At 57.4% G+C, this 57671-nt stretch carries 49 protein-coding genes, 1 tRNA gene and 2 pseudogenes (2 of these 52 only partly in view); 32 read left to right on the top strand and 20 right to left on the bottom strand.

What is annotated here, in order from left to right; all coding sequences use genetic code 11:
• Positions 1-822, bottom strand: partial view of a biosynthetic arginine decarboxylase gene (speA, locus tag ACL2XG_RS20355; RefSeq protein WP_410013579.1) — the beginning only. 1155 nt of this gene lie to the left of the window's left edge; the window shows 822 of its 1977 coding nt (coding positions 1-822); its start codon is at positions 820-822; its stop codon lies off the left edge, out of view.
• A gap of 879 nt (positions 823-1701) precedes the next feature.
• On the opposite strand from speA, the gene metK reads away from it, so the two are divergent.
• From metK to ACL2XG_RS20340, 3 genes are all read left to right on the top strand, one after another.
• Entirely contained in the window at positions 1702-2853 is a 1152-nt protein-coding gene (metK, locus tag ACL2XG_RS20350; RefSeq protein WP_410013578.1) for a methionine adenosyltransferase, read from the top strand.
• A 390-nt stretch (positions 2854-3243) separates the two neighbouring features.
• Complete coding sequence (locus ACL2XG_RS20345; RefSeq protein WP_410013577.1) at positions 3244-4653, top strand: sugar porter family MFS transporter; 1410 nt, start codon at positions 3244-3246, stop codon at positions 4651-4653.
• Positions 4654-4860: 207 nt separating this feature from the next.
• Positions 4861-5388 carry a SprT family zinc-dependent metalloprotease gene (locus ACL2XG_RS20340; RefSeq protein ID WP_410013576.1) on the top strand — a complete coding sequence of 176 codons (528 nt, stop codon included), beginning with the start codon at positions 4861-4863 and terminating at the stop codon, positions 5386-5388.
• Positions 5389-5402: 14 nt separating this feature from the next.
• Here the strand turns inward: ACL2XG_RS20340 and ACL2XG_RS20335 are convergent, their stop codons facing one another.
• Positions 5403-6437 carry an alpha/beta fold hydrolase gene (locus tag ACL2XG_RS20335; RefSeq protein ID WP_413721425.1) on the bottom strand — a complete coding sequence of 345 codons (1035 nt, stop codon included), beginning with the start codon at positions 6435-6437 and terminating at the stop codon, positions 5403-5405.
• A 180-nt stretch (positions 6438-6617) separates the two neighbouring features.
• Between ACL2XG_RS20335 and endA the strand changes: the two genes are divergently transcribed.
• The 5 genes from endA (at position 6618) to ruvX (ending at position 10188) form a co-directional block, all read left to right on the top strand.
• Positions 6618-7316, top strand: a complete 699-nt coding sequence (gene endA, locus ACL2XG_RS20330) for a deoxyribonuclease I (protein WP_410013574.1) — start codon at positions 6618-6620, stop codon at positions 7314-7316.
• A gap of 62 nt (positions 7317-7378) precedes the next feature.
• Complete coding sequence (gene rsmE, locus ACL2XG_RS20325) at positions 7379-8110, top strand: 16S rRNA (uracil(1498)-N(3))-methyltransferase (RefSeq protein WP_410013573.1); 732 nt, start codon at positions 7379-7381, stop codon at positions 8108-8110.
• Between the two features lie 11 nt (positions 8111-8121).
• On the top strand, positions 8122-9072 hold the full coding sequence (gshB, locus tag ACL2XG_RS20320) for a glutathione synthase (protein ID WP_410013572.1): 951 nt from the start codon (positions 8122-8124) through the stop codon (positions 9070-9072).
• Between the two features lie 109 nt (positions 9073-9181).
• Positions 9182-9745: a YqgE/AlgH family protein gene (locus tag ACL2XG_RS20315; protein ID WP_410013571.1), complete on the top strand. Its 564-nt coding sequence runs from the start codon at positions 9182-9184 to the stop codon at positions 9743-9745.
• The gene (gene ruvX, locus ACL2XG_RS20310; protein WP_410013570.1) at positions 9745-10188 is read left to right on the top strand and encodes a Holliday junction resolvase RuvX; all 444 of its coding nucleotides are present in this window, start codon (positions 9745-9747) and stop codon (positions 10186-10188) included. Before ACL2XG_RS20315 ends, ruvX begins: the two co-directional genes overlap by 1 nt.
• 46 nt (positions 10189-10234) lie before the next feature.
• Here the strand turns inward: ruvX and rhaM are convergent, their stop codons facing one another.
• The 4 genes from rhaM to rhaB form a co-directional block, all read right to left on the bottom strand.
• Entirely contained in the window at positions 10235-10549 is a 315-nt protein-coding gene (gene rhaM, locus ACL2XG_RS20305; RefSeq protein WP_410013569.1) for an L-rhamnose mutarotase, read from the bottom strand.
• 96 nt (positions 10550-10645) lie between these two features.
• The gene (gene rhaD, locus ACL2XG_RS20300) at positions 10646-11473 is read right to left on the bottom strand and encodes a rhamnulose-1-phosphate aldolase (protein ID WP_413721426.1); all 828 of its coding nucleotides are present in this window, start codon (positions 11471-11473) and stop codon (positions 10646-10648) included.
• Positions 11474-11479: 6 nt separating this feature from the next.
• Complete coding sequence (locus ACL2XG_RS20295; protein WP_410013567.1) at positions 11480-12742, bottom strand: L-rhamnose isomerase; 1263 nt, start codon at positions 12740-12742, stop codon at positions 11480-11482.
• Positions 12739-14211, bottom strand: a complete 1473-nt coding sequence (gene rhaB / locus ACL2XG_RS20290; RefSeq protein WP_413721427.1) for a rhamnulokinase — start codon at positions 14209-14211, stop codon at positions 12739-12741. The genes ACL2XG_RS20295 and rhaB overlap by 4 nt, the downstream gene beginning before the upstream one ends.
• 336 nt (positions 14212-14547) lie before the next feature.
• On the opposite strand from rhaB, the gene rhaS reads away from it, so the two are divergent.
• Together rhaS and rhaR are read left to right on the top strand one after the other, a co-directional pair.
• Positions 14548-15375: an HTH-type transcriptional activator RhaS gene (rhaS, locus tag ACL2XG_RS20285; RefSeq protein ID WP_410013565.1), complete on the top strand. Its 828-nt coding sequence runs from the start codon at positions 14548-14550 to the stop codon at positions 15373-15375.
• 105 nt (positions 15376-15480) lie between these two features.
• Entirely contained in the window at positions 15481-16377 is an 897-nt protein-coding gene (gene rhaR / locus ACL2XG_RS20280) for an HTH-type transcriptional activator RhaR (RefSeq protein WP_410013564.1), read from the top strand.
• Positions 16378-16566: 189 nt separating this feature from the next.
• On the opposite strand, the gene ACL2XG_RS20275 is transcribed toward rhaR, so the two are convergent.
• Positions 16567-17565, bottom strand: coding sequence for a type IV pilus twitching motility protein PilT (locus ACL2XG_RS20275; RefSeq protein ID WP_413721428.1), 999 nt, complete (start codon positions 17563-17565; stop codon positions 16567-16569).
• A gap of 16 nt (positions 17566-17581) precedes the next feature.
• On the opposite strand from ACL2XG_RS20275, the gene ACL2XG_RS20270 reads away from it, so the two are divergent.
• From ACL2XG_RS20270 to hemW, 6 genes are all read left to right on the top strand, one after another.
• A complete protein-coding gene (locus ACL2XG_RS20270) occupies positions 17582-18295 on the top strand; it encodes a YggS family pyridoxal phosphate-dependent enzyme (RefSeq protein WP_413721429.1) in 714 nt (237 codons plus the stop codon).
• A gap of 21 nt (positions 18296-18316) precedes the next feature.
• Positions 18317-19138 (top strand): pyrroline-5-carboxylate reductase, encoded by an 822-nt coding sequence (proC, locus tag ACL2XG_RS20265; protein WP_410013561.1) that lies wholly within the window; start codon positions 18317-18319, stop codon positions 19136-19138.
• A gap of 50 nt (positions 19139-19188) precedes the next feature.
• Complete coding sequence (locus ACL2XG_RS20260; protein ID WP_410013560.1) at positions 19189-19743, top strand: YggT family protein; 555 nt, start codon at positions 19189-19191, stop codon at positions 19741-19743.
• Entirely contained in the window at positions 19740-20048 is a 309-nt protein-coding gene (gene yggU, locus ACL2XG_RS20255; protein ID WP_410013559.1) for a DUF167 family protein YggU, read from the top strand. Before ACL2XG_RS20260 ends, yggU begins: the two co-directional genes overlap by 4 nt.
• A gap of 72 nt (positions 20049-20120) precedes the next feature.
• On the top strand, positions 20121-20714 hold the full coding sequence (gene rdgB, locus ACL2XG_RS20250; RefSeq protein ID WP_413721430.1) for an RdgB/HAM1 family non-canonical purine NTP pyrophosphatase: 594 nt from the start codon (positions 20121-20123) through the stop codon (positions 20712-20714).
• Positions 20707-21840 (top strand): radical SAM family heme chaperone HemW, encoded by a 1134-nt coding sequence (gene hemW / locus ACL2XG_RS20245; RefSeq protein ID WP_413723494.1) that lies wholly within the window; start codon positions 20707-20709, stop codon positions 21838-21840. The genes rdgB and hemW overlap by 8 nt, the downstream gene beginning before the upstream one ends.
• A gap of 144 nt (positions 21841-21984) precedes the next feature.
• On the opposite strand, the gene ACL2XG_RS20240 is transcribed toward hemW, so the two are convergent.
• Together ACL2XG_RS20240 and trmB are read right to left on the bottom strand one after the other, a co-directional pair.
• Positions 21985-22710 (bottom strand): DUF2884 domain-containing protein, encoded by a 726-nt coding sequence (locus tag ACL2XG_RS20240; RefSeq protein ID WP_413721431.1) that lies wholly within the window; start codon positions 22708-22710, stop codon positions 21985-21987.
• 28 nt (positions 22711-22738) lie between these two features.
• Positions 22739-23458, bottom strand: coding sequence for a tRNA (guanosine(46)-N7)-methyltransferase TrmB (trmB, locus tag ACL2XG_RS20235; RefSeq protein ID WP_410013556.1), 720 nt, complete (start codon positions 23456-23458; stop codon positions 22739-22741).
• Between the two features lie 169 nt (positions 23459-23627).
• On the opposite strand from trmB, the gene mutY reads away from it, so the two are divergent.
• Genes mutY through mltC form a run of 3 tightly spaced genes read left to right on the top strand, consistent with a single transcriptional unit; the run spans position 23628 to position 26126 of the window.
• On the top strand, positions 23628-24731 hold the full coding sequence (mutY, locus tag ACL2XG_RS20230; protein WP_413721432.1) for an A/G-specific adenine glycosylase: 1104 nt from the start codon (positions 23628-23630) through the stop codon (positions 24729-24731).
• The gene (locus ACL2XG_RS20225; RefSeq protein ID WP_162366945.1) at positions 24731-25003 is read left to right on the top strand and encodes an oxidative damage protection protein; all 273 of its coding nucleotides are present in this window, start codon (positions 24731-24733) and stop codon (positions 25001-25003) included. The genes mutY and ACL2XG_RS20225 overlap by 1 nt, the downstream gene beginning before the upstream one ends.
• 58 nt (positions 25004-25061) lie before the next feature.
• A complete protein-coding gene (gene mltC / locus ACL2XG_RS20220) occupies positions 25062-26126 on the top strand; it encodes a membrane-bound lytic murein transglycosylase MltC (RefSeq protein WP_410013554.1) in 1065 nt (354 codons plus the stop codon).
• A gap of 43 nt (positions 26127-26169) precedes the next feature.
• On the opposite strand, the gene ACL2XG_RS20215 is transcribed toward mltC, so the two are convergent.
• The gene (locus ACL2XG_RS20215; protein WP_413721433.1) at positions 26170-28326 is read right to left on the bottom strand and encodes an ornithine decarboxylase; all 2157 of its coding nucleotides are present in this window, start codon (positions 28324-28326) and stop codon (positions 26170-26172) included.
• A 992-nt stretch (positions 28327-29318) separates the two neighbouring features.
• Here ACL2XG_RS20215 and ACL2XG_RS20210 point away from each other — a divergent pair.
• A tRNA-Phe gene (locus ACL2XG_RS20210) sits at positions 29319-29394 on the top strand.
• Positions 29395-29441: 47 nt separating this feature from the next.
• Here ACL2XG_RS20210 and ACL2XG_RS20205 read toward each other — a convergent pair.
• Positions 29442-29915 (bottom strand): hypothetical protein, encoded by a 474-nt coding sequence (locus tag ACL2XG_RS20205; RefSeq protein WP_413721434.1) that lies wholly within the window; start codon positions 29913-29915, stop codon positions 29442-29444.
• Between the two features lie 578 nt (positions 29916-30493).
• Positions 30494-30724, bottom strand: a complete 231-nt coding sequence (locus ACL2XG_RS20200) for a transposase DNA-binding-containing protein (protein WP_413723495.1) — start codon at positions 30722-30724, stop codon at positions 30494-30496.
• Positions 30725-30983: 259 nt separating this feature from the next.
• Between ACL2XG_RS20200 and ACL2XG_RS20195 the strand changes: the two genes are divergently transcribed.
• Entirely contained in the window at positions 30984-31703 is a 720-nt protein-coding gene (locus ACL2XG_RS20195; RefSeq protein WP_413721435.1) for a hypothetical protein, read from the top strand.
• Positions 31704-31863: 160 nt separating this feature from the next.
• Here ACL2XG_RS20195 and srlR read toward each other — a convergent pair.
• The 6 genes and pseudogenes from srlR to ACL2XG_RS20165 form a co-directional block, all read right to left on the bottom strand.
• Positions 31864-31971, bottom strand: a pseudogene (gene srlR / locus ACL2XG_RS20190) (glucitol operon DNA-binding transcriptional repressor SrlR); the annotation flags it as partial.
• Positions 31972-32008: 37 nt separating this feature from the next.
• Complete coding sequence (locus tag ACL2XG_RS20185; RefSeq protein ID WP_413721436.1) at positions 32009-33667, bottom strand: ShlB/FhaC/HecB family hemolysin secretion/activation protein; 1659 nt, start codon at positions 33665-33667, stop codon at positions 32009-32011.
• A gap of 3 nt (positions 33668-33670) precedes the next feature.
• A complete protein-coding gene (locus tag ACL2XG_RS20180) occupies positions 33671-38830 on the bottom strand; it encodes an MBG domain-containing protein (RefSeq protein ID WP_413721437.1) in 5160 nt (1719 codons plus the stop codon).
• Between the two features lie 353 nt (positions 38831-39183).
• On the bottom strand, positions 39184-39582 hold the full coding sequence (locus tag ACL2XG_RS20175) for a YybH family protein (protein ID WP_413721438.1): 399 nt from the start codon (positions 39580-39582) through the stop codon (positions 39184-39186).
• Positions 39579-40436, bottom strand: a complete 858-nt coding sequence (locus tag ACL2XG_RS20170) for an alpha/beta fold hydrolase (RefSeq protein WP_413721439.1) — start codon at positions 40434-40436, stop codon at positions 39579-39581. The genes ACL2XG_RS20175 and ACL2XG_RS20170 overlap by 4 nt, the downstream gene beginning before the upstream one ends.
• A 4-nt stretch (positions 40437-40440) precedes the next feature.
• The gene (locus tag ACL2XG_RS20165) at positions 40441-41706 is read right to left on the bottom strand and encodes a cytochrome P450 (RefSeq protein WP_410013541.1); all 1266 of its coding nucleotides are present in this window, start codon (positions 41704-41706) and stop codon (positions 40441-40443) included.
• A 555-nt stretch (positions 41707-42261) separates the two neighbouring features.
• Here ACL2XG_RS20165 and ACL2XG_RS20160 point away from each other — a divergent pair.
• Positions 42262-42780, top strand: a pseudogene (locus ACL2XG_RS20160) (cupin domain-containing protein); the annotation flags it as partial.
• On the opposite strand, the gene allB reads toward ACL2XG_RS20160, so the two are convergent.
• Positions 42723-44294 carry an allantoinase AllB gene (gene allB, locus ACL2XG_RS20155; RefSeq protein ID WP_410013538.1) on the bottom strand — a complete coding sequence of 524 codons (1572 nt, stop codon included), beginning with the start codon at positions 44292-44294 and terminating at the stop codon, positions 42723-42725. The pseudogene ACL2XG_RS20160 and the gene allB overlap by 58 nt on opposite strands.
• A gap of 386 nt (positions 44295-44680) precedes the next feature.
• Between allB and ACL2XG_RS20150 the strand changes: the two genes are divergently transcribed.
• From ACL2XG_RS20150 to ACL2XG_RS20120, 7 genes are all read left to right on the top strand, one after another.
• The gene (locus ACL2XG_RS20150; protein WP_413721440.1) at positions 44681-45616 is read left to right on the top strand and encodes a LysR family transcriptional regulator; all 936 of its coding nucleotides are present in this window, start codon (positions 44681-44683) and stop codon (positions 45614-45616) included.
• Between the two features lie 121 nt (positions 45617-45737).
• Complete coding sequence (locus ACL2XG_RS20145; RefSeq protein WP_413721441.1) at positions 45738-47858, top strand: FUSC family protein; 2121 nt, start codon at positions 45738-45740, stop codon at positions 47856-47858.
• Entirely contained in the window at positions 47848-48042 is a 195-nt protein-coding gene (locus ACL2XG_RS20140) for a DUF1656 domain-containing protein (protein WP_410013535.1), read from the top strand. Before ACL2XG_RS20145 ends, ACL2XG_RS20140 begins: the two co-directional genes overlap by 11 nt.
• On the top strand, positions 48035-48976 hold the full coding sequence (locus ACL2XG_RS20135) for a biotin/lipoyl-binding protein (protein WP_410013534.1): 942 nt from the start codon (positions 48035-48037) through the stop codon (positions 48974-48976). The genes ACL2XG_RS20140 and ACL2XG_RS20135 overlap by 8 nt, the downstream gene beginning before the upstream one ends.
• A 9-nt stretch (positions 48977-48985) precedes the next feature.
• Positions 48986-50476 carry an efflux transporter outer membrane subunit gene (locus ACL2XG_RS20130; protein WP_413721442.1) on the top strand — a complete coding sequence of 497 codons (1491 nt, stop codon included), beginning with the start codon at positions 48986-48988 and terminating at the stop codon, positions 50474-50476.
• Between the two features lie 177 nt (positions 50477-50653).
• On the top strand, positions 50654-51502 hold the full coding sequence (locus ACL2XG_RS20125) for a helix-turn-helix domain-containing protein (RefSeq protein WP_413721443.1): 849 nt from the start codon (positions 50654-50656) through the stop codon (positions 51500-51502).
• A gap of 1108 nt (positions 51503-52610) precedes the next feature.
• Positions 52611-53444: an N-acetylmuramoyl-L-alanine amidase-like domain-containing protein gene (locus tag ACL2XG_RS20120; protein WP_413721444.1), complete on the top strand. Its 834-nt coding sequence runs from the start codon at positions 52611-52613 to the stop codon at positions 53442-53444.
• Positions 53445-53638: 194 nt separating this feature from the next.
• Here ACL2XG_RS20120 and ACL2XG_RS20115 read toward each other — a convergent pair whose 3' ends face one another.
• Entirely contained in the window at positions 53639-54670 is a 1032-nt protein-coding gene (locus ACL2XG_RS20115; protein WP_413721445.1) for a LacI family DNA-binding transcriptional regulator, read from the bottom strand.
• 200 nt (positions 54671-54870) lie between these two features.
• On the opposite strand from ACL2XG_RS20115, the gene ACL2XG_RS20110 reads away from it, so the two are divergent.
• The 3 genes from ACL2XG_RS20110 to ascF all read left to right on the top strand — a co-directional run.
• Complete coding sequence (locus tag ACL2XG_RS20110; RefSeq protein ID WP_413721446.1) at positions 54871-55038, top strand: hypothetical protein; 168 nt, start codon at positions 54871-54873, stop codon at positions 55036-55038.
• A 26-nt stretch (positions 55039-55064) separates the two neighbouring features.
• A complete protein-coding gene (locus ACL2XG_RS20105; RefSeq protein WP_413721447.1) occupies positions 55065-56495 on the top strand; it encodes a 6-phospho-beta-glucosidase in 1431 nt (476 codons plus the stop codon).
• Between the two features lie 318 nt (positions 56496-56813).
• A protein-coding gene (gene ascF, locus ACL2XG_RS20100; protein WP_413721448.1) for a PTS cellobiose/arbutin/salicin transporter subunit IIBC crosses the window boundary here: on the top strand, positions 56814-57671 show its 5' portion. The gene runs 597 nt beyond the window's last position; the window shows 858 of its 1455 coding nt (coding positions 1-858); it begins with the start codon at positions 56814-56816; the stop codon falls past the right edge of the window.

Raw genomic sequence — 57671 nt, 5'->3', positions numbered from 1 at the left:
ACCCAAATGGAAATGCAGCAGTTGCAGGCTGTCGAGCCGTCCTTTGCTGCGCAGCAGTTCCACCAGTTGCAGCACCTGGACCGCCGCCAGTCCGAATTTGGATTTTTCGCCGCCGCTGGACTGCCACTTGCCCGAGCCCTGCGAGGCGAGACGGGCGCGCACGCCCAGGCGGGGCACCACGTTCAGGCGCTCGGCTTCTTCCAGCACCAGCTTGATTTCGGTAAGTTTTTCAATGACCAGGTAGACCTTATGGCCCAGCTTTTCGCCGATCAGCGCCAGGCGGATATATTCGCGGTCTTTATAGCCATTGCAGACAATGACGGTGCGCGTCATGCCGGCATGCGCCAGCACCGCCATCAGTTCCGCCTTGGAGCCGGCTTCCAGCCCCAGCGGCTCGCCGGAATTCACCAGGGATTCAATCACCCGGCGATGCTGGTTAACCTTGATGGGATAGACCAGGAAATAGTCGCCCCGATAGCCAAAGGATTCGCGGGCGCGCTTAAACGCCCCGTTAATGGAACGCAGGCGGTGTTGCAGGATCTGCGGAAAGCAGAACAGGGCCGGCAGCCGCTGCCCGTCGTTCTGCCGTTCCTTGACCAGCTCCGCCAGGTCGACCCGCGCCTCGGGAAAATCGGGATCGGGGCAAACGCTGATATGGCCCAGCTCATTGACATCAAAATAATTATTGCCCCAATACGCGACATTGTAGGTACTCATCATTTTGCTGGCATCGCTGTCATTCATGGCTACCTCCTGCATGGAACGCAAGTTTTCATGGGGTGCGGACCGGTGGGACCCTTGGTGCTTATGATCATCAGACATGACGTAACTCTCTCCCGGGGTTCCAGTTGGCGTTCCCGTTCATCAATGTTGGAGCGTGGACACCACCGTCGGTGGCATAGTTGTTGTGCGTAAACCCGCAGCCCGCCAACGGCAATAAGCGCCGCCGGACGCAATCGGCATCCGGTACATCAGTACAGTAATTGTAAAACACCTTGATGAACTCCGTGAGACGGGGTGGTGGATCGCCCAAAAAATAGGGTCCGCATGAAAGACCGCATGGCCCGGGTCCGGTAATGAGCAACCGTCAACCGGCCCTGGAATCCTGGGAAGCGCCCGCATGTCGGCGGCCTGGCGGGCAACATCGGCCATAACAGAGCGGAAATGCTGGAAAAACAGGGTGCGCCGGACAAGCCGGGCGAGCGGAAGCGTGGTCGGGGTTGACCGGAAAATAACGAATCATTAACTGTGCCACCTCCCGCAAATGCCGGCCATCGGCGGCTTACGCCGTGCCGGGACAGATAAAAAGTTACCGGATGTAAATGAAAGACATTCACCTTACCGTTGCTTATGCGCGCGAATTTATACAGCCTGCCCCGCGAAAAAGCAAAATTTAAATCAGCCCCGGGCGCGATTACCGCACGATCGGGCGCCGCCGCGGCCTGCGCGGAGGCGCCAGGGCGAAAAAATCGCTGGTAATTCGCCAAGCGGGTGTCCTAGAATAGCCATCCAGAAGTTAATCCATCTAAACTGGATAGCTTACTTATACTATTACTTACTGTGAGTACTTACTGCTAACGACGTTATCCGCGGGACGTTGCAGGACGCGTAACGCCATCATCGGAAAATCGCTTTTCCCTTATGGCTGAATCCCAGCGCTACGCAGTCATTCCTAACCCGTATGTTAAGGTAAAGAGACCGATGGCTAAACACCTATTTACGTCCGAATCCGTTTCAGAAGGACATCCTGATAAAATCGCGGATCAGATTTCCGATGCCGTGCTTGACGCGATCCTGGCCCAGGATCCCAAGGCGCGCGTGGCCTGCGAAACATTTGTCAAAACCGGTATGGTGCTGGTTGGCGGTGAAATCACCACCAGCGCATGGGTGGATATAGAAGAACTGACGCGCAGCACCATTCGCGATATCGGCTATATCAATTCGGACATGGGTTTCGACGCCAATTCCTGCGCCGTGCTCAGCGCCATCGGCAAGCAATCGCCCGATATCAACCAGGGCGTGGATCGCAGCGACCCGCTCGAACAGGGCGCCGGCGACCAGGGGCTGATGTTCGGTTACGCCACCAACGAAACCGAAGTACTGATGCCGGCGCCGATCACCTACGCCCATCGCCTGGTGGCGCGCCAGTCCCAGGTGCGCAAAAGCGGCACCCTGCCCTGGCTGCGTCCGGATGCCAAAAGCCAGATCACCTTTGCGTATGACAACGATAAAATCGTCGGCATCGACGCGGTCGTGCTCTCTACCCAGCATTCAGAAGACGTCTCCCTGCGCGATTTGCAGGAAGCGGTCATGGAAGAGATCATCAAGCCGGTCCTGCCCGCCGAATGGCTGTCGTCCAGCACCAAATATTTTATCAACCCCACCGGCCGGTTTGTTATCGGCGGCCCCATGGGCGACTGCGGCCTGACCGGGCGTAAAATCATCGTCGACACCTACGGCGGCATGGCCCGTCACGGCGGCGGCGCGTTTTCGGGCAAAGATCCCTCCAAGGTCGACCGTTCCGCGGCCTACGCCGCCCGCTACGTGGCAAAAAATATCGTCGCCGCCGGCCTGGCCGATCGCTGTGAAATCCAGGTTTCCTACGCCATCGGCGTGGCGGAACCCACGTCCATCAGCATCGAAACCTTCGGCACAGGCAAAGTCTCCATTGAAAAACTGACCCAGCTGGTACGCGAGTTCTTCGACCTGCGTCCCCACGGCCTTATCACCATGCTGGATCTACTGCAGCCGATTTATCGCGAAACGGCGGCCTATGGTCACTTCGGCCGCGAGCATTTCCCCTGGGAAAAAACCGATAAGGCCGCGCTGCTGCGCGATGCCGCCGGTTTATAAGCGGGATAAGATAAGTCGTACCGCCGGAGATTTCTTCGACTACACTACTTAACGGTGATCTGATGATCGCCGTTTTTTTTTAGCCTTTCTGAAAGCGATTACAGAACAATAAAATCAATTTTATCATCAAGTTAATTGGGATTAAATTTTCGATTTTTTTTTGCTACCGCTTCATTTTCAGCTATATGTTATATATCAACCGGACCGACGCGAAAGTTGTTTCTAAAACATCATTTTAGATTGATAAGCGGCATGGCCCTGGCTTTTAGTGCTGTTAATTCAGGATAAGTCTGTGTAAACGATTACATAGTTGTGATCTGGCGCACACTATATCCGCATACGTTTATTTAACATTCATAATTAATAATTGTGTAGTTTTAGGGAGGTACTATGAGTACTGCCAATGTGAGTACTGCCAAACCCCGGTCAGGCAGATCTCATGCCCGCATCACCTTTTTCGTCTGCTTTATGGCGGCGCTTGCCGGACTGCTGTTCGGCCTGGATATCGGCGTTATTGCCGGGGCATTGCCGTTCCTGTCCGATGAGCTGCAAATTACCGCGCATCAGCAGGAATGGGTGGTCAGTTCCATGATGTTCGGCGCCGCGGTCGGCGCGGTAGGTTCGGGCTGGCTGTCAGCCAAGCTCGGGCGTAAATACAGTTTGCTGATCGGCGCGTTATTATTCGTCATCGGCTCGTTATGCTCGGCGTTTTCCCCCAATGTTGAACTGCTGGTGGTTGCCAGGATCATCCTCGGGCTGGCCGTCGGCGTCGCTTCTTATACCGCCCCTTTATATCTGTCGGAAATCGCGCCGGAAAAAATTCGCGGCAGCATGATTTCCATGTACCAGTTGATGATCACCATCGGCATCCTGGCGGCTTACCTGTCGGATACCGCGTTCAGCTATAGCGGTTCCTGGCGCTGGATGCTGGGCATCATCACCATCCCGGCGGTTTTGTTGTTTATCGGCGTATTGTTCCTGCCCGGCAGCCCGCGCTGGCTGGCGGCGAAAGGCCGCTACATCGAGGCGCAGAAGGTGCTGAACATGCTGCGCGACACGTCCGAGCAGGCCAAGAAAGAGCTGGAAGAGATTCGCGAAAGCCTGAAGGTAAAACAAAGCGGCTGGGCGCTGTTTACCAATAACGGCAATTTCCGCCGTGTGGTGTATCTCGGCATTCTGCTGCAGGTGATGCAGCAGTTCACCGGGATGAACGTCATCATGTACTACGCGCCGAAGATCTTCGGCATCGCCGGTTTCTCCAGCACCACGGATCAAATGTGGGGCACGGTGATAGTCGGCCTGGTCAACGTTCTGGCCACCTTTATCGCCATCGGCCTGGTTGACCGCTGGGGCCGCAAGCCGACCCTCAAGCTGGGCTTCCTGGTGATGGCGGTGGGTATGGGCGTATTGGGCGCGTTGCTGCATATCGGCGTTGAAACCGACTTCCGCAAATACTTCGCCATCATTATGCTGATGATGTTTATCGTGGGTTTTGCGATGAGCGCCGGTCCGCTGATTTGGGTACTGTGTTCCGAAATCCAGCCGCTGAAGGGCCGGGATTTTGGTATCACCGTTTCCACGGCCACCAACTGGATCGCCAATATGATCGTCGGCGCCACCTTCCTGACCATGCTTGATGTACTGGGGAACGCCAATACGTTCTGGGTCTACGGCGGGCTGAACGTGCTGTTTATTCTCCTGACATTCTGGCTGATTCCGGAAACCAAGAATATTTCGCTGGAACATATCGAGCGCAACCTGATGACCGGCAAACGCCTGCGCGAAATCGGCGATAAATAATCGTCGATCCGTCCAGCCGGTGAACAAGCCGGCTGGCGGCGGCGGAGCGGCGCAAGCCGCCCCGGCGCCGGCGGCAATCCGCCATACCTCCGCGCCGTGCCCGGCTTTCCCGCGGCATGGCGCCAGCGTCCATCCCGGCTAAACCCAGCCCTTCCCACCCTATTGCGTCGCTTGCATCTGTTAACTGCGCCGGTTAATCTTGCCGTTATGAAACCGAACCGCATCCCCATCGCCCTTCACCAGGCCGTTATGTCATGTCTGCGTGCCAAGCTGCGCCAGGCAGGGGACTATTTCAACACCACCTTCCCGGAGCCGCTGTTGAATTACCAGCAGCGCGGCACCTCGGCGGGCACCGCGTGGCTGGATAAATGGGAAATCCGGCTCAACCCGGTATTGCTGCTGGCCAACCAGGACAGCTTTATCGACGAGGTGATTCCCCACGAGCTCGCCCATCTGCTGGTGTTTCGCCAGTTCGGCCGCGTGGCGCCCCACGGCAGCGAGTGGCGCTGGATGATGGCAAGCGTGCTGCATACCGAGCCCCGCCGCACCCACGGTTTCGACCTGGCGACGGTGCGCACCAATACCTACCGCTACCAGTGCGGATGCCAGCGCCACGAACTGACGGTGCGCCGCCATAACCGCATCGTACGCGGCGAGTCGGTGTACCGCTGCCGCCAATGCGGCGCTGTGCTGCGCTTTGCCGGCGATAACGATGCCGAAAACGTGATGGAATAACAGCGGCGCCGGGCTCAGTCGGCGCTAAAGAACCCCTCCAGCTCGCGGGCCACCGCTTCAGGCTGCTCTTCCGGCAGGAAATGCCCGCAGTGGGGCACCACCACCCCTTGCACATTATCGGCAAAGGCCCGCAGGGGGGCGGCCATATCGATGATGGACCCCTGATCGGCGCTCAGCGCCAGTACCGGCATCGCCAGCCCGCCGTTCCCGCTCAGGCGCCGGTTCTGCGCCGCGGACAGCGCCGCCTCCCGGTAATAGGCCAGGCCGGCGCGCAGTCCGCCGTCTTGCTTAAAGGCGCGCAGGTACTCATCGATATCCGCCTCGGTAAAAGACTGTGGATTGGCGGTCTTGCGCCGCAAGAACCAGTCCAGGTATTCCCGCTCGCGTCCGGCAATCAGAACTTCCGGCAGGTCCGCAATGGCGTGAAAGGCAAAATGCCAGGTGCGCCAGGCCCGGTCCGGCGCCGTGGGCAGCGCGTCGGGCAGGGTGATGCCCGGGATGCCGGCATCAAGCAGCGCCAGACGCCGCACCTCGTCGCCAAACATCAGCGCGTAGGGATATGCCACCCAGGCGCCGATATCGTGGCCGGCCAGGAAATAGCGCCGGATACCCAGCTGGAGCAGCAAGCCGTGCACGGCGTTCGCCAGGCTTTCAGTGTCATAGCCGGCCTGCGGGCGATCCGAATCCCCCTGCCCCGGCAGGTCCGGGACAATCACGCGATAGCCCCGCGCCAGCAGCGGCATGACTTTTCGCCAGGCGTACCCGCTTTCGGGAAACCCCGCCAACAGCACCGCCACGGGGCGCGGATCGGCGGCGGACGTTTCCGCGCGCGTCTTCACCGCGTCGCCGCCCGTGCCCTCGGGCAATGCTGTATCGCTCGTATCCCCGCCGGCGCTATGGCCGTTATCGACATAGTGGATCCTTACCCCCGCCACGGTGGCGAAGCGATGGACAAATCCGGCAAGATCCGCGTCCGGGCGCGACGCGGCGACGGCCGCCGTTATCCTGAAGCCAGGTTTCAGGGACGGTGATGGTATAGAGTCAGTCATAACATCTTCCTATAGGGTTGCAGGCAGGCTCCCAATATAGGAAACGATCATTTCCAAATCAAGTGATATCGATTGGCAGCGGCGCGGAAAACCGCGCCGGCAGGATTTTTTTTGCCGCTTCGATTTGCCTGCAACCCCGGGATTGGTTAACCTGCGTTTTTCCTTTTAATGAATCAGAAGATGCAACACAGAATTGTTTGGTTCCTTTGTTTTTCCCTGTTGCCGATCGCCGGCGGCGTCCTGGCGCAAAACATCAATAACTTCAGCCAGGCGAAAGCGGCGGCGGTAAAAATCAACCAGGATGCGCCGGGTTCCTTTTATTGCGGCTGCAAAATCGACTGGCAGGGAAAAAAGGGCACCCCGGATCTGGCATCATGCGGTTACCAGGTGCGCAAAAGCGCCCTGCGCGCCAACCGGATCGAATGGGAACACGTGGTGCCGGCCTGGGAATTCGGCCACCAGCACAGGTGCTGGCAGGAAGGCGGGCGCAAAAACTGCGCCAAAGATGCTGACTATCGGCAAATGGAAAACGACCTGCACAACCTGCAGCCGGCGATCGGCGAAGTCAACGGCGATCGGGGCAATTTCCAGTACAGCCAATGGCGCGGCGGCGAGGGACAGTACGGCCAGTGCGCCATGAAAATCGATTTCAAGAATAAACAGGCCGAACCGCCGGCGCGTGCGCGCGGCGCCATTGCGCGCACCTATTTTTATATGCGCGACCGTTATCATCTGAATATCTCGCGCCAGCAAACCCAGCTGTTCGAGGTCTGGGATCGGCAATATCCCGTCACCGCCTGGGAATGCGAACGCAACCGGCGCATCGAAAAGGTACAGGGCAACGCCAATCCCTATATTCAGCGGGCTTGCCAGTCGTAACACTGCTGCCTACTATGTGATGACGCGCGCCGCGCACCAACCAGGACGAAAACGATACCAGCATGCGAATACCGCGTATTTACCATCCCGGGCCGCTCCCGGCCAAGGGCACCGTGGCGCTCGATGAAGACGCCGCGCACCACCTGACGCGCGTACTGCGCATGTCCGAAGGACAATTACTGCATCTGTTCGACGGCAGCAATCATATCTTCGAAGCGGAGATTGCCGCGGCGGGCAAGAAAAACGTCACGGCCACCATCATCGCCTCTCGTCCGGCCAATTTCGAGTCGCCGTTGCAACTGCATTTAGGACAAGTCATGTCCCGGGGCGAGAAGATGGAATTTACCATCCAAAAATCCATCGAACTCGGCGTCAATGTGATTACGCCATTGTTTTCCGAGCGCTGCGGGGTCAAGCTGGATGACGACCGCATGGCGAAAAAAATCCAGCAATGGCGGAAAATCGCCATCGGCGCCTGCGAGCAGTGCGGCCGTAACAGTCTGCCGCTGATCCGGGAAGCCATGGACCTGGAGGCGTGGTGCGCCGAGCGGGATGAAGGATTAAAACTCAACCTGCACCCGCGCGCCGCGCACAGTATTAATACGCTGCCGCTGCCGGTCGATAAGGTACGGCTGCTGATTGGCCCGGAGGGCGGCCTGTCCCCGGAAGAAATAGCCATGACCTCACGCCATGGATTTACCGAAATCCAGCTGGGGCCCCGTGTTTTGCGCACAGAAACCACAGCGCTCACCGTCATTACCGCACTGCAGGTGCGTTTCGGCGATCTGGGGTAAAGGAGAAACAAATGTTAAAGCTCGGCATCGTGATGGATCCCATATCCTCCATCAATATCAAGAAAGACACCAGTTTCGCCATGCTGCTCGAAGCGCAACGCCGCGGCTGGCAGATCCATTACATGGAAATGAGCTCGCTGTACCTGCGCGGCGGCGAGGCGCGCGCCACCACGCGCCTGCTGGCGGTAAAACAGGATTATGACCAATGGTATAGTTTCCACGGCGAGCAGGATATCGAGCTTGGCGATCTCGACGTGATCCTGATGCGTAAAGATCCGCCGTTCGATACCGAATTCATTTACGCCACTTATATACTTGAACGGGCGGAAGATAAAGGCGCGCTTATCGTCAACAAACCGCGCAGCCTGCGCGATTGCAACGAAAAGCTGTTTACCGCCTGGTTCGCCCACCATACGCCGGATACCCTGGTCAGCCGCCGCGACGATCATATCCGCGCGTTCTGGCAGGAACACGGCGACATCATCCTCAAACCGCTGGACGGCATGGGCGGCACCTCGATATTCCGGGTAAAAAAAGAAGACCCCAACCTGTCGGTCATCATTGAAACCCTGACCGGCTACGGCCAGCACTTTTGCATGGCGCAAAACTTCCTGCCGGAAATCAAGGACGGCGACAAGCGGGTGCTGGTCGTGGACGGCGAACCGGTGCCCTATTGCCTGGCGCGCATTCCCAAAACGGGTGAAACGCGCGGCAACCTGGCTGCCGGCGGACGCGGCGAGGCGCGGCCGTTGACGGAAAGCGATTGGAAAATCGCCCGTGACGTCGGCCCGATCCTGAAAGAAAAGGGGCTGATTTTTGTCGGCCTGGATATTATCGGCGATAAGCTGACGGAGATTAACGTCACCAGTCCGACCTGCGTGCGCGAAATCGAAGCCGCGTTCCCGATTTCCATTACCGGTATGCTGATGGACGCCATCGAAAAACGCCTGGGCAAAAACTGATTTTATGCCGGCTGCGGGCGGATTTCGCTTGCGGCCAGTGACTTATCCCTGATTTAGCCGCATACTGCTGTTCGACTATTTATTAAACTACTCACCCTAAAAAGACAGAATGAATTTACAGCATCACTTTCTTATCGCCATGCCCTCTTTGCAAGACCCTATGTTCAAACGCGCGGTGATCTATATCTGCGAGCATAACGACGACGGGGCCATGGGACTCGTCATTAATAAACCCGTCGAGCAGTTCACCGTCGAGAGCGTGCTGCACAAACTCAAGATCATGCCGGCCGAGCGCGATCCGGCGATCCGCCTGGATAAACCGGTGTTTGCCGGCGGCCCGCTGGCGGACGATCGCGGGTTTATCCTGCATACCCCCTGCGAGGGATTCGGCTCCAGCATCGGCATCTCCGCTGAAACCATGATTACCACGTCCAAGGATGTGCTGGAAACCCTCGGCACCGCGCAGCAGCCGCAGGATGTGCTGGTGGCGCTGGGCTACGCCGGCTGGGACAAGGGGCAGCTGGAGCAGGAATTATTGGAAAACGCCTGGCTGACCATCCCGGCCGACAGCGATATCCTGTTTCGCACGCCCATCGCGTCGCGCTGGCGCGATGCGGCCAGGAAGCTGGGTATCGATATTCATAATATCGCCAACGAAGCGGGCCACGCCTGATGACCAACCGGACCATGATGGCTTTTGATTTCGGCACCAAAAGCATTGGCGTTGCCATTGGCCAGGAAGTCACCTGCACCGCCCGTCCCCTGGCGGCGTTTAAGGCCCAGGATGGCGTTCCCGACTGGCTGGCGGTGGAAAAACTCCTGCGCGAATGGCAGCCGGACGTGATTGTGGTGGGACTGCCGCTGAATATGGACGGCACCGAGCAGCCACTGACGCTTAAGGCGCGTAAGTTCGCCAACCGGTTGCATGGCCGTTTTGGTTTTGAGGTGGTGCTGCACGATGAGCGCCTGAGTACCGTGGAAGCACGCGCCGACCTGTTCGAGCGCGGCGGCTACCGCGCGTTGAACAAGGGCCGGGTCGACGCCGGATCGGCGGTGGTGATCCTGGAAAGCTGGTTTGAACAGCTGCTGGCCGTGCGCCACCCCCATGCCAGGTAAGGGATTTCCGGTAATGCCTGCCGGGTAATCCGGTCAGCAACGTCGCTCACTCCAGATAAAAAACCGGCCGCAGCTCACGGCTTACCGGGCTGTTGTCCGCATTGGCCGGCATCACGTCGGTCATATGGCGCCACCAGCGCTGGCACACCCCGGTGGCGGCCACTTCGTTCCACCGCTGCTCGGACTCCATTTCCACATACGCAAACAGCAAATGGCGCTCCTCGTCCATAAAAATGCTGTAGTGGTGGGCGCCGTGGGCTTTAAGGGTGTATTCCAATTCCGGCCAGATCGGGTTATGACGCCGCCGGTACTCCTCGTGGGCGTCGGGATTGACCTGCATGACAAAGGCCTTTCTGATCATAATCAATGCTCTTATCAATAATGAGGGTGAACCGGCGCGGGCCAGGCACGCCGAATCCCGGGCGCGTGAACATCCGCCGCGCCCGGTACCGGCGCCTTACTCTACATCCAGCGCCGACGCCATCGGCGTCACGCCGAAACGCTGCCCCAGGGCGATCAGCTCGTCGCGGCTGATGGTCTGCTTTTTGCCGCCCATGGCGCGCACCTTGACCATGATTTCGGCCGATTTTTCCGCGGTGTCAATCAGGCCAAAGGCGTCGTCCAGGGTCGGCCCGGTGGCAAAAATGCCGTGGAACGGCCACAGTACCAGCGAATGGGAACGCATCTGCGCCGAGGTGGCGTTGCCGATGCCGTCGGTACCGGGCACCATCCAGGGCACGATGCCCACGCCGTCAGGGAACACCACCAGGCATTCGGTGCTGCCTTCCCACAGTTCGCGGGTAAAATGCGCGCTGTCCAGCTTCAGCACAAAACTCAGGGCAATCAGGTTGGTGGCGTGGCAGTGCATAATCACCCGGCCGCTGCCCTGCGTCACTTCCCGGCGCACCACGTGCGACTGGAAATGGGACGCCAGTTCCGACGTCGGCAGGCCGCCGGCGGTCAGGCCCCACAGAATGCTGTAGCCGTTGCCCGCGGCGTTTACCTGCAACAGCACCAGGTTATCCGACGGCGATAGCTGGACATTGCGGAAAAACTTACCTGAACCGGTGACCAGAAAATAGGTATTGGCCAGCTCCGGCACCGGCTCGGTCAGCGTTTCGGTGCGCGGCCGGGGCGTGAATTCCCCACGGTACGGCGCCACGTCTTCGGGGGTCAGGCGCAGGCTAACGTTGCCGCCATTACGTTCATCCCAGCCTTTAAGCCACATGTCGGTGGTGGCTTTGACCATTCCCTGTACAAACCAGGAAGTCAGTATTGTTTGCATAGCGTCTTATCCTTTGCGTGTTGTTAACGTTGCGCGTTCATATTCACGCACCGTCTGCAGCCAATCGCCGCCTACCGGCACATTGTGCAATTGGCAATATTTGTCCCATACCGCCTGCCAGGGCAGCGATTTTTGTTCTTCCAGCAGCGCCAGGCGCGCCGTATAGTCTCCCTGCTGCTCAAGTTGGCGCAGTTCTCCGGTCGGCTCCAGCAGCGCCCGCAGCAGCGCTTTTTTCATATTGCGGGTGCCGATGACCCACGCGGCGATGCGGTTGATGGAGGCATCGAAGAAATCCAGGCCGATATGCACGCGGTTAAACAGTTTCTGACGCACGATTTCCGTGGCGATGGCCTGGGTTTCGTCGTCCAGCAGCACCACATGATCGCTATCCCAGCGTACCGGGCGGCTCACGTGCAGCAGCAGGCGCGGCACAAACAGAATGGCGCTGGAAATCTTATCGGAAATCACTTCGGTGGGATGAAAATGCCCGGCATCGAGGCACAGGGCGGTACCGCGGCTGGTGGCATATCCCAGATAAAATTCACTGGAGCCGACGGTATAGCTTTCCGCGCCGATGCCGAATAATTTACTTTCCACCGCGTCGATATGGTGATTGCGGTCCAGCTTTTCCGCCATCACGGCATCCAGCGCCTCCAGCAGCCGCTGACGGGGCGCCAGGCGATCGATGGTCAGGTCCTTCATGCCGTCCGGGATCCAGATATTCATCACCGACGGCGTGCCCAGTTCACGGCCGAAATAGGCCGAGACGCGGCGGCTGGCCTGGCAATGTTCAATCCAGAACTGGCGGATGCCGTCGTCGGCGTGGGACAGGGTAAACCCGTCGGCGCTCAGCGGATGGGAAAAACAGGTGGGGTTGAAATCCAGTCCCAGATGATGCTCCCGCGCCCAGCTGACCCAGCGGGAAAAATGCTTCGGCTCGATTTCATTGCGCTCCACCTTGCCTTCGGCCTCCAGATAGATGGCGTGCAGGTTCAGGCGTTTTGGTCCTGGGATCAGGCTGAACGCCTGCTCCAGGTCGGCGCGCAGCTCCTGCGCGTTGTGCGCTTTGCCGGGATAGTTGCCGGTGGCCTGGATGCCGCCGGTGAGCGCGCCGCCCGTGTTTTCAAACCCGGCCACGTCATCGCCCTGCCAGCAATGCATGGATACCGGCAGGGTATCGAGTAATTCGAGCGCGCCCTCCACATTGACATTGATATCCGCAAACCGCTGTTTGGCCAGGAGCCAGGCTTGTTCAATGGATTGACTCATAATAAAATTTCCTCTTTCAGGTGGCAGAGCGCCAAAAAACGTTGCCAGTGTGTGGCGAAATCGGGATCGGGATTAGGGGTGTAATGGCGTAATGGGAAATTGGCTTCCACCACGCCGCGCCAGTGGGCGACGTCGGCCACCTCCCCCAGCGCCATCAGCTGGCAACCAATATTGCCCAGCGTCGAGGCCTCCACCGGCCCTGCGGTCACCGGTATCCGGCAATTGTCGGCGCAAAGCTGGTTAAGCAAAGGGTTCAGGCTGCCGCCGCCGACGATATGCAGCCGGCTTAGCGGGACGCCGCGAAGCCGGCCCAGTTCAAGCAGTACCTGGCGGTATAACAGGGCCAGGCTGTCGAAAATACAGCGCGCAAGCGCGGCGGCATCCTCCGGCGCCGGCTGTTGCTGTTCCCGGCAGGCCTGGCGAATGGCCTCCACCATTGACGGGGGATTAACAAATCGTTCATCGTTGGGATTAATAAGGCTCCGGCAGGCCGGCCGGGCCGCGGCGGCGGCCAGCAAAGCCTCCAGGTCCGTTATCGCCAACTCGCTGCACACCCGCTGCAACAGCCATAATCCCATAATGTTTTTCAGAACCCGGTAGCGCCCGTTGACGCCGCCTTCGTTGGTGATATTCATCGCCAGCGCACGGTCGTCGTTAAAGGGACGATCGCTGTCGATACCCATCAGCGACCAGGTACCGGAGCTGAGATAAGCGCAGTTATCGCCATGCAGCGGGGCCGCCACCACGGCGCTGGCGGTATCATGGGACGCCACGGCGATAACCGGCACCGCCTGGCCGCCCGGGCTGATCCAGTGTCCCGGCGTATTGCCGGGCTGCGTGGGCGTGCCCAGCCAACGCCGGGGAATCGCGAGGTAATCGAGCAGGGACGGATCCCAGTCCCCGGTGGCAAGGTTAAGCAATTGGGTCGTGCTGGCGTTGGTGTATTCCCAGTTCAGCACGCCGGTAAGGCGAAAGTAAAAATAATCCGGGATCATCAAAAGATGCGCCACCTGATCGAGGCCGGCGGGGTGCTGTTGGCGCCAGGCTTTCAGTTGGTACAGGGTGTTGAAGGACAAGAACTGAATGCCGGTGAGCCGGTAAATATGCTCACGCCCCAGTTCATCCAGCACCGCGGGCATAATGCCGTCGGTGCGGTGATCGCGATACGATACCGGGCAGCTTGCCCGTTCGCCCTGCGCGTTCAGCAGCACGTAATCCACCCCCCAGGTATCGATACCGATACTGTCGATAACGGTGCCGGCGCTATCCAACGCGGCCAGGCCAAACAGGATTTCCCGTTCCAACTGGTCCAGGTCCCAGCAATCGTGCCCGTCGACTGAAATAAAGGTATTGGGGAAGCGGTGAATTTGCTTAAGCGTGACTTTTTGCGTGGCTGAATGCCATTGAGCCAGCATGACCCGTCCACTGGACGCACCGAGGTCGACAGCTACGCTATTTCGTACGGCCATAGTGAATATTCCTCTTTCATTCTATGACCGGCAGTGTATTCACAATAATGGCGGGCCACCTTCCGGTGAATGCCAACATGGAAGTGCCGGTGGCAGAATAGTAAAGATGAACGTGAAACCGATCACAAAAATAGCATTACCTCAATAACGCAATATTTACGCGGGCAATGAAGGGCATTATTCCCCAGCGCCTGTGATCTCAGCCGCAATTTTGAATATTCACCCGGCCAATCTTTAAAAAATAACCTGAATGTCAGCGATGGCGGTCATTTATTCAAGGTGAAGCCATGGCCAGTCGCCATACTATAAGCACCGAATAACGGTGAGGTGCTGAAGATGACGCTACTTTGCGGTGATGATTTTTTTATTTCCAAAGACGCGACGGTCACCATTGAGCCGCGCGTGCCCCAGGCCGCCTTCCCTGAGCATTATCACGATTTTTGGGAAATAGTGCTGGTGGAGAAAGGCTCGGGTATCCACGTGTTTAACGATCAGCCCTATGTGTTGAATAGCGGCACCGTCTGTTTTATCCGCGCGGACGATCATCATTTATTTGAGAATGTCGATGAGCTGATAATGACCAATGTGCTTTATCGTTCACCGCAGGGTTTCCGGTTTTTAACCGACATCAGCCGTTTCCTGCCGGCCCAGAACCTGCCGGACAGCCAGGTTAACTGGCAGATTAACCATGCGGGCATGCAACAGGCCAAACAGTTTATCCAAACGCTTGCCGAGCTGACGACGGATACGTCGCCCGAAGGCATCGCGGCCAGCGAAGGGCAATTTTTGCAGCTCTTGATTATGCTGCGCCATGGCTGTTTCCAAAGCCAGGGCGAGGGCGATCGCGAGCGGCGCCTGCGCGACCTGCTGCGCTGGCTGCAGCATAATTTCTGCAACGACATCGATTGGATGGCGCTGGCCGAGCAGTTTTCACTGCCGCTGCGTACGCTGCATCGCCAGTTAAAACAGCAGACCGGCATGACGCCGCAGCGTTATCTTAACCGGCTGCGTTTGCTGGAAGCGCGCAAGCGCCTGCTGGAGAGCGACAAAACCATTACCGAAATAGCCCACGCCTGCGGCTTCAGCGACAGCAATCATTTTTCCACCCAGTTCCGGCGCGAATTTTCCCACTCGCCCAAAATGTTGCGCAACGGTGAACACTGAACGCCGGTAGCCGGCGGAAAAATATGACAATTGTCGCCAGTCTCAAGTTTTTAGGTAACCCGTTATGCCATGATCCCTCTCTTGCCCAGGCGTTGAGGGGGTCTGATGGTGTCTAACCTGAAGCTGAGTACCACCGACTATTTCCTGTCGGACAAAAATGCGATTACGGTGGCGGATCGTCATCCGCAGCCGATATTCCCCACGCATTACCATGATTTTGACGAGTTGGTGATTGTTTGGCGCGGCAATGGCCTGCATATCCTCAATGATGTGCCCTATGCCATTACCTGCGGCGATCTGTTTTACGTCAATGCCCGCGATCGCCATAGCTATGAGTCGGTCAATGAGCTGGAGCTGGATAATATACTGTATTGCCGCGGCCGGCTGACCCTATCCACGGATTGGAACGCCTTGCTGCCGGGCGAGGAAGCGACGCAGGAACAACGCTACTGGCGGCTTAGCACCCCCGGCATGTCGGTATTGCGCCGTGAGGTGGACGCGCTGGCGCGGGAATGCATGAAAACCGATCCGCTGTCCGTCCTGCTGAGCGAAGCATTATTCCTGCAGGTGGCGCTGCTGTTGAAGCGGTTCCGCCACGCCCCCGACAGTCCGTTGCTTTCCGACGCCGAACAGCTGGACTTGCTGCTGATGGCGCTGCGGGTCAGCATCGAACAGCCTTTCAGGCTGGACGACTTTTGCCACCGGCACCAGCTTAACGCCCGTAGCCTGAAGACGGTGTTCAAGCAGCAGACCGGCATCGGGGTGAATCAGTATTTACGGCAATTAAGACTGTGCAAAGCCATGGATTTGCTGCGCCATGGACAACAAACCATCGGCGAGGTGGCGTCACGCTGTGGTTTCGACGACAGCAATTATTTTTCCGTGGTGTTCAATCAGTCTTTTGGCGTCTCGCCACGGGAATATCGCCAGCGGTTCCAGAAAAACCAGGACGGCAAAAAGCCTTTTAGCGCGGTAAACCCACCCTCTATTGCTTTGAAGTGAAGTACCACACCGCCAGCGCGATCAAAATAAAAATCCAGGTGACTTTTCTCATTTTTTTTCCGTGATTTGCCGTAGTTTGGCGCTTATTTCAGGCCATACCTGTCATGCGCGCTGGTTTTTTGCGATATTATACTACCACCCCGCTTTTGCAATGGTTATACCCGCGCCGCCCTAAGCCCATCACATATTTTACTGGTAGAGATATTTGCCCGAGGTCATGCGCCGGTAGCTTTGTTCAAACGTCTGCATGCCCTGTGCGTTGCCGGTCTGCAGCAAGCCCGGCAGCAAATGGGTTTTGCCGTCGCGAATAAGATTGCGCACGGCGGGCGTGGCAATCATCAGCTCGAACAGCCCCATGCGCCCGCCCTGCTCCCGGGGAACCAGCTTTTGCGCCATGATGCCAAGCAGGCCGGCGGCCAATAGGCCACGGGCAAAGGCGCGCTCATTGGCGGGAAAGACATCCAGGAGCCGGTCCACCGCCTGAGCGGCGTGGCGGGCATGCAGCGTCGCCAGGACCAGATGACCGGTTTCGGCGGCGCGCAGGGCCAGCCGGATATCCGCCTCGTCGCGCAGTTCCCCCAGCAGGATCACATCCGGGTCTGCGCGCATGGCGGCCCGCAGCCCGGCATTGAAATCCTGGCAATGGCCGCCGATCTCCCGCTGTTGGATCAGGCTGCGCCCGGCGGCATGGATATACTCGATGGGATCTTCCAGGGTAATAATATGGACCTGACGCTGCAGGTTAACATAGTCCACCATGGCCGCCAGGGAGCTTGATTTGCCGCTGCCGGTGGCGCCGGTGACCAGCAGCAGCCCCTGCGGCTGCTTTAGCAGCCCCTTGACCACGGGTGGGATGCCCAGCTCCGCCAGCGACGGGCTTTGCGTCGGTATCAGGCGAAAGGTGGCCGACGTCCCGGTGCGCTGGCGAAAAAAGTGGCAGCGCAGCCGCTGGCGGCTGGAGAGCGTGGCCGCGCAGTCGGCCTGCCCATCGCGCGCCAGCTGCCCGCGCCCGCGTTCATCCAGCAAGCGGTCGCCGCAGGCGATGACCCAGTCTTCCCGTACCGGCGGCAGCTGGTCCAGACAACACAAACCGCCGTCGATACGCACGATCGGCGCCTGGCCGGGACAAAGGTGCAGATCGGACGCATTATGCTTTACACTAAGGGCCACCAGTTCATCAATATCCATATGACCTCCTGAAACCATGAGTACTATCGAGCAGAATCTACAGCAGGTAACAGAACGAATCTCGGCGACCGCGCGTCAGTGCGGCCGCGATCCGCAAGAAATTACCCTGCTCGCCGTAAGTAAAACCAAACCTGTGACGGCTATCGAAGAAGCCATCCGGGCGGGGCAAACCGCCTTTGGCGAAAATTATGTCCAGGAAGGCCTGGAGAAAATCAGCTACTTCCGGCAAAAAGCCGTTACCCCGCCGTTGAGCTGGCACTTTATCGGTCCGCTACAGTCGAATAAAAGCCGGCTGGTGGCGGAGCATTTTGACTGGCTGCATACCCTGGATCGCCTGCAGCTGGCGCAACGCCTGAACAACCAGCGCCCCCCGGCGCTGGCGCCGCTCAATGTGCTGATTCAAATCAACATCAGCGGTGAAGAGAGCAAGTCGGGCATTGCGCCGCATCTCATGGCGGATCTGGCCGCCCAGGTGGCGGAGCTGCCCAGGCTGAGGCTGCGGGGCCTGATGGCCATTCCCGCCCCGCAGGCGGATTATCAGCGCCAGTTGGCGGTTTTCCAGCAAATGGCGGCGCTATTTGCGGATTTGCGCCGCAGCCATCCCGGCGCCGATACGCTGTCGCTGGGAATGACCGACGATATGCCCGCGGCCATCGTCGCCGGCAGTACCCTGGTGCGTATCGGCACCGCGATTTTCGGCGCCAGGGACTATCGCGCACCGATGGCATAACCCATTACCATGAGGAATAGCATGCAACAGCGTAAAATTACCTTTATCGGCGCGGGCAACATGGCCCAGGCCATTATCGCCGGCCTGGTCGCCACCGGTTACCCGGCGGGTTTGATCACCGTCTGCGCGCCGTCGCAGGCCAATCGCCAACGGCTTGCCGCGCGCCTGGGGGTGAATGAAAGCGCCGATAACCTGGCGGGCGCCAGGCAGGCGGAGGTGGTGGTGCTGGCGGTGAAACCCCAGCTGATGGCCGAGGTTTGCGCGCAGCTGCGCCAGGGAATGGATTTTTCCGGCAAACTGGTGCTTTCCATCGCGGCCGGTGTTAACGTTAGCCGGTTTTACGCCCTGCTCGGCGAGACGGTGGCCATTGTGCGCATCATGCCCAATACGCCGGCATTGGTCGGCAAGGGCATGAGCGGCCTTTATGCGCCGGACCAGGTCGGCCGGGCGGATCGCGATTTCACCGCCGATCTGATGGGCGCGGTGGGCAAGGTGTGCTGGGTGGACGAGGAAAGCGGTATAAACGGCGTCATTGCCGCGGCGGGCAGCGCGCCGGCCTATTTTTTCCTGTTGATGGAAGCCATGCAGCAAGAGGCGGTAAGGATGGGCTTTGACCAGGAAACGGCCGGCCTGCTGGTAAGACAGGCCGCCGCCGGCGCCGCCGCCCTGGCCGATGCCAACAGCGCGACCCCGTTTGCCACGCTCCGGCAGAATGTCACGTCCAAAGGAGGCACCACCGCCGCCGCATTACAGGTATTCGAACAACATCAGCTGGCGCAAACCGTAGCCGAGGCCATGCAGGCCGCGGTGGCGCGCGCTGAAGAAATGGAAAAATTATTCTGATTTTTTGCCGTAATCGTGCATTTTAACGCTATTAAGGATATCACCCTCTTATGCTGACGCTGACGTTTCTGGTCAAGACGCTATTTGATTTTTATATCATGGTGCTGCTGCTGCGCATCTGGATGCAGTGGACCCGTTGCGACTTTTATAATCCGTTTTCACAATTTATCGTTAAAATCACCCAGCCGGTCATCAAACCCCTGCGCCGGGTTATTCCCTCCATCGGCCCCATCGATACGGCGTCGCTGCTGCTGGCGTTTATCCTGGCCACGCTGAAGTTTCCGCTGGAAATGCTGATCCAGCTCGGCGGCGTGACGCCCGACCCGCTGTATCTGCTGGTGGGACTGTTGACGCTGGTAAAATCAGCCGGCCAGCTGATTTTCTGGGTTATCATCATCCGCTCGCTGATGAGCTGGATAAGCCAGGGGCGCAGCCCGATGGATCAGGTGCTCTACCAGCTTAGCGAACCGCTGATGGCGCCGGTACGCCGCATTATTCCCGCCATGGGCGGCATCGATTTCTCCGCCATGGTGGTGATCCTGATCCTGTATCTATTCAACTATATGGGCATGGACCTGTTTCCGACGCTCTGGTACCGGCTGTGATCTGCGCCTGGCTGGACGCGGGCGACGTGGTATTGCGACTTTATATCCAGCCGAAAGCTAGCGGCGATCGGATAGTCGGCCCGCACGGCGACGAGATCAAGGTCGCGATCACCGCGCCGCCGGTGGACGGCCAGGCCAATGAACATCTTACCCGTTTCATCGCCAAACAGTTCGGCGTGGCCAAGAGCCGGGTTATGATTGAAAAAGGCGAACTGGGCCGCCATAAACAGCTGCGGATAACCGAGCCGCCCCGCCTGCCCGCGCTTATCGCGCAACTGCTGGCGGACGACGCCGCCGGCGCCTGAGGCGTGTACCGGCATCCCCCGCGCCGGGCTTGCCCCGCCTGGCACGAATGACCCCTTTTGTGGACAGATGATATGCAAAAAGTAGTACTGGCCACCGGCAACGCCGGCAAAGTGGCCGAACTGGCGGAATTACTGGCGGATTTCGGCCTGGACGTGGCGGCGCAAACCGCCCTGGGCGTCGACTCCGCCGAGGAGACCGGCCTGACCTTTATCGAAAACGCCATCCTCAAGGCGCGTCATGCGGCGGCGGCCACCGGCCTGCCGGCCATCGCCGATGATTCGGGCCTGGCGGTGGACAGCCTCGGCGGCGCGCCGGGCATTTACTCCGCCCGCTACGCCGGCGCGGCGGCATCCGATCGACAGAACCTGGAAAAACTGCTCGATGCCCTGAGGGACGTTCCGGACAACGAACGCGGCGCCTGTTTTCACTGCGTGCTGGTATATCTGCGCCATGCGCTTGATCCCACGCCCCTGGTGTGCCACGGCATCTGGCGCGGCGTCATCAGCCGCGCGCCGTCGGGCACCGGCGGTTTCGGCTATGACCCGGTATTTTACCTGCCGGATGAAAAGCGCACCGCCGCCGAGATGACCCGCGGGGAAAAACAGCGCGTGTCCCATCGCGGCCAGGCGCTGGCGCAGTTGCTGGGCGCCCTGCGTGATGCTTAGTTTGCCGCCGCTGAGCCTGTACATCCATATTCCGTGGTGCGTACAGAAATGCCCCTATTGCGATTTCAATTCCCATGCGTTGAAAGGCGACGTGCCGCATGAAGAGTACGTCGGCCACCTGCTGGCGGATCTGGATCAGGACGCCGCCTATACCGGCGGCCGGGAAATCGGCACCATTTTTATCGGCGGCGGCACGCCCAGCCTGCTGAGCGCGCGGGCTATGCAGCTGTTGCTCGACGGCGTGCGCGCGCGGCTGCCGGTGAGCCGCGCGGCGGAAATCACCATGGAAGCCAATCCCGGCACCGTGGAGGCCGACCGCTTTCACGGCTACCAGCAGGCGGGGATTAACCGTATCTCCATCGGCGTGCAAAGTTTCCAACCGGAAAAACTGGTGCGCCTCGGGCGCATCCACGATGCGCAGGAAGCCCGGCGCGCGGCGCGGCTGGCCGCCGGCCTGGGGCTGCGCAGCTTTAACCTGGACCTGATGCACGGCCTGCCCGATCAAACGCTGGCGCAGGCGCTGGACGACCTGCGCCAGGCTATGGAACTCGAACCGCCCCACTTGTCCTGGTATCAGTTGACCATCGAGCCGAATACGCTGTTCGGCTCGCGTCCGCCGGTGTTGCCCGACGACGACGCGCTCTGGGATATCTACCAGCAGGGAAATGCGCTGCTGTTTGCCGCGGGCTACCGGCAATATGAAACCTCGGCCTATGCCAAACCCGGTTTCCAGTGCCACCACAACCTCAACTACTGGCGTTTTGGCGATTACCTGGGGATCGGCTGCGGCGCCCACGGCAAATTAACCCAGGCCGACGGCCGCGTGCTGCGTACGGTGAAAGTGCGTCATCCGCGCGGCTATATGCAGGGTAAATATCTGGACAAGCGCTATGCGGTGGTGCCGGCGGATTTGCCGTTTGAATTTTTCATGAACCGTTTTCGCCTGCTGGAGCCGACGCCGCGCGCAGAGTACGCCGCCTTTACCGGGCTGGATGAAAGCACGGCGCGCGAAGCGCTGGATCACGCGCTGGCCGGGGGCTATATTACCGAAAGCCCGTCAGCGTGGCAGGTGACGGAAAAAGGCAAGCTGTTCCTGAACCCGCTGCTCGAGCTGTTTATGGAATGACGGGGGCCGCCCCGCGCCGATAATTCAGGCGCCTCCGGCCGCAGGAAGAGCGTCCCTGCGGCACGGTGTCGCCGGGCGCACGGTGTGCAGCCTATACGCCGGCGTTGGCAGGCAGGCCGCGATTGCAACCGTCCGCCGGGCGCGTTATTCCGGCAGGGATTTCAGCAGGTCGCTGCGCTGGCGCTCCAGATGGGTCACCCGCTGGCAGACCTGATCGCCGAATTGCTTGAATTCCTGCTCCTGGTTGCTCCACTCCGCCTGAATGGCTTTTTGCAAGCCGCCCAGATTGCCCATCACCGACTGCAGCGGGCTGTTGCCGGTGGCGGCGTTCATCGTCTGCTTAACGCCCATCTCGTTGAGGCTGTCCTGCACCACGCCGCCCATGCTTTGCTGCACGATGCGCTGGCCGTCCTGCTGCACCTGATCAATGGCCTGATGATGGAAGGCCAGTCCTTCGCTGCGATGCTCCAGAATGCGGTTCATCTGCTGCTTCAGCTGTTTATCAAGCGTGGTCAGCCGGTTACGCACGTTGCTGTCGCTGCCCAACTGCTGCACGATAACCCTGTCCAGCGCCACGCGGCCTTTCTCCAGATGAGCCTGGGCGCCGTTGTCAATCCAGGGCAGCTGTTGACGTATCTCCGCCTGGTAATCCACCGCCTGCTGGCGCGCCCGCGCATCCAGCGCCACCTGCTGGCCGTTACGCACCACGTCGCCGTTGCGGCTGATGGTCACGTTGCCGCTGGCGCCCACCACCTGCACGGTCTGCGCGGTGATAAAGATATCGTCCTGCGGTTTTACCTGGCACTGATAATCCGCCTGCGCCTGCCAGGCGGTTAACATCAAGATACCCAGAACTGCTTTGCGCAACATACGTTCTCCTGAAAATAAAGGTCAAACATCAGACACTTTTTTCGAACATTAAATCCCAAACCCCGTGGCCTAATCGCTGGCCCCGCTGCTCGAACTTGGTTAACGGCCGGAATTCGGGACGTGGGACGTAGTCCCCTTGTTCGGAAAGATTATGGAAATGCGCCACGTCGCTCATCACCGCCAGCATATGCTCGGCGTAGGGCTGCCAGTCGGTGGCCATATGGAACACGCCGCCGGCCCGCAGCTTGCGCCGCACCAGCTCGGCAAACGGCGTCTGCACGATGCGCCGTTTATTATGACGGGCCTTATGCCAGGGATCGGGAAAGTAGAGTTGCACCAGGGCCAGGCTCTCGTCCGGGATCATATGCTCCAGGACTTCAATGGCGTCGTGACACATCACCCGCAGGTTGCTGATGCCCGCTTCGCGCGCGCTCAGCAGGCAGGCGCCGACGCCGGGCAGATGCACCTCGATACCCAAAAAATCCTGTTCCGGATGCGCCGCCGCCATCTCCACCAGCGACGCGCCCATGCCGAAGCCAATCTCCAGGGTGAGCGGCGCCTCGCGCCCGAACAGGGACGCCGGCGCGATCGGCTCGGGCCGGTATTCGACGCCCATGGCCGGCAACAGCGTATCGATTGCCAGCTGCTGGCCTTTGGTCAGGCGACCCTGGCGGCGCACAAAACTGCGGATGCGGCGCAGCGGCCGTCCCTGGTCGTCAAATTCATGGGAGATAACGTCATTGCTCATAGTAGTTTCGTTTTAGGCAAATTGATTGGCAATCGCGCATTATGCAAAGATAGCGTTGATTAGCAAGTGGCCGGTACCGGAAAGTTCCTGTTTACAGTATGGCAACTCTGTGCTGGAATCGCTGCCTGATATTTCGAGCCAAGACCTGCCGGAGAGTAATACCCCACCGATGAGACAAGCGCAACTGTTCGCGCAACAAGTGCTGGAATGGTACCGGCGCTTCGGGCGCAAAACACTTCCCTGGCAGCAGGACAAGACGCCGTACAAGGTCTGGCTGTCGGAGATCATGTTGCAACAAACCCAGGTCGCCACGGTTATCCCTTATTTCCAGCGCTTCATGGCTAAATTTCCGACGGTCGGGTCGCTGGCGGCGGCGCCGCAGGATGAAGTGTTGCATCTGTGGACCGGGCTGGGCTATTACGCCCGCGGGCGTAATCTGCACAAAGCGGCCCAGCTGATTGCCGACCGGCACGGCGGCGTCTTCCCCACCGCTTTTGCAGACATCACCGCCCTGCCCGGTATCGGCCGTTCTACCGCCGGCGCGATATTATCACTGGCGCTTGGCCAGCATTATCCTATTCTTGATGGCAATGTGAAACGTGTTCTGGCGCGTTATTTTGCCGTCGGCGGCTGGCCCGGCAAAAAAGAGGTCGAGCAGCGGCTGTGGAGCCTGAGCGCGGAAGTGACCCCCGCCGAGGGCGTCGGGCAGTTCAATCAGGCCATGATGGACCTGGGCGCGCTGGTGTGCACGCGCACGCGGCCGAAATGCGAGCTGTGCCCCCTTAATACCGGCTGCGAGGCCTATGCCGCCCACAGCTGGGCGCTCTATCCGGGCAAGAAGCCGCGCCAGGCGTTGCCGCAAAAAACCGCCTGGTTCCTGATGCTAAAGTCCGGCCAGCGGATTTGGCTGGAACAGCGCCCGGGCGCCGGCCTGTGGGGCGGATTATTCTGCTTCCCGCAGTTTACGCAACGCGGGGAACTGGCGGCCTGGCTGCAAAGCCGCGGCCTGGATATCGATCAGGGCGAGCAGTTGACGGCGTTTCGCCATACCTTCAGCCATTTCCACCTGGATATCGTCCCGGTGCTGTTAAATACGGACGGCGCGCAGCGCTGCATGGATGAAGGCGCCGGACTCTGGTATAACTTAGCGCAACCGCCATCGGTGGGACTGGCCGCGCCGGTCGAGCGCCTGTTGCTGCAAGCGGGTAAATTGCCGGCAGGCGCGCCACGGCCACCGGTCTTGGGCCATCCCGCCAACAAAGAGGAACAATAATGAGCAGAACCATCTACTGTACTTTTCTCAAGCGAGAGGCCGAAGGCCAGGATTTCCAGTTTTATCCGGGCGAGCTGGGCAAACGCATCTTTGACAATATCTCCAAGGAAGCCTGGGCGCAGTGGCAGACCCGGCAGACCATGCTGATTAACGAAAAAAAACTCAGCATGATGAACGTCGCCGACCGTAAAATACTGGAACAGGAGATGATTAAGTTTCTGTTTGAAGGCCAGGATGTGCATGTCGAAGGGTACACGCCGCCTAAACCATAATGATAGATGAGCGCTCGCAGGCCCATTATGCCTTTCTTGTCCTGACACGGCCCGTAAGATGAAGAAAATTGTAGCATTGCTGGTGATTGCGCCCCTGTTGTTCTCGTGTTCCAGTCATAAAACCGAAGACAACGAGGCCTATGTTAAAGATACCAATGGTTTTGATATTCTTATGGGGCAGTTCGCCAATAATATTGAGAATATTTGGGGCATCAACGAGGTCCTGATTGCCGGACCGAAGGATTACGTTAAATACACCGATCAATACCAGACCCGCAGCCATATTAATTTTGACGCCGGGACCATTACCATCGAGACCATTGCCGGCGATCCGGCGTCGCATTTGCGCCAGGCGATTATCAGCACGTTGCTGATGGGCGACAACCCCGGTTCCATCGATCTCTATTCCGACGTCAATGATATCCAGATCAGTAAGCAGCCCTTCCTGTACGGCCAGGTGGTGGATAACAACGGCGATCCCATCCGCTGGGAATGGCGCGCCGCCCACTTTGCCGATTACCTGCTGCAAACCCGGCTGCAGCAGCGCACGTCCGGCCTGCATCAAATCTGGTCGGTGACTATCCAACTGGTGGCTAACCACCTGGATAAACGCGCCCATAAATATCTGCCGATGGTGCGTAACGCCTCACAGAAATATGGCGTGGATCAGTCGTTGATCCTGGCGATTATGCAAACCGAATCTAGTTTTAACCCCTACGCGGTCAGTCATTCGGATGCGCTGGGCCTGATGCAGGTCGTCCAGCACAGCGCCGGACGCGACGTATTCAAAATGAAGGGCAAATGGGGCCAGCCAAGCCGTAGCTACCTGTTCGATCCGGAAAACAACATTGATACCGGCACCGCCTATCTGGCGCTGCTGCAGTCCAGCTACCTGGCGGGGATTGTCAATCCCACCTCCCGGCGCTATGCGGTGATTACCGCCTATAACGGCGGCGCGGGCAGCGTGCTGCGGGTTTTCTCCAGCGACAAGAACCGCGCATTCTCGGTCATCAACAACCTGGATCCGGATGAAGTTTACCAGAAACTGTCCACCCAGCACCCGTCCGCGGAGTCGCGGCGGTATTTGTATAAGGTGAGCAGTTTACAGAAACACTACCGCTAAGTGATAAACCCCTCCGCGGCCCGATAACGCGGCCGCCGGGGGGCTAGTTGCCGATAACGTGGCCGTACAGGCGCTGTAGGCCATCCTCTCCCCGCACCGCGTAAACCCCCTGCAGTTCCGGCGAAAAGCCCGGCAGCAGGTTTAACCCCTCCTCCAGCGCCAGGAAATAGCGCTGCGCCGCGCCGCCCCACACTTCGCCGGGCACCACGCACAGCACGCCCGGCGGATACGGCAGCGCCCCTTCGGCGGCAATACGTCCTTCCGCCTTGCTCACCGGCACCAGTTCCACATCGCCGCGCACAAAGGCCATGTTGGCTTCCTGGGGATTCATCGCCACCTGGGGCAGGTAGTCATGGCGGAACATTTCCCGCTGCAGCTGCTTCACATCGAAGCTGACATACAAATCGTGCATTTCCTGGCACAGGCGGCGCAGGGTATATCCCTGGTAGCGGTCGGGATATTTTTCGCAGATGCTGGGCAATACGTCGCTCAGCGGCGCATCCTGTTCGATATAGCGCTCGAATTGCACCAAGGCCGCCGTCAGCCGGCGCATTTTCGGCGCGTCTTCCGCCGGCGTCAGCAGGAACAGGATCGAATTGAGATCGCATTTTTCCGGCACGATATTATTTTCGCGCAGATAGGTGGCAAGGATGGTGGCCGGTATCCCAAACGCCGAATAATTCCCGCTCACCCGGTCGATGCCGGGCGTGGTCAACAGCAGTTTGCAGGGATCGACAAAGTACTGGTTTTGGGTGTAACCGCTAAAGGCATGCCAGGACTCTCCCGGCACAAAATTAAAGAACCGCACGTCATGGGCCATGGCGTCGGTGTCGTGATCCTGCCAGCGCCTGCCGCCGACGCGATCGGGGATAAACGGCTTGATAAGGCGGCACTGCGCCAGCATGTCCTTGCGGGTATCGATGCCAAGCTTAACGCAGTCCAGCCACAGGCGCCTGCCGGCGGCCCCTTCGTGCATTTTGGCATTGATTTCCAGCGCGGCGAACAGCGGGTAAAACGGACTGGTGGACGCATGAAGCATAAACGCGTTGTTGAAACGCTTATGGTTGCAAAAGCGCTTCTGCCCTTTGATATGCGCGTCTTTTTTATGGATTTGCGACGTTTGCGAAAAGCCGGCCTGCTGTTTATGCACCGACTGGGTAACAAAGATCCCCGGGTCATGTTCATTGAGATCAAGCAGCAGCGGCGAACACTGCTCCATCATCGGGATAAACTGCTCGTAGCCGACCCAGGCGGAATCAAACAGAATGTAATCGCACAGATGGCCGATTTTATCCACCACCTGGCGGGCGTTGTAGATGGTGCCGTCATAGGTGCCAAGCTGGATGACCGCCAGGCGGAACGGACGCTGCTGCGCGGCGCGCCAGGGAGCGATTTCCTCCACCTGGCGGCGCAGGTAACGCTCGTCAAAGCAATGGGCGTCGATACCGCCGATCAGTCCGAACGGGTTGCGCGCGGTTTCCAGATAGACCGGGGTCGCCCCCGCCTGTATCAGGGCGCCGTGATGAACCGATTTATGGTTATTGCGATCAAACAGCACCAGGTCGCCGCGGGTCAGCAACGCGTTGGTGACGACCTTATTGGCCGACGAGGTACCGTTAAGCACAAAATAGGTTTTATCCGCGTTAAACACCTTGGCGGCAAATTTTTGCGCTTCCTTCGCCGAGCCTTCATGGATCAGCAGATCGCCCAATTTAACATCGGCATTGCACATATCGGCGCGAAACATATTCTCGCCGAAAAATTCATAAAATTGGCGCCCGGCGGGATGTTTGCGGAAAAACTGGCCGCCCTGGTGGCCCGGGCACGCAAAGGTGCTGTTGCCCATGGCGACATATTGCGTCAGGGTATCAAAAAATGGCGGCAGCACGCCCTGCTGGTAGCGCGCGGCGGCGGCTTCCAGTAGCGGCCCGTGGTCTTCCGCGCCGCTCAGGATAAGCAGGCCGGTCTGCGGCGGCAAGGCGACATCAGCGGCGTGCTCCCCGCTCTCCACGGCGATAAAAGCCGGAATCGACAGCCCGGTATTGCGCAAAATGCTGAGCACGCCCGCGCGCGCGTCCGCCACGGAAACGACCAGGGCCGCGACATCGGTAAAATCAGTGCTATCCAGCGGCACGATGTCCCGCGCAGTAGACAAACGATCGGCAAAGGCCGCACTGGCCGCTATTTTTAATAATTTCATGTCACCAATCCCAAAGGTTAAGGATGAGTGTATGTGCCTGAGAGCACGCGATGGGAGAACAACGTATCTTCCCGCATAAGATGTCTTCGCTATTTTCGGTTGTAAAAACAGCGCGTTATCGGAAATACTGGTATTAACAGCGGCCGATAAGCATCAGTAAAAGCAGAGCCAATCTCTGTTTTTACGACTGCTTAACAGGAAGCCGGGATATACCCTCACCGCATGGTGAGCAGGGGTGTACTTCGGAGGCGAAGATCGTTTGGGCAAATATCGGATAACACCAGGCATTGATGCCCGACGCTATAACGCAGCAGCATGGAATGTATCATACCGGCGGCTCCCAAAGACCTTGCAGCAGTGATAAGAGAAATTTGCGCAATAATTGCATTTTTTTACGCCGGGTTCAAGCAAAAATATTGCCAATAAGCAAAAGCAAATTTGATATTAACCATATGATAAACAATAAATTTATATTATTCAGTTAAATTATGACATATCTTATTTCTCCACCGCCTTAAAGTCATCGCGTTATACGCCCATAACCCGGGCTCCAGCGAAGAGGAATGCATGGATAAAGTCTTCCTGTACCTGGCCTGCTTACCTGCCTCATTCGCCATCCCATAAGAAATACCGCGGCCCCTGGCCCGTCAGCGCCGGCCAGGATGGTGTGATTGACAATAAACAGCGCTTCAACTTTTTCCATTCGCCAACCAGGCATGATCATAATGACCAATAAAATACGTTTATCGCCACGTATAAATACCGGCGCCATAATGAGAAATAGCCTTAGCGTATTTTTGCTATAGAAAATAATGAAATAATCGCATTCGGAAAAAGGGCGCTATCACGTATTACCCAGGTTTTTTACGCCGCCACCCCGGATACGCCCGCGGGCAGCGCAACGCTGACTGCGTGAAAACTCGCCGATCGAGCGGATAAAGATGATAAAGCCGTTGACGTCATCCCGGCGATACGGTTTAATGCGCCCCGTTGCCCGGATAGCTCAGTCGGTAGAGCAGGGGATTGAAAATCCCCGTGTCCTTGGTTCGATTCCGAGTCCGGGCACCATGATTTAAAGAAACCAGCCTAACGGCTGGTTTTTTACTTTCCACCATTCAGTATTCCGGAACCCTGTTTACTTCCTCGATAAATTTTATCCCGTCTACGGTGCGTATCCAGCGCGGCGCGCGCAGTTCATCGGCGAAATACACCACCAAATCAAACAGCAGCCCGGCCAGTACCGGCTCCATCTCCGGCGATAATTTACGCTCCGCCAACAACCGCGCCAGCGCCTGGCCGTACCCGCAGAGCAGAACGGCATCGGGTTCAAAGCGAGGGGAGGTCATGGGCAGGTCATCCACGGTCAGGCTTGCCATCAAATGAGCCGGGATGGCATCGTCCAACGTGGGCCGCAGCTGCGCCAGGCAACGGTCAAGCCGTGCGCTGAGCGCCTGGCGCTGCGCCGGGTCGTCGTTTTGCAGCAAAGCGTCGGCAAGGTTCTCACAATGGCCTGCCAGAACGGTGAAATCAGTGGTTGAATCGAACGGGATGGAAAGTAACGCGTGAGCATGCGTGGGGATCGTAGCCATAAGGCTGCCTCCAGTGAGTGACGAAGTACTCCCACCACCAGAGGTTCCAATCTCAGGGTGGTGGACTGAACAGGGTTGGAACTACCGGCCTCACTGACACCGGCGCACCTTGCGGTGCCCCCGCCCAGCCCACCATAATTTTGGTATAACTAAGCGCGCGACATAAAAAAAGACGCGATGGCGTCTTGTCGCCAATGAGGTTTATCGGGGTTCCAATCCCGGCGCCTGATTTTGCAGGCGCAGCTAAAAGATACCGTTAACGGTGATTAACCGCAAGTGATTTTCAGGCAAAGGAATGGTCGTTATAAATCCATTTAAACATTTTTTATCAAATAGTTACCTAATAAATATTCAAGCTGCACTATGCTCCGTATCTCGGCCCCGTTATCTCGGCAGTGGGTTGCCGATATCGGCATGGCCGTTTTAAATTGTTTATAGGGATCATTGGTGAATATCAATTAGGGCGAGAAATAAGTTTGTCATGACATTGAGGTCAACTTCTTTCATCGACAGCTTATGGCGGCGGCTAGAACATGGACAACACTGAGCTCTTTCTGCTAACTGGAGAAAAAACATTATCAGGGATAAGCATTCAGTGCGTGTATCCGTTGGCAGGTGACTGCGAAATGATCCTGCAACAGGCGCTGCTCATCACTCCTGTCGCTGGAAAGAAACCGGTAAGCGGCTGTTGTCGCTGCACGATCCTGGCAGGAAAAACGAAGGCTGTTGCCCATTCCGCACCAGAATTTTTGCCTCAAAGATTTAAAGCGACTGGCATGGCGGCGATCGCTAAACACCGAAGAATTCATTTCTTCATCTAGACATGAGTGCGAAACGTGTTCCTGATTAACCACTGTTCAGCCATCCCTGTAAATAACTTTATCCCATTATCCTTATGATTATATTAGTATAATTTTGGGTAGTTGCAAGACTGGGCACACGCTTACCCAGCAGATGCAACAACCGGCAAAATCACTGTCTTCCCCTTGTGTATAGGGCATATTATCGGAATGTTGTATATATTGTAGATATCAGATATATAGTTAAACTATCACAAGGAGTCAGATCATGATCACACGAGAAAAAGGCTCTACTTTCAAAGTCATGGCAATCCCCGCAGACAATATCTCGTACTTTAAAACTGATGACGGACATGCTGACATGACTATTACAGTGCCGGACTTCTATGATGACCAGGAAGATCAGACAGAGCTGTACTATGTACTGAAACGCCCTCCCTCCATTGATGACATAACCTTTAAAATTGCGCTTGATGCCGCTTTCCGTGCCGTAACCGGGATGAGCCAACGTCCCAAGACCTCACAGACAGCAACTGCTTCAGTAAAGGTTAAGACCGGAGGCGGGCAAAGGAGCGCAGGGACAACCAACACAGAACGTCTCGAGAAACTTAAAAAGATCATCCTGAATGACAGTGAGTGGCTACCTGCCCAGGAAGTTTCACGCCGAGGGGGAGCCAGTGCCGATGTGAAAAACCCCAGCGGGTTACCAAATCGCTGGAAGCGGGCCGGAAAGATTTTTGCCATAACATCGGAAGGTAGGGACCTGTATCCGGCTTATGCGCTGGATATCGGTGGACAACCCCTGCCACTGATGAAAAAGATCATAGAACTGTTCGGGGAAACAAAAACACCATGGTCTCTGGCCGTTTGGTTTGGCACCCCCAATAGCTGGCTGGGTAATAAAAAACCCAAAGACTTCCTGACCTCAGCGCCGGAGCAGGTATTGGAAGCCGCATTACGGGCTAAGGAGGGGCCAGTCCATGGTTAAAAAAATCAAAATCCCCGGAAAAACCGATGTCCTTTCGGCCAGGCTAATAACCTGGCCGATGAAATGGCTCTGGTTCTTGTCCCCAGACATTTCACATAGATAAAACAAAACTACGTGTGAATAACAATATCATGACGATTTAGAGAGGCTTTAACGGAATATTCACCGCCGTCAGATTGCAGACCACATCAGGGCTTTTGCGGCCAAACTTGGAAGAACCCACCAGCGGGATCCGCTGCTGCGCGGCGTTGCGCATTGCCTGGCTGACGCCGCGCAAAACCCGACTTATGGGCTAGCGCTAACCGTCAAAACGAGCGACTAACCCGCGCCCACACCCGCGGCGTACGTTCCACGTCGCTTTGCGCATCGGCATTACCCAGCTTCCATGCCGCGACCGCCATCAAATGCCAGTTGCCGGCAGACAATGTCGAGCCCACGCCCGTAGCGGAAAGGCTGCGGTGATTTTCGCCGTCAACCCACGTGTCTTTGTTCAGCCGCACTTCGCCATGGTCGACGAAGGTGAACAGCTGCGCGATCTCGGTCAGGGCGTAACGCAGTTCGACGTTGGCCACATAACCTTGGTCGCCCTGTGCTTCGCCTTCTGGATAAGCCCGTACGCCATACGCGCCGCCGAGACTGATTTTTTCAGAGGAGTCAAGGTTGCCGCCGGCCCATTGGCCTTGGAGCTGACCATAAAGACTGATCCGATCCGTCAGGCGCTGCAGGCGCACGACGCTGGGATTGATCTTCTGAAAGGTGCCGCGAGTCTTGGCAGTTTGATCGTCCAGCACTTTGTCTTGCGTGTTATCCAGCGTCAGGTTGCCTTGGCTCCAGGCCAACGAGAACGCATTCGAACCGCCACCCAAAAAATTGTCGCGGGCGGTGCCGTTGAGGCTGGCGGTCACGACATGCGAGTGTTTGTTGCTTTTGTAGTCATAAAGATCGATGTCATCTTTTAAGCGTTTGTCATCGAATTGCAGTTGCGCAGTCAGGCTGAAATCCCGGGTGCGAATCAATGGCTGCTGCACAAACACGCTGGCAATCTTCGCGTTGCCAGAGGCATCAAGATGGTCGAAATTCTTGGCCAGCTGATAATTCATGTCCGAGTAAGCGACGCCGATTTGGGTCGCCCAAGGACCGATCGGCAACTGATACGCCGCCCGGTAGTAACGCTGATCTTCATCAGAGCCCATGATCCGCATGCTGGCCTGATCGCCAATGCCCAACGGGCTGGCGAGGTTCAGGGTGCTGCCTAGGCGATATTCACCGGTGAAGCGGTTGCCATAGTTATCCAGATCCACTTGGCCCGACACCATCGGCGCCGAGCGGGCATCCACCACCAGGTCGCTGGCGCCTACGGCTGTGCCGGGTTTCAGCGTGGACCGGACTTCGACGCCGGGGGTTTCCTGAAGCAGCAACAGACTGCGCTCCAGGGTGCCGGCGCGCACCGCTCCCCCGTTTTTCAGCGCGTGGAGCGGTGCCGCCAACGTGCCGTCGCTGATGCGCGACGCGTTATTGAGCGTCACTTCGCCAAAATGGCCTTCGAGCACGGCAATGGTAACGATGCCATTTTCCACGTCCTGGGCCGGCAAATAAGCCCGCGCCAACGGGTAACCTTTGTGTCGGTAAAACAGGGTGATACGCCCGGCAGCTGCCTGCAACTCACTAAAGCTGACCGTGCGATTTCGCAGGTCGGCCAGCAATGGCAGCAGATCGGCGCTGCCGATTGCCTGATTGCCGGTCAACTTGAATTGCGCGACCTGCATTGTCGGCCCGCTGGTCGTCGGGTTGGTGTCCGGCTTGTCGGGAAGGTTCAGATCCAGCGTCTGGCGCGGCGGTAACGCCGGCGGTTTCGTTTGGATCTCACGGATCGATTGACCCGCGTCCGGCGCAATTTCAGCCTTGGCCGCACCCGCAGTTAACGTCAGGAGAGCCAGGGCAATGGGAGTAAGGCGGATACGCATGAATCAAAGTCCTTCTGGAAGGCGCAAGCCTTGCTCAATTACGCTATAGAGGTTGTCGGACGGCAGTTGCACCGCCAGAGGCGTGGTGGGGGTCGGCAATTTACGCAGAGGCTTGGTGGTCGCCGCCGCTACGTTTTCGGGGGCGCTGAGCAATTGGAGTAGCACCTCCAGAGACGTAGGGGGTGACGGCAATTCGTGCAGCGGCGTGGTGGGCGCCGCCGCTACGTTTTCGGGGGGGCTGGGTAATGGGTTTAGCGGCGTTACACCGATTTTGAACACACCGTCAGTAAACGCGATGGCGTAATTGCTGTTGTTCAGCGTGCCTTGTTCAATCCTGTATTGACCGACGGTTTCGCCCGCACTGCGCGTCAGATTGCCGTTGAGGTGGTCACCGTTAACCAGATTGCCATTGGTGGTCCACGTCAGTGCCGGGTCGCTGGCGTTGACGATTTTGCCAAGGTTGTTGGCGGTAACGACCAGGGCGCGGGGATCGACGGTCCATTGGCCATCGGATGTTTGGGTCACGGTGTAGTTGCCATTGGCGAGGACCCCCTGCACGCTCAACACATAGGTGCCGACGTGGGTGGTGTCGCTAATGCCAGTGCTGCTCAAACCGGTCAGTACCGATACACCTTGGCCGTTGACCAAGCCGCTGGCGCTTAGGGTCGGCTGGACATGAGTAGCGCCGTACGTTGAGCTACCGCTGTTGACCGCCACGGTGATGTTTCTGGGATTGACTGTCCAGTTGCCATTGCTGCGCTGATCGATCACGTAATTACCGTTGCTCAGCGTACCGACCACATGCAGCACATTGCTGCCTGCGTTATCGGCGCTGGTGATGGCGAAATCGTTGCTCAGACCCAGTCCGCTATCAAGATCACCATTGACCAGGCCCGTGACGCCGATGCCCGGTTTATCCGGGATGGCATCGCCGTACGTTGAGCTGCCACTGTTGGCCGCCACGGTGATGTGTCTGGCATTGACTGTCCAGTGGCCATTGATGCGCTGATCGATCACGTAGTTACCGTTGCTCAGCGTACCGACCACATGCAGCACATTGCTGCCTGCGTTATCGGCGTTGGTGATGGCGAAATCGTTGTTCAGACCCAGTCCGCTATCAAGATCACCGTTGACCAAGCCCGTGACGCTGATGCCCGGTTTATCCGCGGTGACATCGCCGTACGTTGAGCTGCCGCTGTTGGCCGCCACGGTGATGTGTCTGGCATTGACGATTACGTTTCCGGTGTTCGCGAGTGCGACCAGGTAACCCCCCAAACCGCTTAACGTATTTTGGATTTCCTGGATGGCGTAACTGCCCACATTTGCGGTAGCCGCCGTTCCCATCGAAGATATCGCTAACGTGCCGGCCACCACGTTAGCCAAGGTATCGGCGGCGAATGCTCCAGCGACACCGGCACTCACGCCAGAGGTGGTATACGCAGAGCTGACGTCTACCTGGTCGCCGTAGGTCTTGCTGACGTTTGCCGCGGTGTAGGTGACCGTCGGTTGATAGCGGAACACGTACCGGTTGCCGATTACGGCGCTTGCTGGAAGGGTATTTATGTTGGCATTCCAGATAGCCGTATTGTTGCTGTTTAGCCCGGCAAACGTATCGGTGGTTGGGGTATTGGAATAAATCACCCAGTGGTGTCCGGCGACGGCCGAGGCGGTAACGGCGTTACTGCCGGCGTTGTTGATAAAGGCCTCCGGGGTGGACAACACCACATCTGACCCGCTGACATGCCCGCCCTGTGCGATGGTCAAATCACCTGCGACGCTCAGGGTGCTGCTGCCGACAGCGCTCAGGGATTGGTCAACAATGAAACTCCCGGCCCGGGTGAGTAGCACATCATCGGTGGCGTTCAGGCCACCGCCATCGAGGGTAAACAGCTTATTGGCGCTGTCTACGCCGCCGCTGGCCGCGTTCAAATCCGTCAGCAGCGAGGACAGTGAGTTTTCATCGCCAATGAGTACCAGCGTGTTAGCCGTCAGATTGATGTTACTGGTCGTATCCGTAACACCCTGAGTGAAGGTATTAGCCAGATTGCCGCCGCTTTGCGCGTAGGTGAACACATTCGTGTTCGCCAAGGCGCCGGGCGCAAGCAGACTGTAATAGTAACCATCGGCGCCGATGGACGAGGTACCGGCCACCGCGCCGTTAATCACGGTGGCGACTTGGCCAGCCGCATCGCTGTTTTGAGCAAAGCCGGAAATGGCTTGCGGTGTGCCGTGCGGATAGTGGGATGTCAAATAGGGGTAAAGACCGCTGGCGGTGGCCCAAACGGTATTATCGAAATCAGAAGGTAATACGCCCTGTAATTGTGCGGTGGTTAACCCGGTGACACCGGAAGCGACACCGCCGCCAATCCCAACAGCATTGCCGCTGGTCACGCTATTCCAGTAAACGTGGGTAACCGTACCAGCGGCTTGATTGTAGCCAATGGCGCCGCCAACGTTAATGCCCGCCGTCCCCCGCACTTGGCCGGTGGAATAACTGGAGGAAACAGCACTGTCGTTATAGCCTGCGACCCCGCCCACAATATTATCAGCTTGGACATTGCCGAAATTGTAGCTATTTGTGAGCGAACTGGACGTATCGTTAAGGCCAACAACACCGCCGACAAAACTGTCGCCCGATATGTTGCCCGTATTGTAGCTGTTGGAAATCGTACCCTGGTAGCTGTTGCCGGCTACCCCGCCAACACGCGTGTTGCCCGATACGGTCCCGGTGCTATAGCTGTTGGTGATGGTGGCGCTTTCGTTAGCGCCCACTACCCCGCCAACGTAGTCACCCGTACCGCCATTGACGTTGCTGGAACTGTGACTGTTTGTCACCAGGGCACTGCCGTTATAGCCGGTTATTCCGCCTGTCCAGCGGGTGCCCGTCACAGTGCCCATGCTGTAGCTGTTTGCAATCGTCGAGCGATATCCATTCAAGCCGGCGATTCCCCCGATCATAATGCCGGAGGATGACGTTGACACCGTGCCGCTGAAATAGCTGTTTAATATAGAGGAGAAACTATCGTTCATCGAGACGATACCGCCGACGTAAGATCCGCCGCTGATAGCGCCATTCACTAAACCCAGGTCCCGGACCGTTGCCCCCTGATTGTAGCCAAACAGCCCCGTGTAATTTGCGTACGGAGCCGTGATGGTCAAGTTCGATAGCGTATGGCCCAAGCCTTCAAAGGTGCCGGAGAAGGGTGAATCATCATCATTATCATAGCTCCCCACAATGGCGTTCGTATAGGTGACGCCACTCGCGTCCTGATTACGCGCCAAGGCGTAATGGCCGGCTAATCCGCCCGCCGCAGTTTGGTTTGTAATTGCGCTGGACGAAGCTGGATCCCCGTCGATTCCGTCGATGTCGGCCATGCTGTAAACCAGCGTGTAAGCCGAACCGTTGATGTTCAACCGCTGCCCGCTGCCTTGCGGTGCCGTGAAACTGGCCGAGACGCCATCGGCGAAACTGAGATCGCCGCTGCCGCTGCTGGCGCCGTTCCTGTTGTTATTCGTCACCAGTACCAAGCCGCCTGCACCGGTGACGGAGACGTTGGCATTGATGGCAATGGAGTGGAACGAGTCCAGCGTTAGGGTATTTGGCGAACTCCAGCTCAAGGCGGAATTAACGGAAATATCACCGGGGCCGGTTGCCGTGGAGGCCGCAGATCCACCGGTCGTGGAGGCGGTGGTGCCGGTGGTTTGCAGGGTGACGTCGGTGTTCAAGAGCGCGGCGTTGATCGTGGCCGCTGAAACGTCATCAACGATCAGGTCTTCAGGATCCACCAGCCAATCACCCGTTTTGCCTTTCGTCGCCGAGGTGCTCACCTGGATGCCAGTGAAGTCAACGCTGTGGCCGGAGGTTTCTACAGACCCGCCGTCACCGCTGCGCGTACCGCCCCTGGCCGAAAAATTGCCCCTGGCCACGGTCGTTCCGTCGGACCAAACGACAATGTCGCCGCCTTTTCCCGTGGTCCCGGCGTCAGCCTTGAGGCTGCTGCCGGCATCCACGCTGGTACCTTGTGCGTGAGCCAGGGTGCCTTTGCCTTGAGCTTCGCCGCCGATCTTGATGCCGCCGCCACCGCTGGCGCCCGAGGCATTCAGGGTGGCGGACGCGAGCGCAATGTTCTGGCCGGTGATTTGAATCGCGCCGCCCGTGCCTTGGGTTGCCGAGACATCTAAGGTGCCGGCGATGTGCGCCAGACCGCTGTCGCCGCCGCCGAGGGAGATCTTGCCGTTCTTGTTCTGCAAGCCCCGCGCTTCAATCACACCAGTGTTGTTGACCACCGTCCTGAGCAGCGCATTGCTGGCCGCCGCGGTCATAATGACCTGGCCACCGTCGGCTTGAATCAACTGGCGGTTTTCCGCCAACGCATTCTTGGCCGCTTCATCGACCTGGACATTAAGCAAGCCATCGCCAGCGAAGTCCAACGTCACCGCCTTGCCGGCAGCCAATGCTACGGTACCCAGTTTCGCAACAATCACGCCCTGGTTGCTGACGGTGCCGCCGAGTAACGCCACGGCACCACCGTCGGCTGCGGTAATGGTGCCCTGGTTGACGACGCTGGCGTTGCCGCCATCACCCTTTAGCGCGTATTTGCCGTTGGCGAAATCCCGGTTCGAGAGAGTGAGTGTCGAAGCCACCAACCCGCCGACACTGACGGAGGCACCCTGACCAAACAGCACGCCATTGGGGTTGATCAAGAACACCCGGCCATTAGCGTTAAGTTGGCCCATGATCTTCGAACCGTCAGCACCGATCACCCGATTCAGGGCGATCGAATCAGCGCCGGGCTGAACAAAGGTCACTTTGTTGTCTTTGCCAATATCAAAACTCTGCCAATCCATCGCCATTTTTTGGCTGGACTGGTTGATCGTCAGTTGATGATTGGCCGCCGTGCCAATCTGGCCGCTGCCGAGAACGACATGACCGCCAGTGGGCAAATCTGCGGCCATGCTGACAACAGGCATGCAGAAAATACTGCATGAGATCAGGGCAATGGCAAACGGTAGCGGCTTGAGCGCTCCGTTACATGGGGTTGAATGATCATCGACCTGAATCGCACCGACTTCACTGCGTTTGCCACGGCGAGTGGCAAGCTCACTGACGACCACAAAGGCATTACAGCTGTGGTTCCAGATCACGCTGAAGATGCAATTCATAGGTACTCCTTGCTTAAGCGGGTAGAAATGCATGCTGACTAAGCTGTATTAGCGCCAGAGGGCGCGCTATCGTTGACGCACATTGGAAGGGCAGACGCCGGTTGCGCCTGCATCACAACCAACGGCAGGGATGGGGAGAATCTTTATCGATAAAAACGTTTAATTACGTGGATAAGATTATTTTTGCGAGATGCGTCGAAGAGAGAGAAATCAGGCGACCAAAACCCCTTGCAAATTGACCCCGTTCGGGGATGCCGGGTGTTAACCCGCCAATTTTCTCTGTCGGCAACCTAAATACCGATGGCGCAACCGTTGCCGGCTGACTTGCGGTATAACTACACAGCCGGACCGCGCTACACCACCTGGTGCAGAGGGTCCGAGTGGTGGTGGAAAATCCGCCATTGCTCTTCTTCCCGGCGAAACAGAACCGTGACGCGCCGGCATCTTACCGTCGCATCTCTCATGTTGGTTACGCGTTCCCGCAAAATGACATAGCCGAGCATCCCGTCGTTAACGGCTGCGATGGGTTCCTCCTGATAGTCGGGCTGCCATCCCCGGTAGTTGGCGGCTGCACGGATTATCGCCGCGCAGACCGCATCGTACCCCGTGTAGAGGCCGCCGTAGGCACCCATCATGGTGACGTCCGGCGCACGGGACCACAGTTGTTGATAGGGCGTATGCTCGCCGACAAGAAGACGTCCGACGGCGGCATGCAGCTCTCCCAGGATGTCCTCCCATGATGGTGGCTTCATGGCAGTAGTCCGATGGTCTTGCGAACGAACGGCTCGACTGCGGCGCGCCAAGCCTTGGGATTGTCGAAGTGCAGTACATGTCCTGCGTCCGGCACCAATACAAACTCACCTGCCGGGAGCACATCCGCCATGCGGCGTGAACCCTCGGCGGGGAAATAACTGTGCTCCCCCGCGACCACCAGCGCCGGGCAGTGAACCTGGCTCAGCTCGGAGGTATGATCGCGGTTATTCCAGTGTGCCCTGCAGGCAAGAACATTGCGCGTACCCGCAAGGGGCCAATAACCATCCCGCCGCTCAGCGAACACCTCGACAAAATAGTCTCCTTCAGCCGGGTGCACTCGTTCGGAATGCGCGCCGATCATGTATTGACCAAAATAGTCCCCGCCGAAATAGGCGTGGATAGCGGCAATACTGTCGAATGGGACCGGCCACTCATCCAGCCATGCCTGCCAGCGTGCCTGGACATCGGGCACCACGGCGGCCATATCGCCGATAACCACGGACCGGACCAGTTCAGGATGCTTGCCCGCGAGTTGCCACGCGGTGAGCGCGCCCATGGAATGACCGATGACCACGGCAGGCGCGAGGCCATACGCATTAATCACCGCGGCGGCGTCCTCGACATGCGCGTTGCGGTCGTAGGGCCCTTCGGGCGCGTCGCTTAAGCCGTGGCCGCGGGCATCGTATCCGATCACTTTTCCATGTTCGGTCAGCCACTGCGCCGTTGTTGACCAGGTCGTTGCCCGGCCCATCATGCCGTGGATAAGGAGAATCCCTCCGCCCTGCCCGCCGAAGTCGATTGCGGCCAGTTGAGTGCCGGCAAATCCGGCAATGTTGCTGCGCTTCCAGCTCATAGGCTTATCCTCTTTTTCCTGTGTTGATCATCAGCGATGTGGGGCCATGGAATCCCAGGTTCGTATTCCAGACGGGTTCGGTTTGCTGACTCACGTCGAAGGAAGGGTAGCGCGTGAGCAGTAGAGAAAGCGCGATTTGCGTCTGTTGGCGCACCAGCGTCGCGCCGATGCAGGCATGCGGGCCGGTGCCAAAGGAAAGATGCCGGTTGGGGGTGCGGCGTAAATCAAGGGTTTCAGGGTGATCAAAAACCGCCGGATCCCGGTTCGCGGAACCGACATAGGGCAGCACCAGTTGCCCCTCCTCGATGCGGTAACCCTTGTAGGTGAATGTCGTGGCCGCCCTGCGGCCAATGTACTGCACGGGCGTACCGTATCGAAGGAACTCCTCTATCGCCAGCGGCAATTGTTCCAGATCCGCCGCCAGCGCGCGCCGTTGGGCCGGATGCTGGTGCAGCGCCCAGACGGCATTGCCAATCAGATACCTTGTGGGCTCCAGCCCTGCGAACATCAGCAGCATGCACTGCGCGGTCGCTGATTCGATATCGAACTGGAATCCCTTGCCGCTATCGCTCATTAAACGGTTAAGTATCAGATCGTCGCGGCGGGATGTTATCGCGTCACCAGCAAGCGCGCGTAAATAACGCCCGAATGCGTGGAGACTTTTCTGGCCGCGTTGTACCTCTTCCACACTCAGATCGCTTGCGCCAAACAGGTACGCGATATCATCGGACCAACTCGCCAGTTGCTCATGATCACCGTCAGCCCCGCCCAGCAGCCGCGTGATCACTATTGCGGGTAACGGACGGGCAAAATCGGCAATCAGATCGACACGGTCCCGCTCCCGCCATGCCGCCATGAGATCCCCGGCAACATTGCGGATAACGCTGGACAAGGAACCTTTGCTGAGCAACGTTGGACACGACCAGTCCAGCCGTTGTCGACGCTGCGCATGGTCATGTCCATCAAAGAAGGCTAACCACTTGCTGAGAACGGGAATCATGTCGGCAAACTGTGCTCGATCTTCGTCGGGCAACGCCAATAACGGCAAGGCGGACCGATCATTGGTCAGTCTCGGATCCGTTAACAGGGCCTTGACGTCAGCGTAGCTGAACAGCAGCCACGATCCGCCATACATCGTCGAATAGTGAATGGGCTCTTCCCGCCGAATTTTGTCGTAGTACGGATAGGGATCCGCCAACAGCTGTGGGTTGCTTAATGAGAAGTCTTTTATTTTGAATGGGTCGGTAGCACCTGAGCGATGTAATTCCATTATTAGCACCTCGTAAATAAGGCATAGACTCCTGCGAACCGTAAAGCGGCACTCCGGCGAAAATATGTTAAAAAATAGCGCCAAGGAACTTATTACATTCACTACAGATTACGTCTTCTGATTAAATTAACTCTTGTGCTAATAAAGCAAGAACACGCATGGGCCAAAATCGCCCTTATAAACCTGACTTAAATGACAAGGCCCTTCGATTTAGCTAATGAATGATAATACTTATTAACCTAATTTAATTTCGTTAGAATATTTTTATTATATATAAATTTATATATTAAATTTTTTTAAGTTTATTTATAATAAATAAAAAAGCTTCCCAGCCCTCAATATCAAGGCTGAAAATTCAGAATTCATTTATCTGTAAATAATATGTATACCTCAAGACAATTACCAATGGAAAAATAAGGTAATGCGATCCTCTTCAAATTTTATAAACTATTCTCTTTTAAACATAGCGTTAGCCAAGTCCCTGCTGCATTACCGGTTCGGCGTGCAACGTAGATGTGGGTGGCAGGCGGTCTGCATTGAGGTGGTGACTGGTCTGTCAGTTTTGGCGCCCATAGCGGCATCAAATGGTATGCCAGCGTATCCGGTACCGCATGGTTAGCTATGGAAAGCGACAAAGCCCCATTACGGCTGGAGGCCGGGGATGGTGTTCTGTTACCCAACGGCAGACGCGTTGTCTTGGCTCGGGATGTACCGCATCCCGCCGCGCAACTACGCCAGACAACAATATCAGGCTGTACAAGCGTGACAAAGGGGGGTGATGACAGGCCACGCCGCTTGCCCGGACCAGGACACAACACCTCAGTCAGGACAACCCGTATCGTCTGTCGCACGGTGAGCACGGGATTGTCCGGGACATATCCGCGGACGGCATGCCCGTGCGTCCGGCGCGCGCGTCAACCCGTTGCCGCCTGGTGGGGGATCAATGCGCGCCGGCAATGGATAACGGATTACAACCGCCGTTTTGCCCCTTGCGCTGATAGCCGGGCTTCACCTGGTCACACTTTGATATATCGGCCTGGGAATGAGCCGGTTAGGCCATCTTCCAGACTGTAAACCGTTTCGCCCCGTAACAGGGTCCGGACAATCCGGGCGCCGATTGTCCGGCCGACATAAGCGCTGATTTTATTCCTGTACTCAAGCTCCTCCGCTTTAAGGGTATAGGGCGAGTTCGGCTTGATAAAGGCAAAGTCGGCATCCTTACCAATCGCAATGCTGCCTTTGGTATGCAAAGCAAAGCGGTCGGCAGGATTGGTGGCGATGAGTCTGGCAAATTGCGTCAATGGCATCCCCCGTTTTTGTACGCTTTCATCAAAAAAAATATCAACGTCATTTTGTACTCCGGCAATGCCGCCCCAGGCGTCAAACGCATTGTTTCTGTTTTTCAGTTTTGCCGGACAAGGTGAATGATCAGAAGTGATAAAGTTTATATTGCCGGCCAGCACATGCCGCCATAAGCCATCCTGCGCCCTTTGGTCGCGAATAGGCGGCGAGCATTTTGCCAACGGGCCGATATCGTCCAACTCATCAGTCACAAAATACAAATATTGATTACAGGTTTCACAGGTAATATTAACCCCTTCCCCGCGCGCTTTCACCACCTCGTCCACGGCTTCAGGACTTGATATATGGCAAAAATTAATGGGACAGCCGGTCATCTTCGCAAACAAAACCGCACGCCGGATGGCTTCAACTTCCGCGAAAACCGGACGCGTGGCCACATAGGATGTTAACGATCCCTCGCCTTTTTTATAGGCAATTTTCGCTAGACGGTCTGTAATGGCGGCGTTCTCAGCATGAATCATCAAAACCTTGCCGGTTTTGGCTATTTGCCGCATGCCTTCATAAAGGGAATAATCATCAACATTCAGAAAATCACCTTTAATGGAAGGATCGCCGCACGTTGCCATAAAGCATTTATATCCAACCACTCCAGAGTCGCTCTGCTCTTGGATTCCATTATTCTCTAAATTATAAGGAACCAAGCCACCATGAGACGCGACATCAATGACTAATTTCCCTTCTCCGGCAGCATATTTAATTTCCAGTGTTTTTTTATCGACGGTGGCCGGCAATTGGTTCAGCGGCATTTCGATGATCGTGGTAACACCGCCTTTGGCGCAGGCCCTGGTTCCGGTAACATACCCTTCCCAGTCGTTGCGAATGCCGCCCCCCGGTTCATTTATATGAACGTGCGCATCCACCATTCCCGGGCTTACCACCAGACCCTTTGCGTCAATCACGTGTTCAGCCCCTTTTAATGCCGAGCCGATGGCGGCAATTTTACCGTTTTTAATGGCAATGTCGGCAGGCACTTCGCCCTGTTCTAAAATAACTAAGCCATTAGCAATGATCACATCGTAATCACGCACTGCTGCCTGACGGGCAGGCAAGGCGGCGCGACTCTTTACCTCACCGGCGGTTACGGAATTGGGTGCTGTTCCCAACACCCCTATTGCCGCTATACCGGTAATTTCTTTTAAGAGATTTCTTCTATTTTCGGAAAACAAAGCGTCATTTTCCTGATTTTTTTCTTTCGCCTCCGCGCGCTTTCCTAACTTTGCTTTCATCCTTTATTTCCTTATTTTCCTTTTTCATAAAAAATAGCGTCATTAACCCTATTGCGCTATCTGGCTTTTATTGAGCAGCAGCCATAATGATGTTATTTCTTGTCATAGTGATAAGCGTTCAGAACGGCCAGGCTACTCAGTAGGTTCTATTAATCTGATAGGACTCAGTCAGCATAGCGGCAGTGTCGCCATAAACCAAAATATTAAGCCAGGCACGCGGGAATTGTGTTTTTAAACTATTCGACGCCATCGACGCCCGGTAAACAGGGCCGGGCTAAACGGAAGTGTTCATTTTTTTGCCCCTCCGCCGGGTAAACATTCTCCCGTACTTCTCACGGCATGGGTATAGCGTTAAGATTCTGTTTCACGCAATGGATGAGAGATGGATGATGAAGCTCCCCGACCTGAACCTGCTGGTCGCACTGGACGCCCTGCTGGAGGAAGGCAGCGTGGTGGGCGCCGCCCGGCGCATGAACCTGAGCCCGCCGGCGATGAGCCGTACCCTGGGCCGCATCCGGGAAACGCTGGGCGACCCGGTGTTCGTGCAGGCCGGCCGCAAACTGGTGCCGACCCCGAGGGCGCTGGCCATGCGCGAGCAGGTCAGGGCGGCGGTCGAGCAGGCGACACAGGTGTTGACGCCCAGCGCCGAGGTCGACCTGACAACCTTGGCGCGACGTTTCAACGTGCGCGCCACCGACGAGTTCGTCAGTATCCACTTGGGCCGTTTATTGGATGCGATGGCCACGAGTATGCCGCGCGCCATGCTGCGCTTCGCCCCGGAGGAAGACGATGTGGACGACGAGGCGCTGCGCAGCGGCCGCATCGATCTGTTCATCAGCGGCTCGCGCAAGCTCGGGCCGGAGATCCGTGTGCAGTCGCTGTTCACCACCACCTATGTTGGTGTTGCCCGCGAGAATCATCCGATCTTCGATAACGACATGACGTTGCAGCAGTTCACCCGCTGGGAGCATATCAACGTTTCCCGGCGTGGGAAATCCGATGGTCCCATCGACGCGGTAATAGAGGCGCAGGACCTGCGCCGGCATGTCGCCCTGGTGGTGTCCTCGCCCTACACCGCCTTATTCGCTTTGCAGGAATCCGACCTGCTGCTGCTGCTGCCCGCGCATCTCGCACACAGCGCCTTCGCCGCCGGGCTACACATCCGCCTCTTCGACCTGCCGGTCCCCCTGAAGACGGTGCTTCTCACCCAGGCATGGCATCCGCGTCTGCAGAGCGACCCTGCGCATCAGTGGTTGCGGCGCACTATCCGGCTCTTGTGCCGGGAGGATGCGTTGCCTGCCGCCAAGCCGGGAAAGGTATAGCGCGCTGGCGGCGATCGGTGCGTTGAACGCACTCGTTGATTCACTCAAAGTCACTTTCCGTAAGCAATACCGGGCCCTAAAGTAATGCAAATCGTTGCTTTAGCTTTAGGAAATGTTCATCGTGCCTCCTGCGACATTACCACCGGCATCGTCTGTCGCCCCCCTTCCCATCATCACCCGGCTTTGCGGCTGGCTGGCCCGGATTGATCTGACCACTCCGCGCGCCACCTACGTCATGCGATCGACGCTTGCCGCCTGGCTGGCGCTGATAGTGGCCTATCTGCTCGAACTGCAGGCGCCGTATTCGGCCGCTTCCACCGTGCTGCTGGTCATCAACCCGATCCAGGGCGCGGTTATCGGCAAAGGCACCTGGCGCGTGCTCGGTACGCTGGCCGGCATGTTGGCCGCCATCGTGCTGATGAGTGCCTTCGGGCAGATGCCGTGGCTGTTTCTGCTGGGCTTTGGCCTCTGGCTGGGGCTGAGCGTGGCGGCAATGACGCTGCTGCGCCACTTTCGCGCGTACGGCGTCGTGGTTGCCGGCTACACCGTGGGTCTGGCGGCCTATGGCGCCCTTGAGCATCCGCTGCTGACGTTTGCTAATGTGATCAGCCGCGGTTCTTCGGTGATGGTGGGAGTGGTCTGCCTGGGGCTGGTATCGATGCTGTTCAGCGCCCGTGGCGTGCGCGGCAGACTCGACGCCCAGTTGCGGCGGCTGGCGGCAGCCATCGCCGATACCCTGGCGACGCAGCTTGGGGCGATCGGCAGCGGGAGCGACGCCGGCGCCGCCCAGTCCGCCTCGGCGAGACAACGCCTGATTGCCGAGGTCTATGGCGTGGACGACCTGCTGGCGCAGGGCAAGGCGGAATCGGCCGACCTGGCGCAGCGCGCCGTGACCGTGCGGCATGCGATGACGTCATTGTTCGCCGCGCTGGTCGGCGGCGTGCCGCCCCTGCCGGCGGACAGCGCCGACGAGCGGACGCTGCGCGCCTTGCAACCGGCGCTGGAGCAGGCATGGCGCGAAGCGGGGCGCGCCGTGGCAGGCGGACCGCAGGGGGTGGAACCGGCGATACAAACGCTGCGCCGGGTACGCACGCACCTGGGCGCCACGCTTGCCGCGGCTTCAACCGCGGCGCCGGCCGGACAGGAGGCGCAGCTTATCACCGGCGACCGGCTGGTGGAGCAGATCGACGACTATCTCGCGGCGCTGGAGGGCATCGCCACATTACATCACCCACGCCCACGTGGCCCGCAATCGCCGATTCCTTTCCACCGCGATACCACCGCGGCGATGGAGAACGGATGTCGTGCCATGCTGACCCTGGTGCTGGGCGGCGGGTTCTGGATCCTTACCGGATGGCCGCATGGCAGTATGATGCTGGCGGGGCTGGCGGCCAGCTGCGCGCTGTTGGCGACGGCCCCCAATCCCGCGGCCGGCGCGGTCGAGTTCATCAAGGGCACCGTCGTGGCCGTGCCGGTGGCATTTCTTTGCGCGTTCATCGTGCTGCCCTGCATCGATGGGCTGCCGCTGCTGCTGGTGGTATTGGCCCTGTTCTGGCTGCCGGGCATCTACGCGACGACGATTCCCCGCCACGGGTTGGCCGGCGTGGCCTATCTGGTCGGATTCAATACGCTGGCGGCCGCGGCCAATCCTATGCGCTATGACCTTGCGTTGTTTCTAAACGGGTCGGTGGCGTGGATACTGGCAACGTTTTTCACGCTGCTGAGCTTTCGCCTGCTGCTGCCGCGCAATCTTGCCCGTGACCATGACCGGCTGCGCCGCCGTATCCGCGACGACGCGCTGGCCGTACTGCGCGGCACGCGGGCGGATCGCCGCAATTGGCAATGGTATCAGCAGCACCGCATGGCGCAGCTCGGCACCGTATTCAAAACCCAGCCCGCCGCGCTGGATCACGCCATCGGCGACGCGCTGGCCAGCCTGCATCTGGGCCGCGAGCTGCTGCGCTTGCGCGCATGGCTGCGGCTTGCGCCGACCCTGTCCCCATTGCGCCCGCCGGTCGCGGTCGCGCTGCAGCGGATGGCCCGCCGCGCTGATACTCCGGTCCTGGCCGCCCGGCATGCGCGCCGCGCCGCGCGGACCCTGATGTGGATGGGGGCCGGCGAACCGACCTTGACGGCGGACCGGCAGCGCCTGGCCGCGGCGTTTACCGATGTGGCGGCGCTGCTCGAGGGCCATGCCGCCTATTTCGCTACACTGCCGCGGAGCCGTGCCCATGTTCAGTGAAGTCGCCATCGCCGGCATCTACCTGCCGCCATTTTTCATCTACGCCTGCATCGCGGTGCCGCTGTTCCTGGGCCTGCGCTCCCTGCTGGCACGCTGCGGCCTGCTGCGCCGGGTCTGGCATCCGGCGCTGTTTGAGTTCGCTATTTCCCTTTGTCTGGTTTCCATACTGATTCTTTATGTCTAACACTATGTCTACTGCCGCATTACTCGTAAAACCCGCCGCGAAAGCGGCCCTGACGCTGGCGGCGATCGTCGCGGCGGTGTTGCTGGTCGCCGCGCTTTGGCGCGCCTACGTGCTCGCACCCTGGACCCGCGACGGTCGCGTGAGCGCACAGGTGGTACGTATCGCCCCCGAAGTGTCCGGCACTGTCGCCGCCGTCGCCGTCGCCGATGACCAGTATGTGAAACGCGGCGACGTGCTGTATCGCATCGACCCCGAGCGTTTCCGGCTCGCCGTCGCGCAGGCCGAGGCGCAGCTGGCGGCGGCGACCGCAACGTCGCGCCAGAAGGCCCAGGATGCCAAACGGCGTCAGGGCATGGACGATCTGGTGCCCGGCGAGGACATCCAGCGGGCAAACCAGGCCGTTGCCATCGCCCAGGCGGAACAGCGCCACGCGCAGGTGGCCTTGGACGTGGCGCGATTAGACCTTGAGCGCGCAGCCCTGTACGCCCCGGTCGATGGCTACGTGACGCACCTGCGGCTGCGCCGGGGCGATTATGCCGTGGCCGGACAGCCGAACATCGCGTTGCTGGATGCGCACAGCTTCTGGATCACCGGCTATTTCGAGGAAACCAAGCTTTACGGCATCCATCCCGGCGCGCCGGCGCAGGTCCGGCTGATGGGATACGACGACCTGATCCAGGCGCATGTGTCCAGCATCGGACGCGGCATCACCGATACTAACGAGAAGGCCGACACCCAGGGTTTGCCAAGCGTCGAACCGAGTTTCAGCTGGGTTCGCCTGGCCCAGCGTATCCCGGTACGCGTCGAGATTGACCACGTGCCGCCGGGTATCGTCCTGGTAGCCGGCATGACCTGCAGTATTGACGTCGGCCAGCCGGGACACGCCCCGATTCACCAAGGGCGTTTGACGACCCTGTTGCATCGCTGGATGTAAGGAATGATTATGCGCACAGACATGCATCCCCGCGGATTCACCTTTCCGGTTCCCGTATGGGTACTGCTCCTGGCCACCGGCCTGTCGGGCTGCGCCACCGTCGGCCCCGACTATCATCCGCCGCGGATCGCGGTGCCGACACACTGGAGCGAGGCGCCGGGCGCCGTCGCAGCCGCCGACCAGGCGCGTTTGCAGACCTGGTGGCGCACATTTAACGATCCCATGCTCGATCGGCTGGTGGACAGGACGCTGGCCAACAACCAGGATCTGGGTATTGCCCAGGCACGATTGCAGCAAGCGCGCGCCGAGCGTATATCGCTCGCCGCCGGCCTGGGGCCAACCGTGTCGGCCGGCGGCTCTGGCGAAGCCTTGCGCTCCAGCAAGAGGCTGGACGATGGGACGCTGGGCGGCCAATCCCGGACCTGGCGCGCCGGCTTCGATGCCAGTTGGGAACTGGACCTGTTCGGCGGCACCCGTCGCGCGGTGGAGTCCGCCGATGCGAACATCGATGCATTAGCCCATGACCAACACGCGTTGCAGGTGAGTTTACTCTCGGAGCTGGCGGCCGACTATGCCGGGCTGCGCAGCGCGCAGGCGCGCCTGGTCATCGCCCACGACAACATCCGCACCCTGCATGAGGGCGAGCACCTGGCCGAGCGGGCAATGCGGCAGGGCCTGGGAACCGCCACGGACGTTATGCAGGCACGCGCCGAGCGCGAGTCCGCCGAGGCGCAACCGCCTCTGCTGGAGGCAGACATCGCCCGCCTGAGCCATGCCATCGGCGTACTGGCCGGAGGCTTCCCCGGCGAATGGCGGGCCACGCTGGCCAAGCCTGCGCCCAGCCTGCCCATGGTACCGGCTTTGCCGCTGGCGTTACCCTCAGACGTTATCCGCCGGCGCCCCGACCTGCTGGCGGATGAACGCCGCCTGGCCGCTGCCACGGCGCAGATTGGCGTCGCCGAAGCAGCGCGTTTCCCGCATTTCAGCATTCCTTTGAGCATCGGTACCTCCGCCAGCCTGTTGCACGACCTGTTTTCCGGCGCCAGCCTGGCGTGGTCGGCCGGGGAGCAGGCAAGCCAGACGCTCTATGACGGTGGCCGCGCGCGGGCCGGCGTCACGGCGGCACAGGCCGGAATGCAGGCGGCGGGGCTGGCCTATGAGCGCGATGTGCGCCTTGCCCTGCGTGATGTGGAAGATGCCCTGACCGGGTTAAATAGCGAACGACTGCGCCAGGCGTCGCTGGCCGCGGCGGTTGGCGACAGCCAACGGGCGCTGGAGGGGGCGACCCGGCTTTATCGCCAAGGCTTGAGTGGCTATCTGCCGGTGCTTACCGCCCAGCGCGCGGCCAATCAAGCCCGCGACGCCCTGGCATTGAGCCAGGGGGACGAAGTGCGCAGCGCTATCGCGCTTTACAAGGCCCTGGGCGCAGGGTGGCAGCGTCAAGCCATGGCCCTGGACAGCCCCGGCGCCGGCCAGCCCAACGCCGCTGCCGATGAATGAATGCACGGCTTTCAGGGTGTGACGCCAACCCGATAAGAAGACGACCGGGCGAGCCAGCAGAACGGCCCTGACCTTATTCCAGACAAGAAACGGCACGCCCCTGTTAATACCCGGTATGAAATCGCGTTAATCGCCATGACTCATTCATCGCCCACGCGGGAACAAGGGAAATTACCGATGACTTATGATGACATTATTTCAGATTTACTTAACTGGCTAGAGTCCCATATCGATCAGCAGTTATCCCTTGATGCCATTGCGGCGAAAGCAGGCTATTCTAAATGGCACCTGCAACGCATATTCCTGAAAATAACCGGCAGTAAGCTGGGTACCTATGTACGGGAGCGAAGGTTATCCAAAGCCGCATTGGCACTCTACCACAGCAGCCGATCCATTTTAGATATCGCGCTGGAATATGGCTTTGATTCGCAACAAAGCTTCAGCCGCGCATTTAAAAAACAATTTTTTATTACGCCCGATCAGTACCGCAAGATGGCGGATTGGGATACTGTCGGCCTCAGACCCCCGATACAGTTACACCCTTTTCATGTACCGCAACCAGCGTTAGTTATGCTGCCCCGCTTGGCATTAGTCCGTCTGCCCGCCAGCGTGTATCGCCCAGTAGATAATGATGGTTATCAGGGCAATACCTTAGCAAGCGATCTGCGAGGATGCGCACGGGACATCAATGCGGATGGAACGTCGATGCTGTATGGATTACATCATCTTTATCTGGCAAGAAAGCATAAACAACAAACTTACTATAGCATTGCCGCCGGTCAAATTGACGAAACAGAACGTCAGGGAATATTTATAGAAACGGGAATCTATGCGCGTTTTACCTATAATGGCCCATCGGATATGTTACCTTCATTTATTATGAAGATTTATGAAAACCACTTACCCGCGCTGGGATTCATCCGCCGGCAAGGTTACGATATAACACGTTTCCATGCCCTCGAAAGGACCGTTGCCGCCGCTTCGTTACTGCAATGTGATTATTTTATTCCCTGGAAGGAAAAATGATACCCTTGGGGATATGCAATACTGTTGATGCCATTGAGGTTATCTGGCGTGAAGCGGGTCCGTTCGCGGGCCTTCTATACCGCCCCGCGTGCACGCGGATTCCCGGCGACCGCAGCGATGTCATGCTCTCGAAAGCGTCAGCGTGCTGCTTTGGCGGTCTGCAGATCGGACTGGCCATGCTCTTGACGGACGGTCAGGGCCGGAGCTCAGCCTTACAGATGTTAAAAGCCCCAACTCGGAGAGTCGGGGCTTTTAAGGTACAACGCACTTAAGATTTAACATTCATCAACTTTATAACGACTTACTGCTATGGGTACTGCGTTTATAGATGTACATGTGTATCACAGAATATATGAGCCACCTATATTGTACGATGTCCTCCCATCTGTTGCCTGAAAGGTAATTGTTCACTTAGCCCTATGCGTATCACTTTAGCTAAGCCTGTACAGTACATCCCCCTCGCGATATAGACTTTGTGTTACGTGGCTTTACTTCTGTCGCGATATACCTACTTTGATACCGTTTTACACCCATCGCGAACAATATAATAACTATAAAGCCTTAACTCATCGCGTTTTCATGACGATATTAACATGCGATGGCAGAGATTGACTACCTGGCCTTAAAGCATCGCCGTTCGAGTTTATTGAAGCCACTCTCACCGGCATAATGTTACTCTGTACTTCGTGGCCTTTATCGCATTATTTACTTACTCTTTACTTACTTTACTACTTAACTCTTACAACTGATACTGCTTAATTTAATCCACTACATACTACGCCGGCTCGATATAATCTTTACTGCTCAATGCACCGGCGTTGGATATAAATCTAATACATCTCACGGTAATGTCAATACTGTTTTTACAACCATGATTTTATTATCTGCAAATCAAACAAACCCGCGTCGGCTCCGCTTATCCAGCTCCTTTTTCTGCTACTGTGCGGCAGGGATTGAGCGTTAGCCTATTGTGTTCAGCACCAAGTAGGGATCGGCCGCGCCCTGATTTAGCCCTGGCGGCCGCGATAAAACCGTGCTGCCGGCGTTTATTGAAATTTACCGCCAGGGTGGTAACCTTTTGCCTGGGAGCTCATGCCGGCGAGAGTGAATGATGAATATCGATAATGCTAACGATTATGCTCGTTTATCCCGCGATGAACGAACGGACGCCCGCGAGGATCAAAGCAGCGTATCCGCTGGCCCGGACGATGCCTTTGCCACCATGGCGACGGATGCCGTTACCTCGGAAAAAATCAACCGGCTTATCGATCGCATCGCGCTGCCCTGTCGCGATCTTAGCCTTGGCCAGCGGCTGGAAAGGCTATCCGAACAGTTTTTAGCCACGCCCTATCAAGCCAATACCCTGGTGGGCTCATTAACCGAAAAAGAGCGGCTGGTGGCCGACTTTCGCGGCGTAGACTGCTTTACCCTGCTGGACTATGTCTGCGCGTTGGCCACATCCCGCAGTGAGCATGACTTTTTCCAGCGCCTGGCGGCAATACGCTATCAGGCGGGCAACATTGATTTTCTGGCCAGAAACCATTTTTTCAGCGACTGGTGCGCCAGGGAACCGGCCAATGCCGTGGATATTACCGCGACACTTAGCCCGCAGGCGATCGGCGTCACCAAATACCTCAACCGCAAGGGCGTTGATGAGGTGTATATTCCGGGGTTGGCTATCGTGGAGCGCAGGATCAGCTATATTCCCACGGAAAAAATCGACGCTGCCGTGCTGGCTGGGCTTTATTCCGGCGATCTGATCGGCATCTATGCACCCTCGCCGGGGCTGGACGTCTCGCACGTGGGCTTTTTGATCAAAAACGCCGACGGGGTTTATTTGCGTAACGCGTCATCGCTTAGCCACAATATGAAGGTGGTGGATTCCCCGTTGGCGGCCTATTTGCAAAACAAGCCGGGCATCGTCGTACTGCGCCTTTGCTGATATCCGACGAGGCCACTGCCGTCTTTATTTGCCTGGCGGGTTTAAGCCCGTTATGGTGCTAATCTGATAAAATCCACTCTCTGTATGCGGTATGTTGCCTAAGCAAGACATTGCCCATCGATTGAGTCGGAAACGACGCCCTGGCCGGAGAGGCTATGGCCAGTCATGGTTTATACCGCCGGGATATTCTGTATTCAGACGGCGTTGCGCGCAGAAAATTGCGGACCATCAATGACAGAATCCCGCAGAATAAGATCTGAGGTAAATTGGTTTTGCTCGGACAAATATCCGCCATCAAGCATCGAAATAATCTGATTAATCACTTCGTTGACCATATCGCTGACGGGATCTTTCACGCTGGACAGCGCCGGAATCAGAAACGGCGCGATCGGGATATTATCAAAACCGATCACCGAGACATCGGCAGGCACAGCTATACCGGCGTCGTTGAGTTTTTTCATGGCACCAATCGCCATTTCGTCGTTACTGGCAAGAATGGCGCTGAACGGCTGATTCCCGGCGAGAAGAGTATCAACCGCGGCCGCGCCGCTGGCCGATGACCATTTACCCTTTACGATCAGCGCTTCCTGCACCGGTAAAGCACAGGCGGTCAATGCCTCTTTATAACCGGAAAAGCGTTCAATGGCCGTGGGGGAATCCATAGAACCGGTAATAAATGCAATGTCATGGTGACCACGTTCAATGAGCGCTTTGGTGGCGTTAAAACTCGATCCTTTATGATCACAATAAATACAGTGGCTCAGATGCTTCCTCAATTTTCGATTCACCACCATTACCGGTATTTTATATTTATCGATGATAGCGTCCATTTTGTCGATGGATAAAAAACGCGGATAAATAATGATGCCATCGCAACCTAAATCATGTAGAAATTCAATGGCCTCCAGCTCCTCGGCGACGCTGTTTTTCCCATCCACCAGAATCAGCTTGCGTCCATTCGCATCCAGTTTTTTGGCCGCCTGAGAAATGAGCTCACTAAAGTAATTACCGTTATACAACGTATTGGTGACCACCAGCCCGATACACTTGGATGTGCTGGTCGCCAGATTACGCGCCAGTAAGTTCGGACGATATCCCGTGTCTTCGATGGCCTTGAACACCTGATCCTTCGTTTCCTGGCTGACATAGCCTTTCCCCGAAAGAACGCGTGAAACCGTGGCTTTTGAGACGCCGGCTCTGGACGCCACTTCCTGCATTGTCGACATCAGGCATACCTAAACGGAAAATGATACGCCATTCTACACATTTTGTGAGTTTTCCGGAGATTTCGACCGGCAATGTCTCCCCATAGGGATCGGCATCACAAAATTGAAGCAGAGTTAAAATTAACTATTGAATTCTAAAATAGATAAACTCACTATTGTGTGAAACCGGTTACTTATCGTTTCAGCAAGAAAGTAAAAAGATGACGATAACGCAGGCTCATAGGCAACAAAAAACTTATAATTACATGAAAAATAGAGACTTATTGTTGATGCCTGCCTATTTTACAGCACTATCGCCGTCCATTGCCGACGCCATGGACATACCCATCGCCCGCGCCGTTTTGCAACGTGCTGTAAATATTGATTAAAGAAATTGAAAAAAGAGGATTGTTAGATGAGTGCATCATTATTTCCCGACGGTTTCTTATGGGGCGGCGCGATTGCCGCCAACCAGGCCGAAGGCGGGTGTTTTGAAGGTGGAAAGGGTCTGGCGACAATCGATATGATCCCGCACGGCGAACATCGTTTGGCGGTTAAACTCGGTCAGGAAAAGCGTTTCACGCTGCAAGACGATGAGTTCTACCCGAACCATCAGGCAATTGATTTTTATCATCGTTATAAAGAAGACATCGCGCTGATGGCGGAAATGGGTTTCACCGTGTTCAGAACCTCCATCGCCTGGAGCCGTCTTTATCCGAACGGTGACGAACTGACGCCGAATGCCGAAGGTATCGCGTTCTATCGCGACGTATTTGCCGAATGTAAAAAAAACGGCATCGAACCTTTGGTGACGCTGAGCCACTTCGACGTGCCGATGAATCTGGTGATTGAATACGGTTCTTGGCGCAACCGCAAAATGGTCGATTTTTTCACCCGCTATGCACGAACCTGTTTTGAAGCCTTTGACGGTCTGGTGAAATACTGGCTGACTTTCAACGAGATCAATATCCTGCTGCACAGCCCATTCTCCGGTGCCGGTTTGGTATTCGAAGCGGGTGAAAATCAGGAGCAGGTAAAATATCAGGCGGTACATCACGAACTGATCGCCAGCGCGCTGGCGACAAAAATTGCCCACGAAGTCAACCCGGAGAATCAGGTCGGCTGCATGCTGGCGGGCGGTAATTTCTACCCGAGAACCTGCAAACCGGCAGATGTCTGGGCGGCGCTGCAAAAAGACCGCGAAAATCTGTTCTTTATCGACGTGCAAGCGCGCGGTGCTTATCCGTCCTACACCAAACGCATTTTTGCCGAGAAGGGCATTACCCTCGACAAAGCGCCGGGGGATGACGAGATCCTGAAAAATACCGTCGATTTCGTCTCCTTTAGTTATTACGCTTCACGCTGCGCCTCGGCGGACATGAGCGAGAATAACAGCAGTGCGGTCAATGTCGTCAACTCGCTGAGAAATCCGCATCTTGAAGTCAGCGAATGGGGCTGGGGCATCGACCCGTTGGGCCTGCGTATCACGATGAATATGATGTATGACCGCTACCAGAAACCGTTATTCCTGGTGGAAAACGGCCTCGGCGCAAAAGACGAAATTAACGCACAGGGTGAAATCGTTGACGATTACCGCATCAACTACCTGCGTGAGCACATCAAAGCGATGGGCGAAGCCATCGCCGACGGAATCCCGGTGATCGGCTACACCTCGTGGGGCTGCATCGATCTGGTTTCCGCCTCCACCGGTGAAATGAGCAAACGCTACGGTTTCGTCTATGTCGATCGCGACGACCATGGCAACGGTACCCTGGCAAGAAAGAGAAAAAAATCATTTTACTGGTATAAAAAGGTTATTGCGAGCAAGGGGGCAGATTTGGATTGACCGCCAATATAAACCTTAAACCCACATCAGGTCTGGGTAAGTAACATTATATTCATTCGAAGCGGTGAATGTTGACTTTAGCCCGCCCTCATGAATAGCAAAATAATAGGTTGCACAACTATCATAGCGACCAAGAAATACGTGGGCGGCTGCCTGATGGGTTATTACAGCCCCATGAAGCCACACCGCGATATCATGGGTATGCACCGGTATCAGCTGTAAATATGGCTGATTTACTGTCCGGATATTGTGGCCCACAAGCCGACCAGGTTCAGTAATCTGTATAGAACCGGGTACCTACTTAAGAGGACTTTATTTATGTCTAAAAATTATGCGGCATCAGCACAATCGATAGTCGATGCCCTCGGCGGGGCAAATAACATTACCGCCGTCACCCACTGTATGACGCGCTTACGTTTTGTTATTAATGATGATTCAGCGCTGGATACAGAAAAGCTGAAATCCATCAGCGGCGTGCTGGGGGTAGTAAGAAACAACAACCAGTGCCAGGTGATCATCGGCAATACGGTTTCGCAGGCTTATGCCGAAGTCATTAAGCTGCTGCCAGAAAATGCCGGGGCGCAACGCCCCCTGCCGGGGAAAAATAAAATTACCCTAAGACGCATCGGTGCGGGCATTCTGGATGCATTGATCGGCACCATGTCACCGCTGATTCCGGCCATTATCGGCGGTTCTATGGTGAAATTACTCGCTATGGTTTTCACTATGACCGGGGCACTTTCCAGCACCTCGGCGACACTCATTATTCTTAATGCGATTGGCGACGGCGCCTTCTTTTTCCTGCCGGTGATGGTTGCGGCATCCGCAGCGGTAAAATTTAAAACGAATATGTCGCTGGCGATTGCGATTGCCGGTGTATTGGTCCATCCCGGCTTTATTGATCTCATGGCAAAAGCCGCACAAGGCCAGCACGTCGAATTTATGGGAATTTCCGTCACGGCGGTAAAATATTCCTACACGGTGGTCCCGGCGCTGGTGATGACCTGGCTGCTTTCCTATATTGAACGCTGGGTTGATAAAATCACCCCGGCGGTGACCAAAAACTTCCTCAAACCGATGTTGATCGTATTGATCGCAGCCCCGATCGCCATCGTATTGATTGGCCCGTTAGGGATCTGGATCGGTACCGCCATTTCCGCCTTGGTCTACACCATT

Origin of the sequence: Sodalis sp. RH24, from assembly GCF_047324145.1 — a bacterium.
In the GTDB taxonomy this organism is placed as follows: Bacteria; Pseudomonadota; Gammaproteobacteria; order Enterobacterales; family Enterobacteriaceae; genus Acerihabitans.
This window is presented reverse-complemented; position numbering and strand designations above follow the sequence as displayed.

Excerpts from the sequence above, each read along its gene's own strand:
- endA (WP_410013574.1), top strand. The coding sequence starts at position 6,618 with ATGCAACACAGAATTGTTTGGTTCCTTTGTTTTTCCCTGTTGCCGATC.
- ACL2XG_RS20120 (WP_413721444.1), top strand. The coding sequence starts at position 52,611 with ATGATGAATATCGATAATGCTAACGATTATGCTCGTTTATCCCGCGAT.
- ACL2XG_RS20345 (WP_410013577.1), top strand. The coding sequence starts at position 3,244 with ATGAGTACTGCCAATGTGAGTACTGCCAAACCCCGGTCAGGCAGATCT.
- hemW (WP_413723494.1), top strand. The coding sequence starts at position 20,707 with ATGCTTAGTTTGCCGCCGCTGAGCCTGTACATCCATATTCCGTGGTGC.
- ACL2XG_RS20165 (WP_410013541.1), bottom strand. The coding sequence starts at position 41,706 with ATGGAATTACATCGCTCAGGTGCTACCGACCCATTCAAAATAAAAGAC.
- ACL2XG_RS20295 (WP_410013567.1), bottom strand. The coding sequence starts at position 12,742 with ATGAGTCAATCCATTGAACAAGCCTGGCTCCTGGCCAAACAGCGGTTT.
- ACL2XG_RS20195 (WP_413721435.1), top strand. The coding sequence starts at position 30,984 with ATGATCACACGAGAAAAAGGCTCTACTTTCAAAGTCATGGCAATCCCC.
- ACL2XG_RS20110 (WP_413721446.1), top strand. The coding sequence starts at position 54,871 with ATGACGATAACGCAGGCTCATAGGCAACAAAAAACTTATAATTACATG.
- ACL2XG_RS20170 (WP_413721439.1), bottom strand. The coding sequence starts at position 40,436 with ATGAGCTGGAAGCGCAGCAACATTGCCGGATTTGCCGGCACTCAACTG.
- ACL2XG_RS20240 (WP_413721431.1), bottom strand. The coding sequence starts at position 22,710 with ATGTTGCGCAAAGCAGTTCTGGGTATCTTGATGTTAACCGCCTGGCAG.
- ACL2XG_RS20270 (WP_413721429.1), top strand. The coding sequence starts at position 17,582 with ATGAGTACTATCGAGCAGAATCTACAGCAGGTAACAGAACGAATCTCG.
- ACL2XG_RS20335 (WP_413721425.1), bottom strand. The coding sequence starts at position 6,437 with ATGACTGACTCTATACCATCACCGTCCCTGAAACCTGGCTTCAGGATA.
- rhaR (WP_410013564.1), top strand. The coding sequence starts at position 15,481 with ATGGTGTCTAACCTGAAGCTGAGTACCACCGACTATTTCCTGTCGGAC.
- ACL2XG_RS20260 (WP_410013560.1), top strand. The coding sequence starts at position 19,189 with ATGCTGACGCTGACGTTTCTGGTCAAGACGCTATTTGATTTTTATATC.
- ACL2XG_RS20130 (WP_413721442.1), top strand. The coding sequence starts at position 48,986 with ATGCGCACAGACATGCATCCCCGCGGATTCACCTTTCCGGTTCCCGTA.
- mutY (WP_413721432.1), top strand. The coding sequence starts at position 23,628 with ATGAGACAAGCGCAACTGTTCGCGCAACAAGTGCTGGAATGGTACCGG.
- rhaS (WP_410013565.1), top strand. The coding sequence starts at position 14,548 with ATGACGCTACTTTGCGGTGATGATTTTTTTATTTCCAAAGACGCGACG.
- ACL2XG_RS20105 (WP_413721447.1), top strand. The coding sequence starts at position 55,065 with ATGAGTGCATCATTATTTCCCGACGGTTTCTTATGGGGCGGCGCGATT.
- ACL2XG_RS20135 (WP_410013534.1), top strand. The coding sequence starts at position 48,035 with ATGTCTAACACTATGTCTACTGCCGCATTACTCGTAAAACCCGCCGCG.
- allB (WP_410013538.1), bottom strand. The coding sequence starts at position 44,294 with ATGAAAGCAAAGTTAGGAAAGCGCGCGGAGGCGAAAGAAAAAAATCAG.
- ACL2XG_RS20200 (WP_413723495.1), bottom strand. The coding sequence starts at position 30,724 with ATGAATTCTTCGGTGTTTAGCGATCGCCGCCATGCCAGTCGCTTTAAA.
- rhaD (WP_413721426.1), bottom strand. The coding sequence starts at position 11,473 with ATGCAAACAATACTGACTTCCTGGTTTGTACAGGGAATGGTCAAAGCC.
- proC (WP_410013561.1), top strand. The coding sequence starts at position 18,317 with ATGCAACAGCGTAAAATTACCTTTATCGGCGCGGGCAACATGGCCCAG.
- ACL2XG_RS20125 (WP_413721443.1), top strand. The coding sequence starts at position 50,654 with ATGACTTATGATGACATTATTTCAGATTTACTTAACTGGCTAGAGTCC.
- rhaM (WP_410013569.1), bottom strand. The coding sequence starts at position 10,549 with ATGATCAGAAAGGCCTTTGTCATGCAGGTCAATCCCGACGCCCACGAG.
- ACL2XG_RS20150 (WP_413721440.1), top strand. The coding sequence starts at position 44,681 with ATGATGAAGCTCCCCGACCTGAACCTGCTGGTCGCACTGGACGCCCTG.
- ACL2XG_RS20180 (WP_413721437.1), bottom strand. The coding sequence starts at position 38,830 with ATGAATTGCATCTTCAGCGTGATCTGGAACCACAGCTGTAATGCCTTT.
- mltC (WP_410013554.1), top strand. The coding sequence starts at position 25,062 with ATGAAGAAAATTGTAGCATTGCTGGTGATTGCGCCCCTGTTGTTCTCG.
- ACL2XG_RS20185 (WP_413721436.1), bottom strand. The coding sequence starts at position 33,667 with ATGCGTATCCGCCTTACTCCCATTGCCCTGGCTCTCCTGACGTTAACT.
- ACL2XG_RS20275 (WP_413721428.1), bottom strand. The coding sequence starts at position 17,565 with ATGGATATTGATGAACTGGTGGCCCTTAGTGTAAAGCATAATGCGTCC.
- metK (WP_410013578.1), top strand. The coding sequence starts at position 1,702 with ATGGCTAAACACCTATTTACGTCCGAATCCGTTTCAGAAGGACATCCT.
- ACL2XG_RS20115 (WP_413721445.1), bottom strand. The coding sequence starts at position 54,670 with ATGTCGACAATGCAGGAAGTGGCGTCCAGAGCCGGCGTCTCAAAAGCC.
- ACL2XG_RS20215 (WP_413721433.1), bottom strand. The coding sequence starts at position 28,326 with ATGAAATTATTAAAAATAGCGGCCAGTGCGGCCTTTGCCGATCGTTTG.
- ruvX (WP_410013570.1), top strand. The coding sequence starts at position 9,745 with ATGACCAACCGGACCATGATGGCTTTTGATTTCGGCACCAAAAGCATT.
- ACL2XG_RS20315 (WP_410013571.1), top strand. The coding sequence starts at position 9,182 with ATGAATTTACAGCATCACTTTCTTATCGCCATGCCCTCTTTGCAAGAC.
- ACL2XG_RS20140 (WP_410013535.1), top strand. The coding sequence starts at position 47,848 with ATGTTCAGTGAAGTCGCCATCGCCGGCATCTACCTGCCGCCATTTTTC.
- rsmE (WP_410013573.1), top strand. The coding sequence starts at position 7,379 with ATGCGAATACCGCGTATTTACCATCCCGGGCCGCTCCCGGCCAAGGGC.
- ACL2XG_RS20340 (WP_410013576.1), top strand. The coding sequence starts at position 4,861 with ATGAAACCGAACCGCATCCCCATCGCCCTTCACCAGGCCGTTATGTCA.
- gshB (WP_410013572.1), top strand. The coding sequence starts at position 8,122 with ATGTTAAAGCTCGGCATCGTGATGGATCCCATATCCTCCATCAATATC.
- ACL2XG_RS20175 (WP_413721438.1), bottom strand. The coding sequence starts at position 39,582 with ATGAAGCCACCATCATGGGAGGACATCCTGGGAGAGCTGCATGCCGCC.
- ACL2XG_RS20225 (WP_162366945.1), top strand. The coding sequence starts at position 24,731 with ATGAGCAGAACCATCTACTGTACTTTTCTCAAGCGAGAGGCCGAAGGC.
- trmB (WP_410013556.1), bottom strand. The coding sequence starts at position 23,458 with ATGAGCAATGACGTTATCTCCCATGAATTTGACGACCAGGGACGGCCG.
- rdgB (WP_413721430.1), top strand. The coding sequence starts at position 20,121 with ATGCAAAAAGTAGTACTGGCCACCGGCAACGCCGGCAAAGTGGCCGAA.
- rhaB (WP_413721427.1), bottom strand. The coding sequence starts at position 14,211 with ATGGCCGTACGAAATAGCGTAGCTGTCGACCTCGGTGCGTCCAGTGGA.
- ACL2XG_RS20205 (WP_413721434.1), bottom strand. The coding sequence starts at position 29,915 with ATGGCTACGATCCCCACGCATGCTCACGCGTTACTTTCCATCCCGTTC.